General features: G+C 64.0%; 42 protein-coding genes, 5 tRNA genes and 1 pseudogene (1 of these 48 running past the window's edge). 24 read left to right on the top strand and 24 right to left on the bottom strand.

Annotated elements, in window-relative coordinates; genetic code table 11:
• Positions 1-1,462: the 3' portion of a PAS domain-containing methyl-accepting chemotaxis protein gene (locus ABEH27_RS19800; RefSeq protein ID WP_346615185.1), read on the top strand. 104 nt of this gene lie to the left of the window's left edge; the window shows 1,462 of its 1,566 coding nt (coding positions 105-1,566); the start codon falls outside the window, past its left edge; the stop codon is at positions 1,460-1,462.
• 161 nt (positions 1,463-1,623) lie between these two features.
• Positions 1,624-2,223, top strand: a complete 600-nt coding sequence (locus ABEH27_RS19795; protein WP_346615184.1) for a DTW domain-containing protein — start codon at positions 1,624-1,626, stop codon at positions 2,221-2,223.
• Between the two features lie 125 nt (positions 2,224-2,348).
• Here ABEH27_RS19795 and ABEH27_RS19790 read toward each other — a convergent pair whose 3' ends face one another.
• The 3 genes from ABEH27_RS19790 to ABEH27_RS19780 form a co-directional block, all read right to left on the bottom strand.
• Positions 2,349-3,704, bottom strand: a complete 1,356-nt coding sequence (locus ABEH27_RS19790) for an HlyD family type I secretion periplasmic adaptor subunit (protein ID WP_346615183.1) — start codon at positions 3,702-3,704, stop codon at positions 2,349-2,351.
• A gap of 133 nt (positions 3,705-3,837) precedes the next feature.
• The gene (locus ABEH27_RS19785) at positions 3,838-5,973 is read right to left on the bottom strand and encodes a type I secretion system permease/ATPase (protein WP_346615222.1); all 2,136 of its coding nucleotides are present in this window, start codon (positions 5,971-5,973) and stop codon (positions 3,838-3,840) included.
• Between the two features lie 75 nt (positions 5,974-6,048).
• Positions 6,049-7,422, bottom strand: a complete 1,374-nt coding sequence (locus tag ABEH27_RS19780; protein WP_346615182.1) for a TolC family outer membrane protein — start codon at positions 7,420-7,422, stop codon at positions 6,049-6,051.
• A 463-nt stretch (positions 7,423-7,885) separates the two neighbouring features.
• Between ABEH27_RS19780 and ABEH27_RS19775 the strand changes: the two genes are divergently transcribed.
• Positions 7,886-14,842, top strand: coding sequence for a retention module-containing protein (locus ABEH27_RS19775; protein WP_346615181.1), 6,957 nt, complete (start codon positions 7,886-7,888; stop codon positions 14,840-14,842).
• Positions 14,843-15,033: 191 nt separating this feature from the next.
• On the opposite strand, the gene ABEH27_RS19770 is transcribed toward ABEH27_RS19775, so the two are convergent.
• Complete coding sequence (locus ABEH27_RS19770; RefSeq protein WP_346615180.1) at positions 15,034-15,399, bottom strand: YbaN family protein; 366 nt, start codon at positions 15,397-15,399, stop codon at positions 15,034-15,036.
• A 7-nt stretch (positions 15,400-15,406) separates the two neighbouring features.
• On the bottom strand, positions 15,407-15,994 hold the full coding sequence (locus ABEH27_RS19765; protein WP_346615179.1) for a YecA family protein: 588 nt from the start codon (positions 15,992-15,994) through the stop codon (positions 15,407-15,409).
• Between the two features lie 247 nt (positions 15,995-16,241).
• Here ABEH27_RS19765 and recQ point away from each other — a divergent pair, with 247 nt between their 5' ends.
• Positions 16,242-18,386, top strand: coding sequence for a DNA helicase RecQ (gene recQ / locus ABEH27_RS19760; RefSeq protein ID WP_346615178.1), 2,145 nt, complete (start codon positions 16,242-16,244; stop codon positions 18,384-18,386).
• Between the two features lie 138 nt (positions 18,387-18,524).
• On the top strand, positions 18,525-18,962 hold the full coding sequence (locus ABEH27_RS19755) for a MarR family transcriptional regulator (protein WP_346615177.1): 438 nt from the start codon (positions 18,525-18,527) through the stop codon (positions 18,960-18,962).
• 105 nt (positions 18,963-19,067) lie between these two features.
• Here the strand turns inward: ABEH27_RS19755 and ABEH27_RS19750 are convergent, their stop codons facing one another.
• Positions 19,068-21,254, bottom strand: coding sequence for a patatin-like phospholipase family protein (locus tag ABEH27_RS19750; RefSeq protein ID WP_346615176.1), 2,187 nt, complete (start codon positions 21,252-21,254; stop codon positions 19,068-19,070).
• A gap of 67 nt (positions 21,255-21,321) precedes the next feature.
• Here ABEH27_RS19750 and ABEH27_RS19745 point away from each other — a divergent pair, with 67 nt between their 5' ends.
• A complete protein-coding gene (locus ABEH27_RS19745) occupies positions 21,322-21,603 on the top strand; it encodes a SelT/SelW/SelH family protein (protein ID WP_346615175.1) in 282 nt (93 codons plus the stop codon).
• On the opposite strand, the gene ABEH27_RS19740 is transcribed toward ABEH27_RS19745, so the two are convergent.
• The 3 genes from ABEH27_RS19740 to ABEH27_RS19730 form a co-directional block, all read right to left on the bottom strand.
• On the bottom strand, positions 21,604-22,494 hold the full coding sequence (locus tag ABEH27_RS19740) for a DMT family transporter (RefSeq protein ID WP_346615174.1): 891 nt from the start codon (positions 22,492-22,494) through the stop codon (positions 21,604-21,606).
• Positions 22,495-22,587: 93 nt separating this feature from the next.
• Positions 22,588-23,361, bottom strand: coding sequence for an AraC family transcriptional regulator (locus ABEH27_RS19735; protein ID WP_346615173.1), 774 nt, complete (start codon positions 23,359-23,361; stop codon positions 22,588-22,590).
• A gap of 116 nt (positions 23,362-23,477) precedes the next feature.
• On the bottom strand, positions 23,478-23,789 hold the full coding sequence (locus ABEH27_RS19730; RefSeq protein ID WP_346615172.1) for a DUF962 domain-containing protein: 312 nt from the start codon (positions 23,787-23,789) through the stop codon (positions 23,478-23,480).
• A gap of 155 nt (positions 23,790-23,944) precedes the next feature.
• Here ABEH27_RS19730 and ABEH27_RS19725 point away from each other — a divergent pair, with 155 nt between their 5' ends.
• Complete coding sequence (locus ABEH27_RS19725; RefSeq protein ID WP_346615171.1) at positions 23,945-25,006, top strand: AraC family transcriptional regulator; 1,062 nt, start codon at positions 23,945-23,947, stop codon at positions 25,004-25,006.
• On the opposite strand, the gene ABEH27_RS19720 is transcribed toward ABEH27_RS19725, so the two are convergent.
• Positions 24,963-26,417 carry a TrkH family potassium uptake protein gene (locus tag ABEH27_RS19720; RefSeq protein ID WP_346615170.1) on the bottom strand — a complete coding sequence of 485 codons (1,455 nt, stop codon included), beginning with the start codon at positions 26,415-26,417 and terminating at the stop codon, positions 24,963-24,965. The genes ABEH27_RS19725 and ABEH27_RS19720 overlap by 44 nt on opposite strands.
• Before the next feature lie 101 nt (positions 26,418-26,518).
• Here ABEH27_RS19720 and ABEH27_RS19715 point away from each other — a divergent pair, with 101 nt between their 5' ends.
• Entirely contained in the window at positions 26,519-27,076 is a 558-nt protein-coding gene (locus tag ABEH27_RS19715) for an NAD(P)H nitroreductase (RefSeq protein WP_346615169.1), read from the top strand.
• A 32-nt stretch (positions 27,077-27,108) separates the two neighbouring features.
• Here the strand turns inward: ABEH27_RS19715 and ABEH27_RS19710 are convergent, their stop codons facing one another.
• The 5 genes from ABEH27_RS19710 to ABEH27_RS19690 form a co-directional block, all read right to left on the bottom strand.
• Positions 27,109-28,449 (bottom strand): HAMP domain-containing sensor histidine kinase, encoded by a 1,341-nt coding sequence (locus ABEH27_RS19710; RefSeq protein ID WP_346615168.1) that lies wholly within the window; start codon positions 28,447-28,449, stop codon positions 27,109-27,111.
• A gap of 60 nt (positions 28,450-28,509) precedes the next feature.
• Positions 28,510-28,926 (bottom strand): Spy/CpxP family protein refolding chaperone, encoded by a 417-nt coding sequence (locus ABEH27_RS19705; protein ID WP_039604113.1) that lies wholly within the window; start codon positions 28,924-28,926, stop codon positions 28,510-28,512.
• A 206-nt stretch (positions 28,927-29,132) separates the two neighbouring features.
• On the bottom strand, positions 29,133-29,810 hold the full coding sequence (locus ABEH27_RS19700; RefSeq protein WP_346615167.1) for a response regulator transcription factor: 678 nt from the start codon (positions 29,808-29,810) through the stop codon (positions 29,133-29,135).
• A gap of 78 nt (positions 29,811-29,888) precedes the next feature.
• On the bottom strand, positions 29,889-30,188 hold the full coding sequence (locus ABEH27_RS19695; protein WP_346615166.1) for a YciI family protein: 300 nt from the start codon (positions 30,186-30,188) through the stop codon (positions 29,889-29,891).
• Between the two features lies 1 nt (position 30,189).
• Complete coding sequence (locus ABEH27_RS19690; protein ID WP_346615165.1) at positions 30,190-30,783, bottom strand: septation protein A; 594 nt, start codon at positions 30,781-30,783, stop codon at positions 30,190-30,192.
• 68 nt (positions 30,784-30,851) lie between these two features.
• Here ABEH27_RS19690 and ABEH27_RS19685 point away from each other — a divergent pair, with 68 nt between their 5' ends.
• From ABEH27_RS19685 to scpB, 4 genes are all read left to right on the top strand, one after another.
• Complete coding sequence (locus ABEH27_RS19685) at positions 30,852-31,712, top strand: PHP domain-containing protein (protein WP_346615164.1); 861 nt, start codon at positions 30,852-30,854, stop codon at positions 31,710-31,712.
• A gap of 13 nt (positions 31,713-31,725) precedes the next feature.
• Positions 31,726-32,355 (top strand): L-threonylcarbamoyladenylate synthase, encoded by a 630-nt coding sequence (locus ABEH27_RS19680; RefSeq protein WP_346615163.1) that lies wholly within the window; start codon positions 31,726-31,728, stop codon positions 32,353-32,355.
• A 125-nt stretch (positions 32,356-32,480) separates the two neighbouring features.
• Positions 32,481-33,206: a ScpA family protein gene (locus ABEH27_RS19675; protein ID WP_346615221.1), complete on the top strand. Its 726-nt coding sequence runs from the start codon at positions 32,481-32,483 to the stop codon at positions 33,204-33,206.
• Positions 33,193-33,972 carry an SMC-Scp complex subunit ScpB gene (gene scpB / locus ABEH27_RS19670; RefSeq protein ID WP_346615162.1) on the top strand — a complete coding sequence of 260 codons (780 nt, stop codon included), beginning with the start codon at positions 33,193-33,195 and terminating at the stop codon, positions 33,970-33,972. Before ABEH27_RS19675 ends, scpB begins: the two co-directional genes overlap by 14 nt.
• Positions 33,973-34,051: 79 nt before the next feature.
• Here the strand turns inward: scpB and ABEH27_RS19665 are convergent, their stop codons facing one another.
• Positions 34,052-35,398 (bottom strand): 3-deoxy-7-phosphoheptulonate synthase class II, encoded by a 1,347-nt coding sequence (locus ABEH27_RS19665; protein ID WP_346615161.1) that lies wholly within the window; start codon positions 35,396-35,398, stop codon positions 34,052-34,054.
• Between the two features lie 118 nt (positions 35,399-35,516).
• Between ABEH27_RS19665 and ABEH27_RS19660 the strand changes: the two genes are divergently transcribed.
• Positions 35,517-36,272: a spermidine synthase gene (locus ABEH27_RS19660; RefSeq protein ID WP_346615160.1), complete on the top strand. Its 756-nt coding sequence runs from the start codon at positions 35,517-35,519 to the stop codon at positions 36,270-36,272.
• 502 nt (positions 36,273-36,774) lie between these two features.
• Positions 36,775-38,500 (top strand): annotated as a pseudogene (locus ABEH27_RS19655) (DEAD/DEAH box helicase).
• Positions 38,501-38,644: 144 nt separating this feature from the next.
• Here ABEH27_RS19655 and ABEH27_RS19650 read toward each other — a convergent pair.
• Positions 38,645-39,412: a class III extradiol ring-cleavage dioxygenase gene (locus ABEH27_RS19650; protein ID WP_346615159.1), complete on the bottom strand. Its 768-nt coding sequence runs from the start codon at positions 39,410-39,412 to the stop codon at positions 38,645-38,647.
• Positions 39,413-39,513: 101 nt separating this feature from the next.
• Here ABEH27_RS19650 and ABEH27_RS19645 point away from each other — a divergent pair, with 101 nt between their 5' ends.
• Complete coding sequence (locus ABEH27_RS19645) at positions 39,514-40,164, top strand: thiopurine S-methyltransferase (protein WP_346615158.1); 651 nt, start codon at positions 39,514-39,516, stop codon at positions 40,162-40,164.
• Between the two features lie 44 nt (positions 40,165-40,208).
• Here ABEH27_RS19645 and htpX read toward each other — a convergent pair whose 3' ends face one another.
• The gene (gene htpX, locus ABEH27_RS19640) at positions 40,209-41,096 is read right to left on the bottom strand and encodes a protease HtpX (RefSeq protein ID WP_346615157.1); all 888 of its coding nucleotides are present in this window, start codon (positions 41,094-41,096) and stop codon (positions 40,209-40,211) included.
• 292 nt (positions 41,097-41,388) lie between these two features.
• The gene (locus ABEH27_RS19635) at positions 41,389-42,600 is read right to left on the bottom strand and encodes a pyridoxal phosphate-dependent aminotransferase (RefSeq protein WP_346615156.1); all 1,212 of its coding nucleotides are present in this window, start codon (positions 42,598-42,600) and stop codon (positions 41,389-41,391) included.
• Positions 42,601-42,769: 169 nt separating this feature from the next.
• Between ABEH27_RS19635 and msrB the strand changes: the two genes are divergently transcribed.
• Positions 42,770-43,171 (top strand): peptide-methionine (R)-S-oxide reductase MsrB, encoded by a 402-nt coding sequence (gene msrB / locus ABEH27_RS19630; RefSeq protein ID WP_346615155.1) that lies wholly within the window; start codon positions 42,770-42,772, stop codon positions 43,169-43,171.
• Positions 43,172-43,173: 2 nt separating this feature from the next.
• Complete coding sequence (locus tag ABEH27_RS19625; RefSeq protein ID WP_346615154.1) at positions 43,174-43,662, top strand: glutathione peroxidase; 489 nt, start codon at positions 43,174-43,176, stop codon at positions 43,660-43,662.
• Here the strand turns inward: ABEH27_RS19625 and ABEH27_RS19620 are convergent.
• Positions 43,652-46,009: a response regulator gene (locus ABEH27_RS19620; RefSeq protein ID WP_346615153.1), complete on the bottom strand. Its 2,358-nt coding sequence runs from the start codon at positions 46,007-46,009 to the stop codon at positions 43,652-43,654. The genes ABEH27_RS19625 and ABEH27_RS19620 overlap by 11 nt on opposite strands.
• A 179-nt stretch (positions 46,010-46,188) precedes the next feature.
• Between ABEH27_RS19620 and ABEH27_RS19615 the strand changes: the two genes are divergently transcribed.
• Positions 46,189-47,076 carry an ATP-binding protein gene (locus ABEH27_RS19615; RefSeq protein ID WP_346615152.1) on the top strand — a complete coding sequence of 296 codons (888 nt, stop codon included), beginning with the start codon at positions 46,189-46,191 and terminating at the stop codon, positions 47,074-47,076.
• Complete coding sequence (locus ABEH27_RS19610) at positions 47,077-47,559, top strand: GAF domain-containing protein (protein WP_346615151.1); 483 nt, start codon at positions 47,077-47,079, stop codon at positions 47,557-47,559.
• A gap of 69 nt (positions 47,560-47,628) precedes the next feature.
• Here ABEH27_RS19610 and ABEH27_RS19605 read toward each other — a convergent pair whose 3' ends face one another.
• On the bottom strand, positions 47,629-48,396 hold the full coding sequence (locus ABEH27_RS19605) for a hypothetical protein (RefSeq protein ID WP_346615150.1): 768 nt from the start codon (positions 48,394-48,396) through the stop codon (positions 47,629-47,631).
• A 369-nt stretch (positions 48,397-48,765) separates the two neighbouring features.
• Here ABEH27_RS19605 and ABEH27_RS19600 point away from each other — a divergent pair.
• The 5 genes from ABEH27_RS19600 (at position 48,766) to ABEH27_RS19580 (ending at position 49,330) form a co-directional block, all read left to right on the top strand.
• Positions 48,766-48,841: transfer RNA gene (locus ABEH27_RS19600), tRNA-Glu, on the top strand.
• A gap of 4 nt (positions 48,842-48,845) precedes the next feature.
• Positions 48,846-48,921, top strand: a tRNA-Gly gene (locus tag ABEH27_RS19595).
• A 92-nt stretch (positions 48,922-49,013) separates the two neighbouring features.
• Positions 49,014-49,089: transfer RNA gene (locus tag ABEH27_RS19590), tRNA-Glu, on the top strand.
• 3 nt (positions 49,090-49,092) lie between these two features.
• A tRNA-Gly gene (locus ABEH27_RS19585) sits at positions 49,093-49,168 on the top strand.
• Positions 49,169-49,254: 86 nt separating this feature from the next.
• Positions 49,255-49,330 (top strand) — tRNA-Gly (locus tag ABEH27_RS19580).
• A 132-nt stretch (positions 49,331-49,462) separates the two neighbouring features.
• Here the strand turns inward: ABEH27_RS19580 and ABEH27_RS19575 are convergent.
• The 3 genes from ABEH27_RS19575 to ABEH27_RS19565 all read right to left on the bottom strand — a co-directional run.
• Positions 49,463-50,542 carry a fimbrial protein gene (locus ABEH27_RS19575; protein WP_346615149.1) on the bottom strand — a complete coding sequence of 360 codons (1,080 nt, stop codon included), beginning with the start codon at positions 50,540-50,542 and terminating at the stop codon, positions 49,463-49,465.
• 19 nt (positions 50,543-50,561) lie between these two features.
• Positions 50,562-53,003, bottom strand: a complete 2,442-nt coding sequence (locus ABEH27_RS19570) for a fimbria/pilus outer membrane usher protein (RefSeq protein ID WP_346615148.1) — start codon at positions 53,001-53,003, stop codon at positions 50,562-50,564.
• Positions 53,004-53,569: 566 nt separating this feature from the next.
• Positions 53,570-57,671, bottom strand: a 4,102-nt coding sequence (locus tag ABEH27_RS19565; protein WP_346615147.1) for an RHS repeat-associated core domain-containing protein, incomplete at its 5' end; no start/stop codon positions are given.

Genomic DNA, 57,671 nt, shown 5'->3' with positions numbered 1-57,671 from the left:
CGCCTTCGTGGCGATCAGCGGTTTTACCTACGACGAGCTGGTGGGCCAGACCCACAACCTGGTCCGCCACCCCGACATGCCGCCAGCGGTGTTCGGCCACATGTGGGACACCATCAAGCAAGGCAAGCCCTGGATGGGCGTGGTGAAGAACCGCGCCAAGAACGGTGACTTCTATTGGGTGAGCGCGTACGTCACGGCGATTTACGAGAACGGCCGCATCAGCGGTTACGAGTCGGTGCGTTCGGTGCCCAGCCGCGAGCAGATCCGCCGCGCCGAAGCGCTGTACGCGCGCTTGCGTGCCGGCCGCTCGCCCGTGCCGGTGGCGGCACAGCTGGGGCATCGCCTGGGCCATGGCTGGCCGCTGATCGGTGCCGGCCTGCTGTCGGCGGCGGGCTACCTGTGGCTACCGCCTTACGCGGCGCTGGGCGTGTTGATGGCCAGCTTGCTGGTGGCCTGGTACTTGATCGAACAGCAACAGAACCGGGCCATCCGCCGCACCCTGGCAGAACACCCCAAGGCTTTCACCAGCCCGCTGGTGGCGCTGACCTACAGTGACAACCCCGGCCTTCATGGCCAGCTGGACCTGGCGATCATCAGCGAAGAGGCGCGCTTGCAGACCGCGCTGACGCGGCTGGTGGACGCCGGGGTCGGGGTCAAGTCGCGGGCCGCGCAGTCGGCCGACCTGTCGGATGCCCAGGCACAGATGCTCGACCGCCAGCGCAGCGAGACCGACCAGTCGGCCACGGCCATCGCGCAGATGGCCGCGACCATCCAGGAAGTGACGCACAATGTGCAAAGCACTGCGCATGCTGCTGGCGATGCCGACCAGTTGGCCCAGCAGGGCAGCGAGCTGGCGCAGCAGAGCCTGAGGGCGATGGGCAGCATGAGCGAAGCGGTCAGCGACATCGGCCAGGCGGTCAATGCCCTGGCCGAGCAGACCCAATCGATTGGCAGTGTGGTCGATACCATCACCTCGATTGCCGAGCAGACCAACCTGCTGGCGCTCAACGCCGCGATCGAGGCGGCGCGCGCGGGCGAGCAGGGCAGGGGCTTTGCCGTGGTCGCCGATGAGGTGCGCTCGCTGGCCCAGCGCACGCGTTCCTCGACCGAAGAGATCCACCACATCATCGCCTCCCTGCGTGCTGGCGCAGAGCGGGCAGTGAGCACGGCCAACCGCGGCGAGCAGATCTCGCGGGACAGTGTGCACAGTGTGGAGGCGGTGCAGGCGGCGCTGGCCGGGATTGCCCAGGCGGTCAGCCGCATTACCGGCATGAGCCAGCAGATGGCGACGGCGTCGGAACAGCAGAGCCACGTGGCCGAAGACATCAACCAGCAGATTGTGCGCATTGCCCAGTTGTGCGACCAGACGGCGGGGCAGGCCAAGCAGGGCGCGGAAATCAGCCAGGACCTGGAGCGCATGGCCGAGTACCTGCATAGCCTGGCGGAACGGTTTAACCGCTGAGGGTTCAGGGGGCTGCTTTGCAGCCCGATCGCCGGCAAGCCGGCTCCCACACAGACCTCGCTGCCCTCACGGGGCGTGCGGTACTCCGGGGAGCCGGCCTGCCGCGAGGCGGGCCTGGGGGGCCAACCTGTGGCAAAATTCCTCCGCCAACGGAGACCCCCATGCCCAGACCCCGCTGCGAGCGCTGCCAACGCCCGCTCGATCACTGCCTTTGCGCCCTGATTCCCTCGCTCGACAGCCGCACCCGCGTGGTGCTGCTGCAGCACCCCAGTGAAACCTCGCACGCGCTGAATACCGCCCGCCTGGCCGCCCTTGGTCTGGTCAATGCCGAGCTGCGCATTGGCGAGGTGTTCGAAAACCTGGGCGAATTGCTCAACACGCCAGGCTACAGGCCGGTGTTGCTGTTCCCGGGCGATGCAGCCCAGGTGCTGATGGCCTATGGCGATGTAGACGACACGTCATTGCTGTTGATCGTCCCCGACGGCACTTGGCGCAAAGCGCGCAAGTTGCTGTACCTCAACCCGCTGCTCGACGCGTTGCCCAGGGTGACGCTGGCGCAGGTCGCGCCCTCGCGCTACCGCTTGCGCAAGGCACCGGAGCCGGGGGCGCTGTCGACCGTCGAGGCGGTGGTGCAGGCATTGAATGTGCTGGAACCGCCGGCGTGTTTCGATGCGTTGCTGCGCCCGTTCGAGGCGTTGATCGAGGGGCAGATCAGGGCCATGGGGGTTGAGACATTCGAGCGTAATCACGGTGAAGGCTGAGAGTCGTTTGTGCCTGTACCGGCCTCATCGCCGGCAAGCCGGCTCCCACCGGCTGTGCACCTATTCAAGGCCGGTGATACCCCTGTGGGAGCCGGCTTGCCGGCGATGAGGCCGGGGCAGGCCTGTCACCGTTCCCGCAACGCCTCGGTCCGCGCTTTCAGCACCGGTTTGAGCAGGTAATCCAGCACACTCTTCTGCCCAGTGATGATATCCACCGTCGCCACCATCCCCGGGATGATCAGCAGCGGTTTGTTATCCCCACCCAAGTGGTTCTTCTCGGTGCGCACCTGGATCAGGTAAAACGCATTGCCCTTGTCATCGGTCACGGTATCGGCACTGATCAACTCAAGCTTGGCCTTCAGCCCGCCATAGATGGTGTAGTCGTAGGCACTGAACTTGACCATCGCCGGCTGCCCCGGGTGTAGAAACGCGACATCCTGCGGGCGCACCTTGGCCTCGATCAGCAGGTTGTCCTCGATCGGCACGATCTCCACCAGGTCGCTGCCCGGCTGCACCACGCCGCCGATGGTGTTGACCTTCAGCAGCTTGACGATACCGCGTACCGGCGACACCACCGTGGTGCGGTTGACCCGGTCGTCGATGGCGATGCTGGTGGCGGTGATCTTGGAAAGCTCGGTGCGTTTGTCATTCAGCTCCTTGGCGGCATCCGAGCGGAAGCTGGCGTCGGACTCCTGGATCTTGCTTCTGATCTCGGCCACGGCCGCATCGGCGCGGGGGATCGCCAGGCTGGTGGCGTTGAGCTGGCCGCGGGCTTCGACCGTGCGTTGCTTGAGGCGCAGGATTTCCACCGGCGAAATCGCGCCCTTGCTCACCAGCGGCGCCGACATGTCCAGCTCTTGCTGCAGCAAGCCGACGGCCGAGCGGTACTGGTCGACCTTGGAGCGGAATTCGGCCAGTTCTTGAGTCTTCTGGCGCAACTGCTCGTTTAGGGTCTGCTTTTCACTGGCCAGGCGGCGCTGACGCGAGTCGTACAGCGCCAACTCGTCGTTAGCCACCTGCGGCGCCTTGGCGCGGACTTCTTCGGACAGCACGAACGGCCGCCCCTCGGCCTCGGCCGACAGGCGCTCGACCTGGGCGGTCAGGGCATAACGGTCCGCTTCGCTTTCACCTTTGTTGGACTTGAACCGCGTATCGTCCAGGCGCAGCAGGGTGGCGCCTTTCTCCACCATCTGGCCTTCGCGCACGAAGATTTCGGTGACGATGCCGCCTTCAAGGTTCTGGATCACCTGCACTTTGCTCGACGGGATCGCCTTGCCTTCGCCGACGGTCACTTCGTCCAGCACCGCCAGGCTGGCCCAGGCCAGGGCTACCAGCAGTAACGCCGCCGCCAGCCACACCGTCAGGCGTGACAGGCGCGGCGAGTCCTGCAAGGTGGCGCTGGCCAGCTCCGGCATGTAGTCGCGCTCGGTGCGCTTGTCGGAACCGCTGTGGGTACTGCGCACGCTGTGGCCGATGGGCATGGCTTACCTCTCACGGGACGTGACGCTGTAGGAGCGGGCTTGCCCGCGAACACGGGCATGGCCCGTGCCAGGCACCGCGGTGTCATCTTCGCGGGCAAGCCCGCTCCTACAGTGATCGTAGTGTCTTGGGGTTCTACAACGCCGCGCCGATACGGCCCTTGCGCAGGGCGTCGATGACCGCATCCTTCGGCCCGTCGGCAACGACTTTGCCGTTGTCCAGTACCAGCAACCGGTCCACCAGGCTCAGCATCGAGGTGCGGTGGGTGACCAGCAGCAGGGTCTTGCCTGGCACCCAGTTGAGCAGGCGCTGGCGCAGTTGCTCTTCGCTGCTGTTGTCCATGTGGCTGGTGGGTTCGTCGAGGATCAGGATCGGCGGCTCGAGCAACAGCGCGCGGGCCAGCAGCACGGCCTGGCGCTGGCCGCCGGACAGCAGCTGGCCCCGCTCGCCCACCGGGCGGTCAAACCCGTGCGGGTGCTGCCGGGCCAGGTCGCTGACGCCGGTCAGTTCGGCCACTTCGAGCATGCGCGCATCGCTGATGTGGCGGGCGCCGAGGGTCAGGTTGTCGCGCAGGCTGCCGGCCAGCAGGGGCAGGTCGTGGGCCACGTAACCCAGCTGGCTGCGCAGGTCGGCGATGTCCAGCTGGCGCAGGTCGAGGTTGTCCAGCAGCACCTGGCCTTCGTCCGGGTGATGAAAGCCCATCAGCAGCCGGCCCAGGGTGCTCTTGCCCGAGCCGCTGCGGCCGATGATGCCGATGCGCTCGCCGGGCTTGATGGTCACGCTCACGTCCTGCAGCGCCGGGCTGGTCTGCGCCGGGTAACGGAAGCTGACATGGCTGAGGGTCAGGCCGCCCTTGAGCGTGGTGTGCTCCAGCGCTTGCTGTTCGGCCTGGCGCTCTTGCGGCAGGGCCATCAGCGCATCGGTGCTGCGCATGGTCAGCTGCGCCTGCTGGTAGCGGGTGATCAGCCCGGCGATCTGGCCAAGCGGTGCCAGCACGCGGCTGCCGAGCATGTAGCAGGCGACCAGGGCGCCGACGCTGAGGTTGCCGGCAATGATGCTGTACACCCCGGCGACGATGGTCGCCATGCCGCAGAACTGCTGGATGAACAGCGTGCCGTTGCTGGCCAGCGACGACAGGTTGCGGGCGTGGGCGTCGAGGCGGGCCATGGCGCCGTTGGTGTGTTCCCACTGGTATTGGCGCTCGCTCTCGGCGCCACAGGCCTTGAGGGTTTCCAGGCCACCGAGGGTTTCGATCAGCAACGCCTGGCGCACCGCACCGAGGCTGAGGCTTTTTTGCACGGTGTCGCGCAGGCGCGCCTGGATCACCAGCGCAAAACCCACCGCCAGCGGGAAGGCGATCAACGGGATCAGCACCAGCCAGCCGCCGAGCAGGCCGATCACCAGCAGCATCAGGGCGACGAAGGGCAGGTCGATGATGCTGGTCAGGGTGACTGCCGTGAGGAATTCGCGCAGGCCTTGAAAGTCGTGGATGCTCTGGGCAAAACCGCCAATGCTGGCGGGCTTGGCCTTCATGGCCATGCCGGTGATCCGCTCGAACAGGGTGGCGGAGAGGATCAGGTCGGTCTTCTTGCCGGCCTGGTCCAGCAGGTGGGCGCGGACCATGCGCAGCACCAGTTCGAAGGCCGTGCCGATGAACAGGCCGGCGACCAGCACCCACAAGGTCGACAACGCCTGGTTGGGCACCACGCGGTCGTAGGTCTGCATGACGAACAACGGCACCATCAGGCCCAGCACGTTGATCAGCAAGCTGGCCAGCAAGGCGTCGCCGTACAGCCAGCGGGAATGGCGCAGGGTGTCGCGGAACCAGGCATCGACCCGCGGCAGCAGCGGCGAGCGTACTTCCTCCAGGGTGTGCCGGGGGCGTGCGAACAGCGCGTGGCCGCTGTAGGCCTGCACCAGCGTTTCGCGTTCGACCCACTGCTCGCCGCCCTCGGCCTCGCAGGGCAAAATCAGCGCCTGGCCATCGTCGCCCCAGCGCTGCAGCACGGCGCTGCGGCCGTCGTTCAGCAACAGCAGCACCGGCAGGTTGAGGGGCGAGATGGCCTCCAGCTCCCGCTGCAGCACGCGGCCCTGCAAGCCGGCGCGCGCTGCGGCGCGGGGCAGCAGGTCGGCACCCAGGCGCTGCTGCTGCAGGGGCAGGCCGCTGCTCAGGCTGGCACGGCTGGCCGGCCGGCCGTGCAGGCGGCAGAGGATCAGCAGGCCATCGAGCAGCGGGTCATCGACATCGGGGCGCGGTTGCGCGCTTTGCATACTGGTCACAGTGGACTACTCCCGCCGCGGTGGAAGGGGTGATGCCTGGCGCTCCCTGCCCGTTGCCAACCTGGCTCAACGCATGTCGGGCAACCGCGCTTCGGTACGCACTTCGTTGTTGGCAATGGCTTCCGGCGGCAGGGAGATGCGCTGCTTGCTCAGCAATTCACCCATGGTCGCCAGCACGCGGTACATCGAGTACTCCTCGGTGTAACGCACTTCGGTGTAACGACGGTTGGCGTTGTACAGCTCGTTCTCGCTGTCGAGCACGTCGAGCAGGGTGCGCTGGCCGAGGCCGAACTGGTCGGCGTAGGCGGCGCGTACGCGTTGGGTGGTTTCGGCATATTCACGGGCAGTCGGGGTCTGCTTGCGCGCGTTGTTCATGGCGTTCCAGGCCAGGCTGAGGTTCTCGGTCAGCTCGCGCAGGGCATTGTTGCGGATGTCCAGGGCCTGGTTGATCTTGTGGGCGTCGGACTGCAGGCGGGCCTTGTCGCTGCCGCCGCGGAACAGGTTGTAGCTGAGCTCGACGCCGGCCTGCCAGTCGTTGTTGCTGTGGCCTTTCTCGCCGCCCAGGTTGTTGTTGGCGCCGGTGGCCAGTACCGCGTCCAGGCGCGGGTAGAAGGGCGACTTGGCCACTTCGTATTGCTGTTCGGCGGCGTTCACATCGGCTTGGGCCGACTTCAGGTAAGGGTTGTTCTGACGCATGCCTTCGCGCGCGGCATCGAGGGTTTCGGGCACTTCCACCTTGATCGATTGAGGCCCTTCGAGCTCATCGGGCAGGCGGCCGACCACGCTGTAGAAGTTGGCTTCGGCATCGGCCAGGTCGACTTCGGCGGTGTCCAGGTTGTTTTCTGCCAGGGCGCGGCGGGCGCGCGACTGGTCGAGGTCGGCGGTGCTGCCCACGCCCCGCTCGCTGCGCAGGCCGATCTGGTCGTTGACCCGCAGGTGGGCCTGCAGGTTGTTCTTGGCCAGGGTCACCAGCTCACGGCGCTTGAGCACTTCGAGGTACACCTCGATGGCGCGCAAGGCGACATCCTGGGCGACCGCCTGGGTGTAGTAGGCGCGGGAGGTGGCGACTGCCTGGGTACGGCCGACTTCGTTGGCGGTGTTGAAGCCGTCGAAGATCATTTGCCGAAGACGCAATTCCGACTGGGTGTAGTTGAGCGTCTCTTTGTTGTGGTTGCGTGTGCCGTCGGGGTTCAGGCCGCGGGTGTTGACGTTGTCCGAACGCTGCCGCCCGTAGCCGGCCACCAGGTCAACGGTCGGGTAGTACCCACCACGGGCGAATTTCACGTCTTCGTCAGCCGACAACCTGCTGTTGCGGTTGGAGCTGATTTCGGGGTGATAGTCCACGGCGCTCTGGACGGCCTCGTTAAGTGACATCGCCTGAACGTTGGCGCACGCCATGGCCAACAGAATTGCACTGGTGATGGGGTTGAAAACGCGCATGGGGTACTTCTCCCTGGTCTCAAAATGGTCCTGCTTCTCGCCAAAAAAATGACGATTTTTATAGTTCAAACCGTTTCATGTTTGTAACAACAGAGCTAAGAACATTTAACGCGCGAGCTAAGAAGATTTTTTCATAAGCCCTATGCGAAAAAAAACTTATGCGGTCTATCAAAAGCGAGACATTGTTTCCTTCAAGCGATTTCGGAAGCCGCCGCAGCATGCGAGTTTCCGGGTTCGCGGTGAGTTCCAGATTTTTTCCAGCTAAGGACGCGGAAAGGACAGGTGAAAGCGGAATTTGGCGACAATATTTTGGCATCTGATGATGGCAATTTAGGTTCTCACTATCGCCAACGTGGTATTCCGAGAGAACGAATCTCACCCCTGAGACAGTCGGACTCCAAGCCTTTGCCTCACCGCCATGTCGTTGGTTGAGTAACCAATCGGTAAGGGGAGGCGTGCGCTCATGGCGAAGTTAGTCGGTGTGGTCAGCAAGGTAGTGGGTGAGGTCTTCGCCGTTGGCAGTGACGGTAGCCGTCGCCCCTTGATCGAAGGTGACCGCCTGTTTGCGGGCGAGCAGTTGGAAACCGGTGCCGCGGGCGCCGTGGCCGTGCACCTGCAGAATGGCGCGGAACTGACATTGGGGCGCGACAGCAGCCTGGCCATGACCACGGACCTGCTGGCCAACCTGGCGCCCCCTGTGCAGGCACACGACGGGGCGCCGAGCGATGCGCAACTGAGCGATGTGGAGCGCATTCAGCGGGCGATTGCCGCCGGTGACGACCCCAGTACAACTGCCGAAGCACCAGCGGCCGGCCCTAACGGCAGCAGCGCACCGGGCGCCTTGGGCGGTGGCCACAGCTTTGTCTTGCTGACCGAAGTGGCCGACCGTGTCGACCCGCAAATCGGCTTCCCGACGGCAGGCTTCAATGGCATCCCTGAGCTGGCCAACCGCTATGTAGGCGACCTGGGCAACACGCGGGGGCGCGACACGCTGGGAGCAGGCGACGGTGGTAGCGGGGGTGACAATGGCACCAACGGTGGCCTGCCACCTGGCCAACCCAACCCTCCAGGGCAGCCTAACCCGCCTGACCAGCCCAACCCGCCCGAGCAACCCAACCCACCGATCACCCCCATCGACCGCCCGGTCGAACTGCGCGGGCTGGATGTGAACCCGGGCGAGCTCGTGCTGGACGAGGCCAGTTTGCCCTTGGGCTCGGTCAACAACCCGCCGGCATTGACCCAACACGGCAGCTTTACCGTGGTAGCGCCGGACGGCGTGTTCAATCTCAGCGTCGGCGGTATCAACGTGGTGACCGCAGGTGTCGTCACCGGTGTCGGCCAATCGATCACCACCGGCTTGGGCAACACGCTGACCATCACCGCCTACAACCCGACCACCGGCGAGGTCAGCTACAGCTACACCCTGACGGGTGCCGAGCAGCATGCGGACGGCGCGGGGACCAACGCGCTGAGCGAGCACTTGCCGGTGCTGGTCAGCGACAGTGACGGCGATGTGGCCCAAGGCTCGCTGGATGTGATCATCCGTGACGACGTGCCCAGGGCAGTGGATGACAGCAACCCCATCACCGCCACCGAGCAGCACACCGAGCTGACTGGCAATGTGCTCGGCAACGACGTGCAGGGCGCCGACCGTGTGCCGGGTGGGCCGGTAATCGCCGGCACCTTCACCGGCACCTACGGCACACTGGTGCTCGCTGCAGACGGTTCCTACACCTACACACTCAACACCAACGACCCGGACTTCAAGAACCTGGGCGGTGGCGGCCAAGCGGTGGAGACCTTCGCCTACACGATCAAGGACGCCGATGGCGACACCAGCAGCGCGACGCTGACCTTGAACATCAGCAACCTCGACGACCCGGTGACGCTCGATGGCCTCGGCACGCAAGGCGGCGAGCTGACGGTTTACGAGAAAAACCTGCACGACGGCAGCGCCCCGGATGCTGCTGCCCTGACCCAGCAAGGCAGCTTCAAGGTTACCGCGCCCGACGGCCTGCAAACCCTTACCGTTGGCGGCATCAGTGTGGTCAGTGGCGGTGTGGCGGTGGGCTTCCCGCAGTCGGTCGTCACGCCCGAAGGCAACACCCTGACCATCCTCGGTTACAACCCAGGCACCGGCGTGGTGAGCTACAGCTACACCCTGGTCGACAACGAGAACCACCCCAGCGGCCAAGGCAGCAACAGCATCAGCGAGCAGTTCACGGTGATCGCCAAAGATGCCGATGGCAGCACCGCCACCGGCAGCCTGGGCGTAACCATCGTCGACGATGTGCCGCAGGCGCATGACGACTACACCAGCGTGGCCAAGGGCGACGTGGTGCGCGGCAACGTGATGTACAACGACGTGCTGGGCGCCGACACCCGTGGCGACGGCCAGTATGTGGTCGGCGTGCGCGCCGGCAGCGACACCTCCAGCTCGGCCATCGGCCAGCTGAACACCCAGGTGCATGGCCAGTACGGTTACCTGATCATCGACGCCCAGGGTAACGCCGAGTATCACTCCGACCCGACCATCGCTTCGCCCAGGGATGCCCTGGAAACCTTCGTCTACACCATCCGCGATGCCGATGGCGACGAGAGCACTACCACCCTCACCATCAACGTGCACAACGGCTTGATGGCCTGTGCCGACAGTGACGTCACCGTGTACGAAAAAGCGCTGGACGTGCACCAGGATGGCAATGACCTGGCGCCCGGTACTGTCAATGGCAGCGCGCCGGGCTCGACGCAGGAAACGGCCTCCGGCACGTTGGTCGGCTCGGCCAGTGGCGGTGTCGGTACACTTACCTACACGCTGGTCGGCAATGCCGTAGGCCAATACGGGCAGATTCAGCTGAACGCAGATGGTTCCTACACCTACACCCTGACGTCACCGGCCAATTCGCCGACCCATGCCAACGATGGGCCGAACACGGTGACCGAAACCTTTACCTACCAGGTGCAGGACTCGCTGGGCAACGCCACCACCAGCACCATCGTCATCACCATCGTCGACGATGTGCCCACCGCCAACAGCGATTTCGTCAGCGTCTTCAAAGGCGACGTGGTCCGCGGCAATGTGATGTACAACGACGTGGTGGGCGCCGATACCCGCGGCGACGGCCAGTATGTGGTGGGTGTGCGTGCTGGCAGCGATACCTCCAGCTCGGCCATCGGCCAGCTCGATACGCAGGTCAACGGCCAGTACGGCTACCTGACCATCGATGCCTACGGTAACGCGGAGTACCACTCCAACCCCGCTATCGCCTCGCCCCGGGATGCCATCGACACCTTCGTCTACACCATCCGTGACGCCGACGGTGACGAAAGCACCACGACCATTACCGTCAATGTGCACAACGGCCTGATCGTCTGTGCGGACCGTGATGTGACGGTGTATGAAAATGCGCTGGATTTGCACAAGGACGGTAACGACCTGGCGGCAGGCACGGTCACCGGCAGCAACCCTGGCTCGAGCCACGAAACCGCCTCCGGCACGCTGACGGTCGGTGGCGTGGGTGCGTTGACCTTCACCTTGGTGGGCAATGCCGTAGGCCAATACGGCCAGATCCAGCTGAACGCGGATGGCTCCTACACCTACACGCTGACCTCGCCCGCCAATTCGCCCACCCATGCCAACGATGGGGCGAATACCGTGACCGAAACCTTCACCTACCAGGTGCAGGATTCGCTGGGCAATTCGGCCATCAATACCATCGTCATCACCATCGTCGACGACGTACCCACCGCCAACAGCGATTTCGTCAGCGTTGACAAAGGCGATGTGGTACGCGGCAACGTCATGTACAACGACGTGGTCGGTGCCGACACCCGTGGCGACGGCCAGTACGTGGTCGGCGTGCGCGCCGGCAGCGATACCTCGACCTCTGCCATCGGCCAGCTCAACACCCAGGTCAACGGCCAGTTCGGCTACCTGACCCTCGATGCCTACGGCAATGCCGAGTACCACTCCAACCCCAACGTTGCCTCGCCGCGTGATGCCGTCGACACCTTCGTCTACACCCTCCGCGATGCCGACGGCGACGAAAGCACCACTACCCTCACCATCAACGTGCACAGTGCGCTGATGACCTGTGAGGACCGCGATGTGACGGTGTACGAGAAGGCCCTGGACCTGCACAAGGACGGCAACGATCTCGCGGCAGGCACCGTTACGGGTAGCGACCCCGGTTCGACCCAGGAAACAGCTGCCGGCACGTTGGCCGGTTCGACCAGCGGCGGCGTTGGTGCGCTGACCTACACCTTGGTCGGCAACGCGGTAGGCCAGTACGGGCAGATCCACCTGAACGCAGATGGCTCCTACACCTACACGCTGACTTCACCGGCGAATTCGCCGACCCACGCCAACGATGGCGCGAATACCGTGACGGAAAGCTTCACCTACCAGGTGCAGGATTCCGCCGGCCATTCGACCACCAGCACCATCGTCATCACCATCGTCGACGACGCACCCACCGCCAACAGCGACTTCGTCAGTGTGTACAAAGGCGACGTGGTGAGCGGCAACGTGATGTACAACGACGTGGTCGGTGCCGACACCCGTGGCGATGGCCAGTACGTGGTCGGCGTGCGCGCCGGCAGTGATACTTCCACGTCTGCCATCGGCCAGCTCAACAGCCAGGTGCATGGCCAGTATGGTTACCTGACCATCGATGCCCAGGGCAATGCCCAGTACCACTCCAACCCGGATGCCGTGGCGCCGCGTGATGCGCTCGACACCTTCGTCTACACCATTCGCGATGCCGATGGCGACGAGAGCACCACCACCCTCACCATCAATGTGCACAACCCGGCGCTGCAGCCGTGCGGCGACGGTGGCGTGTGGGTGTACGAGAACGCGCTGGACCTGCACAAGGATGGCAACGACCTGGCGGCTGGCAGCGTTATTGGCAGTGACCCCAGCTCAACCCGCGAGACGGCCTCCGGCAGCCTGGTCGGGCAGGTCGCTGGTGGCGTGGGGGCGTTGACCTACACCCTGCTCGGCAATGCCGTCGGCCAGTTCGGCCAGTTGCACCTCAACGCTGACGGCTCCTACACCTACACGCTGACCTCGCCGGCGGATTCGCCGACCCATGCCAACGACGGCGCCAATACCGTCAGCGAATCCTTCACCTACAGGGTCGAGGACACGGTGGGCAACTGGACCACCAGCACGGTCAACATCACCATCGTCGACGACGTACCGCAGGCTCATTGCGACTTCGTCAGCGTGGCCAAGGGCGACATCGTGCGCGGCAACGTGATGTACAACGACGTGGTCGGGGCCGACACGCTGGGCGACGGCGCCTACGTGGTCGGGGTGCGCGCCGGTCATGACACCTCCAGTTCGGCGGTTGGCCAGCTCGGCAGCCACGTCTACGGCCAGTACGGCTACCTGACCCTCGATGCCCAGGGCAACGCGGAGTACCACGCCAACCCCAATGCCGTGGCACCGCGCGATGCGATCGACGCCTTCGTCTACACCCTCCGCGATGGCGACGGCGATGAAAGTACCGCCACCGTGACCATCAACGTGCACGACCAATCGCTGCACCCGTGCGGCGATGGCGGCGTCACTGTGTTCGAAAAAGCCTTGGACCTGAACAAGGACGGCCATGACCTGGCGGCCGCTAGCGTCAACGGCAGTGACCCAGGCTCGACGGCGGAAACCGCCTCCGGCAGCCTGGTCGGGCAGGTGGGCGGTGGCGTGGGGGCATTGACCTACACCTTGATCGGGAATGCCGTCGGCCAGTACGGGCAGATCCATCTGAACGCAGACGGTTCCTACACCTACACGCTGACCTCGCCAGCCAATTCGCAACCCCACGCCAACGATGGCGCCACCACCGTGAGCGAATCCTTCACCTACAGGGTCGAGGACACGGTCGGCAACTGGACCACCAGCACGGTCAACATCACCATCGTCGACGATGTGCCACAGGCCCATTGCGACACCGTGAGTGTCAGCAAAGGCGATGAGGTGCGGGGCAACGTGCTGTACAACGACGCCATCGGTGCCGATGTGCCCGCCGACTGCGGCTACGTGGTGGGCGTGCGCGCCGGCCATGACACGTCCACCTCGGCCATCGGCCAGCTCGGCAGCCATGTGGCAGGCCAGTTCGGCTACCTCACCCTGGATGCCCAGGGCAATGCGGTGTACCACTCCGACCCGAACGTTGCGGCGCCGCGGGATGCCATCGACACGTTCGTCTACACCATCCGCGATGGCGACGGCGACGAGAGCACCGCGACCATTACCATCAATGTGCACGACAACTCGATGTCCGAATGTGGTGACGGTTATGGCAGGGCGCAGGAGCAGCGGGTGATTGATCGCGGCGCGTTCACCCTCGATGCCAGCAGCATGACTGCGGCGTTGGTGGTGCTTGGCTACCTCGGGGCCACAGGCGCGGCTGCGGCGCAGGGCAATGCCGAAGAGGTGATCAACGTTAGCTTGCGCAAAGGTGAAACCCTGCAGCTTAACCACGACCAGCACGATGGCAACTTGGCGCTTGAGTGGAAAGACGCCGGTGGCAGCTACCATCCCATTGCCGCCGGGGGGAGCTTCACGGCCAGCCATGACGGGGTGTACAGCATCCATGCAAGCGACCCGACGGGGGCGGGCAAGGCGGGTGAAAGCTACAAGCTGAGCCTGGTCGTGGACTATGCCAATGCGCAGGCTGCGGCGCCGCACATCAATGGCGCCAGTGAACACGCCGCTGCGGGCCTTTCCAGCCCGCTCGACATTGCTTCGCTGGAGGCGCCTGCACCTGCTGGCGACGAGCACAACGGCCACACTGCCAACTACGCGCAGGCCAAGGCCGCGGTGACAATCGACCTCAGCCATGACGGGGCGCAGGACACCGGTGGCGCCGGTTTGGAGACCTTGAACGGCATCCACAACCTGGTCGGCTCGGACTACGGCGATACCCTCATTGGCAACAGCGCCGACAACGTGCTCGACGGCGGCGCGGGCAACGATGTGCTCAAGGGCGGGGATGGCAACGACACCCTGATCGGCGGGCCGGGCAACGACATCATGACCGGCGGCAACGGCAACGACACCTTTGTCTGGCAGAAGGGCGACACGGGCCACGACACCGTCACCGATTTCACCCCGGGGAGCGACAAGCTCGACCTGTCGCAACTGCTGCAGGGTGAACACGGCACGGCAACCTCACTGGACGACTACCTGCACTTCAAGGTCAGCGGCACCGGGGCCGATGTGGTCTCGACCATCGAGGTCAGCAGCGTGGCGGGGGCCGCGCCGGTACAGACCATCGACCTGGCAGGCGTGGACCTGGCCCAGCATTACGGGGTGTCGGCAGGGGCAGGGGGAGTGGTATCGGCGGGGCATGATACGGCGACCATCATCAACGGGATGCTGGATGATCATTCGTTGAAGGTGGATACGGTGTGAGGTATCGGGGCTTGCGTTGAACGGGCTGGCCTCATCGCGGGCAAGCCCGCTCCTACAGGTTTGCCGCTGGCCTGTAGGAGCGGGCTTGCCCGCGATGAGGCCAGTACTGGCGACCACAGTCATTTACTGGGTAGCTCTAAATGGTTTTCATCAATGTGATTAGGTAAGTAACAGTTGGCAGCATGGGCAACTCACCCAGGTTTGCGCAATGTCTTCTGCTTCAGGATATACAGGCTGACCAGCACCGCACTGGTCAGCATGAATGCCCGCGCCCAGAACAGCGGTACCAGGTAGCACGACAGGCCAATGCTCGCCCACATCAGGCCGATGGCGTAGACCTTGCCCTTCAGCGGGATGCCTTCACCACTCAGGTAGTCGCGGATCCACGGCCCCAGCCTGGGGTGGTTGACCAGCCAGTGATGAAAGCGGGGCGAGCTGCGTGCGAAGCACGCGGCCGCCAGCAGCAGAAAAGGGGTGGTGGGCAATACCGGCAGGAAGATCCCCAGCACCCCCAGCGCGACGCTGAGCCAGCCGATGGCCAGCAGCAGGTAGCGCACGGCCGACTCAGTGGTGGCGTGGCTTGAGCAGCGCCGGCTTCTCGTCTGGGGCGTGTAGCAGCAGGAACAATGCGCTCAGCGCCTCCGGGATCTGCACGATCATGTCGTCCTGCAGGTTGGCATTGCTGGCGATATCGGCGAACTCGGGTTGTTCGTCGAACAGGCCCGAACCGACCATGATCGGCAGCAGCATCTCGCTGACTTCCTCTTCGGCGTTCTCGAACCACGCCTCTTCGCGCAGGAACACGCCCTCCATGAAGCCGATGCACCAGCCGCGCAGGTCGGAATCGTCCGGCTCTTCGGTCAGGTCCAGCTCGCATGGCAGGTCGAATTCTTCGTCGCTGGCCAGCTGGCGGGCGATATGGCCCTTGAGTGCCACCAGTGTCGCTTCGATTTCGGTGCGTTGGGCATCGCTGGCGTAATGGGGCTCTTCGGCGAACAGCGCGTCGATCCATTCACGCTCAGGAACGTCTTCCGAGCTGATCGACAGCGCGGTCAGGTAGCCGTGGGCGGCGACGTAGTCCAGCGCTTCTTCGTGCAGCTCATCGGCGTCGAGGAAGGCTTGCAGGCGGGTGAGTTGCTCGGCGAAGGACATTACAGGGCTACCTTGGGGGAATAAACGATAATGAATTCTAGCACCTTGAGGCGATGGCGGGGCAAAGGGAACGTCTGTCACCGGGGCATCCTGCGAGGGATGGCACTGCGGTATACTTCGCGATTTTTCACCCAGGGGCGGGGTTTTCCGGCCATCTGGCAAAAGCCGCTTACGCATTTGGCGTGTGCGGAGCGGGTTTTTCGTCCAGCCTGTGCGCAGGGTGGTACGGCGATTTACGGAGTTGCACATGCTCGAACAGGCTCAGCGCGTTCTCAAGGATATCTTCGGCTACGACAGTTTCCGTGGGCGCCAGGCAGCGATCATCGAATGCGTGGCCAATGGTGGCGATGCCCTGGTGCTGATGCCAACCGGTGGCGGCAAGTCGCTGTGCTTCCAGGTGCCGGGGCTGTTGCGCCCGGGCCTGACGGTGGTAGTGTCGCCGTTGATCGCACTGATGGACGACCAGGTCGCCACCCTGGATGAACTCGGCGTCGCGGCCGCAGCCCTGAACTCCACCCTGAGCGCGGAGCAGCAGCGCGAGCTGGCCGGGCGCTTGCGCCGCGGCGAAGTGAAGATGCTCTACCTGGCACCGGAGCGCTTGGTACAGCCCCGCATGCTTGACTTCCTGCAGGGGCTGGACGTTTCGCTGTTCGCCATCGACGAGGCACACTGCGTTTCGCAATGGGGCCATGATTTCCGCCCGGAATACCTGCAGTTGGGCCAGTTGGCCGAGCTGTTCCCGCATGTGCCGCGCATCGCCCTGACCGCCACCGCCGACATGCGTACCCGCGAGGAAATCGTCCAGCGCCTGCACCTGCAAGGTGCCGAGCGCTTCCTGTCGAGCTTCGACCGGCCGAACATTTTCTACCGCATCGTGCCCAAGGAGTCGCCGCGCAAGCAACTGATGGCGTTCCTCGGCGAGCGCCGCGGCAATGCCGGCATCGTTTACTGCCTGTCGCGCAAGAAGGTCGATGAAACCGCGGCCTTCCTCTGCGAGCAAGGCTTTCCGGCGCTGCCGTACCACGCCGGCCTGGCCGCCGAGACGCGCTCCGCCAACCAGCACCGCTTCCTCAACGAGGAAGGCCTGATCATGGTCGCCACCATCGCCTTCGGCATGGGTATCGACAAGCCGAACGTACGTTTCGTTGCCCACCTCGACCTGCCCAAGTCGCTGGAAGCCTATTACCAGGAGACCGGCCGTGCCGGCCGTGATGGCCTGCCGTCCGACGCCTGGATGGCCTACGGCCTGCAGGACATGGTGATGCTCAAGCAGATGCTGCAGAACTCCGAAGGGGATGAGCGCCACAAGCGCGTCGAGCAGCACAAGCTCGACGCCATGCTGGCACTGTGCGAAGAAACGCGCTGCCGCCGCCAGGCGTTGCTGGCCTATTTCGATGAAGTGCTCGAACAGCCGTGTGGGCACTGCGACAACTGTGTCGACCAGATCCAGACCTGGGATGCCACCGAGCCTGCACGCCAGGCCCTGTCGGCGGTGTTCCGCACCGGGCAGCGCTACGGGGTCGGCCACCTGGTCGACGTGCTGCTGGGCAAGGACAACGAAAAAGTGCGCAATTTCGGTCACGAGAAGCTGTCGGTGTTTGGCGTCGGCAAGGCGCTGGCCGAGGTGGAATGGCGTTCGCTGTTCCGCCAGTTGGTGGCGCGTGGCCTGGTGGACATCGACCTGGAGGGCTATGGTGGCCTGCGCTTGTCCGACAGCTGTCGGCCACTGCTGCGCGGTGAAGTGACGTTGCAGTTGCGTCGCGACCTCAAGCCGCAAACTGTGGCGAAGTCGTCTTCCGGCGGCGGCAGCCCGGCCAGCCAGCTGGTACGTGCCGAGGAGCGCGAGCTGTGGGAGGCGTTGCGTACCTTGCGGCGCAAACTGGCCGAAGAGCACAGCGTGCCGCCTTACGTCATCTTCCCCGACTCGACCTTGCTGGAAATGCTGCGCAGCCAGCCGACCAGCCTGAGCGACATGGCCGAGGTCAGTGGTGTGGGTGCACGCAAGCTGGAGCGCTACGGCCAGGCCTTCCTCGAGGTGCTCAACGGCGCCGGCGGCACCGAGGAGGCGCCCAAGGTGGTGCTCGACCTGCGCCACGAGCTGGTCAGCCTGGCCCGCGCCGGCATGACCCCGATGCAGATTGCCGGCCAGCTCAATTGCAGTGAGAAGAACGTCTACAGCCTGCTGGCCGAGGCCATTGGCCGCCAGGAACTGAGCCTGGACCAGGCTTTGGACCTGCCCGAAGAGCTGATGATGGAAGTGCAGGATGCCTTCCTTGACGGCGAAGGGGAGCTGCCGCCGGTCTCGGCCATCGCGCCGCTGTTCGGTGCGCGGGTTCCCGAGGGCGTGCTCTACTGCATCCGCGCGGCGTTGGCGGCAGAGTTCGAGCTCTGATCGGGGACATTTCGGACATCCACTGATCGTTGTCATCCTTTTTGACGATTATCGGACATTTGCGAGCAGGGCAGCCTTGCCTGATGGCCCGGGGCATGGTTAGCTGACTAACAATTAGTTCTAGTCAATGAGTTGCTTATGCCCCTGACCGACAATCAACACCGCTTCGGCATGCAGCTGGCGCAGATGTCCCGCGGCTGGCGCGCCGAGTTGGATCGCCGCCTGGCCGGGCTCAATCTGTCCCAGGCGCGCTGGCTGGTGTTGCTGCATCTGGCGCGCTTTGAGGAAGCGCCCACCCAGCGCGAACTTGCCCAGAGTGTTGGCGTTGAAGGCCCCACGTTGGCGCGGCTGCTTGACAGCCTGGAGGCCCAGGGCCTGGTGCGGCGCCAGGCGGTGCTGGAGGATCGGCGGGCGAAGAAGATCCAGCTGTGCCCGCCAGCCAAGCCCTTGATCGAGCAGATCGAAACCATCGCCAACGCGCTGCGCCTGGAGTTGTTCACCGGGGTGGATGAAGCGGATCTTGAGGTGTGCATGCGGGTGCATGCAAAGATTCTGGCCAACCTCGAAAAATCCTGAAACTCACGCGCCCATTCGCGGGGCAAGCCCGCTCCCACTAGGACAGCGCTGAACCTGTGGGAACGGGCTTGCCCCGCGAATGGGGCGCAAAGCGGCCCCTGCGGTTTAGAACGTATGCCCCAGGTTCAGGTACACCGCCTGCTCATGCGCACTGTTGGCCCCATACGTCAGGTTCAGCGGCCCCAACGGCGTGTCCAGCCCCAGGAACACGCTCGCCGCATTGATGTACCCGCTGTCGAATTCATTGTCGTTGTTCCATGCCCGCCCGCGCTCGAGCGAACCACCGACATACAACGGCAGGTCCAACGGCAGGTAGCCCCGTGGGGTCAGGCGCCGGTAATAGACCATACGCAGCAGGCTCACGTTTTGCCCAGACACCGAGTCCTGACGGAAGCCCGAAAGCTCCCGCGCACCGCCCATCACGAAGCTCGACGTGACCACCTCGGTCTGATCCAGCGTGCGCCCGTAGCGCCCTCCGAACACCCAGGTGTTCGGCCCGCTGCTGATCGCCTTGTCCAGGTTGAGCAGCCACTGCCGGTAGTTGGCGTCCGAGTCGAGCGATTTGTCGTACTTGCGCAGGGTCAGGCCGATGTCTTCACCACTGTGCGGGAAGTACACGTTGTCGAGGGTGTCGAACGAGTACTTCAGCTCGTAAAACCCTTCGTTGAAACTCACCTTGGGCAAATCCTGATCGCCGATGCGCACCTCGGCTTCGCCCCACGCCTTGCCCGCGCCCAGGCGCACTTCGCCATAGGTGCCGATCTGGCGGCCGACGTTGACGCCGAAGCCGTAGCGCTCCAGGCGGTATTCGGCAACGGGGTCGTTGTCCAGCGTCGCCGCGATGTTCTGTGAACCGATGTCCAGGTAGGGCGCGATGAAGTAGCGCGAGCCCACGTCCAAAGGCTGGTAGAACTCGCTGTAAAGCTCTTGCTGGTCGCCGATCTGCGCGCGTGTCAGCCACTCGGCGCCCAGCTTGTTGATGCCATTGACGCGGTAGCTGGCGCCCAGGTTGAAAGCGCTGTCACCGCGCAGGTCGTCCGACAGGTTCAGGCCCAGGCGCAGGTAGTCGGTACCGCCGCGCTTGCCACGGGCGTTGATCACCAGGGTGTTGTCGTCGCCTTTGTGCACCACGCGGTACTGCACGCGGTCGAAGTAGTCCAGGCCATACAGCGTGCCCATGTCGGTCTGCAGGCGGTCGAGCTCCAGCGGTTCGCCGATCGGCTGGCGGATGTAGTAGCGGATCACGTCGTCGCTGACCTTGGAATCATTCTCCACCCTGATTGCAGTGATGACCGGCGTGCGCTGGTGCGGGGAGCGTGCCACGGCCAGTTCGTCATCGCCTTCGGGTTGGCGCAATGCGGCCAGGCGCGGGTCGAGCAGGCGCGCGGCGCGGTAGCCGGCGTCGATCATGTCGCGGGCGCGGCCGAAATCGGTGACGCCGTAGGCGGCCAGCTGAGGCTGGATCAGGATGTCGTCGCGGTGCAGACTGGCCAGCTGTTCTTCGGAGTTGCGCCGGGTCATCAGGGTGATCGACTGGTTCAGCACGTCGACCACCGTGGCCAGTTGCTTGCGGTCGCGCAGCGGGGTGCCGATGTCGACCACGATGGCCAGGTCAACGCCCATCTCCCGGGCCACGTCCACGGGGATGTTGTCGACCATGCCGCCATCCACCAGCAGCCGGCCGTCCAGTTCGACTGGGGCGAACACCGCAGGGATCGACATGCTGGCGCGGATCACCTGGGGCAGGTGGCCGCGGCTGAACACCACTTTTTCGCCACTGGCGATGTCGGTGGCCACGGCGCGGAACGGGATCGGCAGCTTGTCGAAGTCGCGGGTGTCGGCGGTGTGGGCCAGTTTGCTTTCCAGCAGCAGTGCCAGGTTCTGGCCCTGGATTACGCCCAATGGCAGGCCAAGGCTGCCGTCGTCGCGAAAGCTCAGTTTCTGTTTCACCAAAAAGTCGCGGTCATCCTGCTTGCGCCTGAACGGCACGTCCTTGCGCGGCGGCGCGTCGGAAAGCGCCTGCTGCCAGTCGAGGGTGGTGGCGAGGTGCTCCAGCTCCTCGACGCTGTAGCCGGACGCATACAACCCGCCCACCACCGCACCCATGCTGGTGCCGGCGATGGCATCGATGCGCACGCCCTGTTCCTCCAGGGCCTTGAGCACGCCGATGTGGGCCAGGCCACGGGCGGCGCCGCCAGAGAGCACCAGGCCGACCTTGGGCCGGGTTTGCTCGGCGGCGAGCACGGAGAGGGAGGTGAGCGTCAGCAAAAGGCAGAACAGCAGGCGGCGCATCGTGAGTCTCAAACCGAGGGCGAAAGACCGCTAGTATAAGCGGCCACTTACCTGGAGATCGCTCAGCATGGCAGACAACAAGCCGGAAATAGTCATCACATATTGCACCCAGTGCCAGTGGCTGCTGCGCGCCGCCTGGCTGGCTCAGGAACTGCTCAGTACGTTCTCCGACGATTTGGCCCAGGTGGCGCTACAGCCGGGCACCGGCGGCATCTTTCGCATTACCTGCAACGGCGTGCAAATCTGGGAGCGCAAGGCCGACGGTGGTTTCCCCGAGGCCAAGGTGCTCAAGCAGCGGGTGCGTGACCAGATCGACCCGCAGCGCGACCTGGGTCACAACGACCGCTGATCAGGCCCCCTCGGCGACTGCCGGTCGCTTGGGTGGCTGCTCGGCCGCCAGGCGGCTGGACAAGACGATGGCGAAGATGATCAACGCACCCCCCAGCAGCATGCGCAGGGTCGGCGTTTCGGCGAACACCGCCCAGGCCACGGCAATGCCATAGATCGGCTCCATGCCGAATACGACTGCGGCGGTGCGCGCCTTGATCACCGCCAGGCTGGCGACGAACAGGCTATGGGCAACGCCGGTGCAGAACACCCCGAGCAGCCCGATCCATAGCCAGTCCATCGGCGCTACTGCGCTCAAGCCCGGCGCGGCCACCGGCAGCAGGCACAGGCCGACCACCAGGTTTTGCCATAGGGCGGCCTGCACGGCGGGCAAACGGCCCGAACCTGCGCGGTTGGTCAGCGACAGCAGCGAGAACAGCAGGCCCGAAAGCAGTGCCCAGAGCAGGCCGCCGGTGGCTTCGCTGGCCAGGTCGAAGGAAGGCGCCACCAGTACCAGGCCGAGGCTCACCAGCACGACCAGGATGGCTTCGTTGCGGCGGATGCGTTCGCGGAACAGCAGCCCTTCGAGGATCACGGTAAAGGCCGGAAAGCTGGCGAAGCCCAAGGTGGCGATGGCCACACCGCCGACTTTCACCGCGACGAAGAAGCTGACCCAGTGCCCGGCCAGCAGCACGCCGCCGAGCGACAGGCGGCGCACGTCCGGGCCGCTGAGGCGCTGCCAGCCCGGGCCGGCCAGGCTGGCGAAGAGGGCCAAGGCGAGCACCGCGAAGGCGGCGCGGCCAAAGACGATGATGGCCGGGCTGGCGCTGGCGGCCAGTTTGCCGAAGACGCCGGTCAGGCCGAAGAATAGCGCGCCGATATGCAGGGCGCCCAGGGCAGTGCGGTGGTTCATGGTGGTCCTTGGATCTGTGTAGGAGCGGGTTTACCCGCGATGAGGCCAGCACAGCCAGTGTAAAGCCCCAGACAAACACAGTCTGTCGCCACCCTAGCGTGCCTTATCGCCAGACTCTCGCCGCAGCGCCCCCGGCGTACACCCGAAAGCCCGCAGCATCGCCGCCGAAAACGCACTCTGCGAGGCATAACCGACCTGTGCCGCAATTTCACCCATGGGCAACAACGTCTGGGTTAGCAACCGCCGCGCCATGAGCAAACGTCGCTGGCGGACGTAGTCCATCGGCGTCATCGCGCATTCAGCGGTAAACCGCGCATGCAACCGCGCAACCGACAGCCCGGCAATCCGCGCCAGGTCGGCAACCTGCAGCGGATACGCCGCATGCTCCTCGATATGGCTGTCGAACGCCGCATAGGGCAGGCGATGGCTGGGTGTGATGATGGCCGACGCCGTCGGGTTGAGGCTGGCCAGCAGCAGCACTGCACCCTGCCGGGCAATCAGCGGGTCGTCCATCGGGCTTGCCGCCAGCCAGTCCACCAACTGCTGCTGGCGATTGTCCAGGCCCACGGCGGCCGGGCGGTCCAGCAGGCGTTGGCTGGCGTCGGCATGCTCGCCCAGTTGTTCATGCAGCCAATGCGGGCCCGGCACATCGAGTACCAGGCAATGGCTGCCGGCATCACTGCCGCAGGTGTGATGCGCCCCGGTCGGCACCACCATGAGGCCTTGGCGGTCGATGCGCGCACCGTGCCCCTGCACCTCGAAATCCAGGCGCCCGCGCAAGCCGAACACCAGCTGTGGGTGTTCGTGGCTATGGGCTATCAGGTCGTCACGATAGTGGCGCAGGGAAAGTATCGGGCCGGGGGCCATGGGGCGTCCTCGCAGGGCAGGGCACCATTGTGCCGCATTCATCGCAGCCCATCACCGGTCACATCGTTGCCCGTCAACAGCGCCGCCGATGCGCTGCGCGAACCTGCCCCGTGCGGCTAGAGGCTGATCCTTCCCAGCAGGATGTCGCGGAACATGGCGAAATCGCCGATCAGGCTGTACAGCGGATGCTTGAAGGTCGCCGGCCGGTTCTTCTCGAAAAAGAAATGCCCGACCCAGGCGAAGCCGTAGCCGAACACCGGGACCGCCAACAGCAGCAACCATTTGCCACTGCCGATGGTGTACGCCAGCAGGGCGATGACCAGGCTGGTGCCGACAAAGTGCAGGCGCCGGCAGGTAGGGTTGCTGTGCTCCCCGAGGTAGTAGGGGTAGAACTCGGCAAAACTGCGAAACTGCGCTGTGCTGTTCATGAGCAGTGCTCCGGGATTAACACTTTTTGACAGGATACACGGCGTGGAGCCTGAAACGAGTCTAGAGTCATTGGCGGGGCCGGCCAGTGACAATGGGCGCCAATTGAGTATCCTTCGAGTTCACCGCATGAAGCGGTCAGCATAAGAAGCTTGCCATGAGTGAGAGAACCACGTCAGCCAGCTGGGCATCAGGGATTGTGAAGGCGCTCGAGCTGGAGGGGCTGGACTGCCCGGCCATGTTCAAACAACTCGGCCTGGATTTCGCCGCCCTCGACGACCCGGATGCGCGCTTCCCTCAAGACGCCATGACCCGCCTGTGGCAACTGGCCGTGGAGCTGTCGGGCAACGAAGCCATCGGCCTCAACATGGCGCGGGTGGTGCGGCCGGCGTCCTTCCATGTGGTGGGCTATGCACTCATGTCCAGCCGCACCCTGGCTGAAGGCTTCGAGCGCCTGGTGCGTTATCAGCGCATCATTGCCGAAAGTTCCGACCTGAGTTTCCGCCTGGGCCCTGAAGGCTATTCGCTGATCCTCACCGTGCACGGCGACCACCTGCCACCCACCCGGCACAGCGCCGAAGCCTCGCTGGCCTGTGCGCTGGCGCTGTGCAAGTGGCTCAGCGGGCGGGCCATCCAGCCAAGACGGGTGCTGGTGCAGGGGCCGCAACCAAAAAACGTCGAACCCTACAAAGTGGCATTTCATTCACCGCTGGTGTTCGATGCGCCGCACGATGCACTGGTGTTCGAGCGCGCCGACATGGAGGCGCCGCTGCCGACCGCCAACGAGGCCATGGCCATCCTGCACGACCGTTTTGCCGGGGAATACCTGGCGCGCTTCTCGGAAAGCCGGGTGACCCACCGCGTGCGCCAGGTGCTGTGCCGCATCCTGCCCCAGGGCGAGCCCAAAAGGGAAACCCTGGCCCAGGCGCTGCACCTGTCCCAGCGCACCCTGCAGCGCCGCCTGCAGGAAGAGGGCACCAGCTTTCAGGCGCTGCTCGACGACACGCGGCGCGAGCTGGCGGAACAGTACCTGGCCCAGCCCGGCATGACCCTGCTCGAAACCGCCTACTTGCTGGGCTTCGCCGACCCGAGCAACTTCTACCGTGCCTTCCGCCGCTGGTTTGACGTAACGCCCAGCGAATACCGCGCCCGTATGGGCACGGGCCCCGAAGAGGCTAGTGACGCCAGAACGCCGGCATGCACAACACCAGCACCGTGATGATCTCCAGGCGGCCGAGCAGCATGCCGCCGGCGAGAATCCATTTGGCGGCGTCCGGCAGCGTGGCGTAGTTGCCCGAAGGGCCGATCACTTCGCCAAGGCCCGGGCCGACACCCGAGACGGTGCCGGCGGCGCCGGTCAATGCAGTCATCCAGTCCACGCCCAGCAGCGACAGCAGCAAGGCCATCACGCAGATGGTGATGGCGAAGAAGAACGAGAAGGTCAGGATCGAGCGCACGATCTCTTCGTCCAGGCGGTGGCCGTTGTACTTCTGCTTGATCACCGCGCGTGGGTGAATCAGCTGATTGAGGCTGGCCTTGAGCAGGATATAGGCCACCTGGAAGCGGAAGATCTTGATGCCACCGGCGGTGGAACCGGAACAGCCACCGACGAAGCCCAGGTAGAAGAACAGCATCAGCGAGAAGTTACCCCACAGGCTGTAATCGCCCAGGGCAAAGCCCGTGGTGGTGACCACCGAGGTCACGTTGAGTGCCACGTGGCGCAAGGCATCCAGCCAGTGCAGGTTGGTGGTGGCCCAGTACCAGGTGCCCAGCACCAGCCAGGTGACCACCAGCATGCCGAGCAGCCCCTGCACCTGCTGGTCGCGGATCAGCGCCTTGCGGTTGCCGCGCATAGTGGCCACGTACAAGGTGAACGGCAGGCTGCCGAGGATCATCACCACCACGGCGACCCAGTGCACGGCCGGGATGTCCCATTTCGCCAGCGACTGGTCAGAGGTCGAGAAGCCCCCGGTGGAAATCGCCGACATGGCGTGGTTGATGGCATCGAACGGACTCATGCCGGCCCACCAGAAGGCCAGTGCGCCGAGTACCGAAAAACCGACGTACACGCCGACGATCGACTTGGCGACCATGTGCGAGCGGGGCATGACCTTTTCCGAACGGTCCGATGATTCTGTCTGGAACAGGCGCATGCCACCGATGCGCAGCAGCGGCAGAATCGCCACCGCCATGGCGATGAAGCCGATACCGCCGAGCCAGTGCAGCATCGAGCGCCACATCAGGATGCCGGGTGACATGTTGTCCAGCCCGCTGAGCACCGTGGCGCCGGTGGCGGTGATGCCGGACATGCTTTCGAAGAAGGCGTCGGTGTAGCTGATGTGCTGGGTGAGCAGGAAGGGCAGGGCGGCGAACACGCACACCACCAGCCAGCTGCTGACGGTCAGCAAATACATATCGCGCGGGCGCAGGTGCACATGCTCGGGGCGGCCCTGGACCACCATCAGCAGGCCGGCGACGAAGGTGATCAGGCTGGCCCAGAGGAACGACGGCATGTCGCCTGTGCGTTCGAAGATCACCAGGGTCGCCATGGGCACGACCATGCTCACCGCCAGGGTGATCAGGAAGATGCCGATGATGAAACCAATGATCCGTAAGGTCGGCAACGCCATGTGATCTGCTCTGACTCTGAACGAAGGGCGCCATTCTACCTATGGGTCTGGTGATGTAAACGCTAGAATGGCCGCACATTCACCTGCCAGGAGGGTAGCCGATGGAGGCTCTCGACGCATTGCTCAACCGTGTTTCCGTGCCACGCCTGACCGAACCTGCGCCCAACGACGCCCAGCGCGAGGCGTTGTTCCAGGCGGCGCTGCGCGCGCCGGACCACGGCCAGCTGCGGCCATGGCGCTTCCTGACCATCGAGGGCCAGGGTCGCGAAAAGCTTGGTGAGCTGTTTGCCGAAGCGGTGCAGCACAAGGGCGATGCCAGCCAGGCTGCACTGGACAAGGCCCGCGCCATGCCGCTGCGTGCACCGCTGCTGATTGTGGTGATTGCCAAGCTGCAGGACCACTTCAAGGTACCCAAGTCGGAGCAGCGCCTAGCGGCCGGGTGTGCGGCGCACGGCATTCTGATTGCGGCGCATGCCCAGGGGATTGGCGCGGTGTGGCGGACCGGGGACATGGCGTTCGATGCGCATGTGCACAAGGGGCTGGGGCTGGGCGATAACGAGGAGTTGATCGGTTACCTGTATGTGGGCACGCCGATGGCCGAGCCGCGTACGGCACCGATTCTGGAAACTGCCGAGTTCGTTAGCGCCTGGGGCGAGTAACGCAAGGGCTGCACCGCAGCCCCCCTTCGAATTCAGCTGCCAATCTCCACCACCAGCGGCAACTCCAGCCGGGCCACAAACCCACCCTGCGGGTGATTGCCCAGCTCCAGGCTGCCGCCATGCCGCTCGGCCGCCTTGCGCGCAATTGCCAGGCCCAGGCCATGCCCCGCCGCATCCTGCCCCGGCGCCCGGAAGAACGGCTCGCCGAGTTGCGCCAGGTACTCGGTTGACACGCCTGGCCCATGGTCACGCACGCTTACGATGATCCGTTCCTGCTCACGCTCGGCACGCACCTCGATCGGCTGCCCCGCGGGGTTGAAGCGCAGGGCATTGCGCAGCAGGTTATCCACCGCGCGTTCGATCAGCGTCGGCCAGCCTTGCAGGGTCAGGCCCGGTTGCGCCTCCAGGCGTACGTCCTGCTCCGGCGCGCTGAGCTGGGCGTCTTTGCGCACGCTGCCCAGCAGGGCATTGAGGTCGACAGATTCGGCATGGGGCTGCTCGGCATCGACACGGGCCAGGGTGAGGATTTCGCTGATCAGGTCTTCCAGGCGGTCGCATTCGCGGGTCAGGCGCGGCCACAGGGCCTGGCGCTGCTCGGCTTCGGCGCGTTCGGCCAGGGCCAGGGCGATACGCAGGCGCGCCAGCGGTGAGCGCAGTTCGTGGGACACGTCGCGCAGCAACTGCCGTTGGCTGCCGATCAAGCTCTGCAGGCGGGCGCCCATCTTGTTGAAGTCCTTGGCCAGCACGCCGAACTCGTCACGCCGGGCGGCCAGCCGGGCCAGGCTGTTCTGCTGGTAGCTGGCCTGGCCAAGGTCGTGCACCGCACCGCGCAGGCGGCTGAGCGGGCGGGTAATGGACAGGGTCACCAGCAGGCTGAACAGAGTGAGTACCACCAAGGCAATGCCTAACGCACTCAGCGGCCAGAGCAGGCTCTCGCGGTGCCAGGCGTCCAGTTCAGGGTGCGGTATACGGTAGATCAACAGGTAGGTTTCGCCGCTGTCGGGGCTGGTGTACTCCTCGGTCAGGCGGCGCCACGGCAGGCGGCGTTCGTCATTGTGCTGGCGCGCCTCGAAGGCGGCGGCGCGGCGCGGGAAGGTGCCGGGCACCACGGCATCGCCGCTTTCGTCGAGCACCTGCACGTCGATCTTGAAGCGCTGCTTGCGGCGTTCGAGGAACTGCTGCGCCGACTCCAGGCCTTCCTGCTCATAGTGCTTGGCCCAGTGGCTGGCCAGGGTGTTGAGGCCTGGGTGGCGGCTGAGAATCCAGGCGTCCTGGTTGAGCATGTGGCCCAGCAGGATCGACAGGCCTGCGACCAGGGTGATAGCCAGCCAGAAGCTGGCCAGGATGCGCCAGAACAGAGAACGCAAGAGCACCTCCTGTAAACGGGAAAAGCCCGGCCCGCTTGTGGGCGGGCCGGGCGTTGGGGGGACAGCTTACTGGGCCTTGCCGGCTTTTTCAGCTTTCCAGGCCTGGAATTCCTTCCATTCAGCCTTGCGCGCTTCACGCGCTTTCTGCAGTTCGTCGAACTTCTTCTGCTGCTCGGGCTTGAGCAGTGCGCGCACCTGGCTGTCGGTCTTGTCGTGGCTGGCCTTGAGCTCGTCCTTCATGGCCTTCTGGTCGGCGGCTGGCAGTTTGGCCAGGTAGCGTTCGGTGATGTCGCGGCGGTTTTTCATCTGGTCGCCCATCAGCTTGCCGATCTGTTGGCGCTGATCGCGGCTCAGGTCCAGTTGGGCGAAAGGCGCGTCACCGCGATGATGCGGGCCGTCGTGACGCGGGCCGCCTTCTGGCATGGCCATGGCCACGGTCGGCAGAGCAGCGGCGAACATCAGGGCGATTAGGGTCTTGCGCATGGTGTCTCTCCTGTCATGGGCCGGTGGTTACCGGATGAGCTCAGTCTAGGGAGATCAAGGTCAAGCGCAGTCAGTGGAGGGTAAAGGCTCGGTAAAGATGGCCAGGGCCGCACCGCGCGCCATCGCCGCGGTTCGTCGCCACGACAAGCCAGCCCCCACAAGTACTCCATGGGCTGAAAAAGCGGCGCAGTGCGGCCCCGTCAACCTTACAGGCTGTAGTAATAACCGCGGCTGCGCAGCGCAACGATGCGCGGGCGGCCATCGGCGTGCGGGCCGACCTTCTTGCGCAGGTTGCTGACGTGCATGTCCAGGCTGCGGTCGTAAAGGGTCAGCTTGCGGCCCAAGCCGATTTGCGCCAGTTCCTGTTTGTCCAGCGGCTCGCCCGGCTGGCGCAGCAGCGCCTCGAGGATGCGGCTTTCCGAGAGGGTCAGGCTCATCTCGCGGCCATCGATGCTGACCACGCCGCGCACCGGGCTGAAGGCCAGGTCGCCGATCTCGACTTGTGTTGTGGTGGCAGTCGGGTGGCTGCGGCGCAGTACGGCGCGCAGGCGGGCGGTGAGTTCGCGCGGGTCGCAGGGCTTGGCCAGGTAATCGTCGGCGCCCAGTTCCAGGCCCAGAATGCGGTCTAGCGGCTCGCCGCGGGCCGACAGCATCAGCACCGGCAATTCGGCATGGTCGCTGCGCAACTGCTTGAGCAGCTCGAGGCCGCTGCCATCGGGCAGCATCACGTCGAGCACCACGGCCGCTGGCGCTTGTTCGGCCAACGCCTTGCGCGCGCTCTGGCCATCGTGGCAGGCACGTACAACGAAACCTTCCTGGGTCAGCCAGCTGCCGAGCAGCTCGCAGAGTTCCTGGTCATCATCAATCAGTAACAGCTCGCTCATGACTCACTCAATTCAAATCGACGGCGTCTGACGCGCTCGCCAGTGGCAAAGATACCGCAGACGCCGAGAATTTATCGATCAGGGCAGAACTTGCTTGAATGGCTTGACGATCACCTTGTCGTACACGCCCGCCGCAATGTACGGGTCGGCGTCGGCCCAGGCCTGGGCAGCGGCCAGCGAATCGAACTCGGCGACGATCAGGCTGCCGCTGAAACCGGCAGCGCCTGGGTCGTTGCTGTCGATGGCCGGGTGCGGCCCGGCCAGCACCACACGGCCTTCGGCCTTGAGTTGCTGCAGGCGCTCGATGTGTGCCGGGCGTGCGGCCAGGCGGTTTTCCAGGGAATTCGCGACGTCGCTGGCAATGATGGCGTAAAGCATGTCAATCCTTGGTCTTGGTGGTGGAAGGGTCGTCGTGCAGGTGACGCGACAGGTACACGCCCTGCGCCACGAGGAAGAGCACGGTCATGCCCAGGCTGCCGAACACTTTGAAGTCGACCCAGAACGCCTGGAAGGTGAACGCAACGAACAGGTTGGCCGCGCCGCAGAACAGGAAGAACGCGATCCAGGCCACGTTCAGGCGGGTCCAGATGGCATCGGGCAGGGTCAGGGCGTGGCCCATGATGCGTTTGATAAGCACCCGGTCGCCAATGAAGTGGCTGCCGGCAAAGCCCAGGGCGAACAGCCAGTTCACCACGGGTGCTTTCCATTTGAGGAAGGTTTCGCTGTGGAAGGTCAGGGTCAGGCCGCCGAACACCAGGCAGGCGATCAGGGTCAGCCACTGGCCTTTCTCCAGCTTGCGCTGGCGCAGGAACAGCGCGCCATACACCACCAGCGAACTGATGATGAGCATTGCCGTGGCGCTGTAGATGCCGCCGAATTCGAAGCTGTGGCCAGCCACTTCCACCGGGCGCGGGTCGAGCTTGTAGGTGATGAAGAACAGCAGCAGCGGGATGAAATCGATGAATTGTTTCACAATGGCAGCCAGAAAACGGGATGTGACGGCATAATAACAAACATCGATTACAGCGGTAGCGCTCCTCCATGAATGTTGATCTGCACTGTCACAGTACGGCCTCCGACGGCGCCCTGTCGCCCACGGCCCTTGTCACCCGGGCCCATGAGCACGGGGTGCAGACCTTGGCACTGACCGACCATGACACCCTCGAAGGCTTGGCCGAGGCCCGCCAGGCCTGCGCCGAGCGCGGCATGCGCTGGGTCAGCGGGGTGGAACTGTCGTGCACCTGGGGTGGCGCGACCATCCATGTGTTGGGTTACGACTTCCCGCTGGATGCACCGCCGCTGCTCGAAGCGATCGAGTCGCTGCACCGTGGCCGCTGGTTGCGCGCCGAGGAAATCGACAAACGGCTGGCGGCCAAGGGCATGCCCGGCACCCTCGACGGCGCCCGCGCCGTGCAACAGGAACTTGGCGACAGCGGTAACGCCCCGGCGCGCCCGCATTTTGCCGAATACCTGGTGCGCGCCGGCCACGTCAAGGACCGTGGTGAAGCCTTCCGCAAGTGGCTGGGTGCCGGCAAGCTCGGTGACGTCAAGCTGCACTGGCCGACCCTGGAGGAAACCGTCGCCACGCTCCGGCGGTCCAAAGCCTGGGTGAGCCTGGCCCATCCGATGCATTACGATCTGACCCGCAGCAAGCGCAGACGGCTGATTGCCAACTATATTGAGGCAGGCGGGCAGGCGCTTGAAGTGGTCAACGGGATGATGCCGGCCGAGCAGGTGGGCACGATGTCCATCCTCACCCGTGAGTTCGGCCTGCTGGCAAGCGCTGGCAGCGATTTCCACGGCCCCGGCACCTGGGGCGAGATCGGTGCCTACCGGCCATTGCCTGAGGATCTGCCACCTCTGTGGCGCCGATTCAGCCATGAACAGCCTATGGCGATATGAACAGGAAGACTTCGTGAGCCAATTTTTCCAGATTCACGCGGAAAACCCGCAAGCGCGCCTGATCAAACAGGCCGTTGAAATCATTCGCAAGGGCGGCGTCGTGGTGTACCCCACCGACTCGGCCTACGCGCTGGGCTGCCAGATCGGTGACAAGGCGGCCATCGAACGGGTGCGCCGCCTGCGCGGCCTGGACAAGACCCACAACTTCACCCTGATGTGCTGCGACATGTCGCAACTGGGGCTGTACGCCAAGGTCGATACCGGCACGTTCCGCCTGCTCAAGGCCCACGTGCCGGGCCCGTACACCTTCATCCTCAACGGCACCCGTGAGGTGCCGCGGCTGCTTCTGCATGAAAAGCGCCGTACCATCGGCCTGCGCGTGCCCTCCAACCCGATCGTGCTGGCGCTGCTCGAAGAGCTGGGCGAGCCGTTGATGAGTGTGAGTTTGATCTTGCCGGGCGACGAAGAACCCATGACCGACCCGTACGAGATCCGTCAGCGCCTGGAGCACCATGTCGACCTGATCATCGATGGCGGCTTCGGCGACCTCAAGGCGTCCACCATCATCGACCTGACCGGCGATGAACCTGTACTGGTCCGCGAAGGCTGCGGCGACCCTTCACCGTTTCTGGTCGGCGCGTGAGCCAGGTGGATGCCCCTGAGGCACCGAGCATCGATGCTGAATTGCCGCAACAGTTGCAGTTGGCCCTGGTCTACGGCGAAGCCCTGACCGAAATGCCGGTGGACCTGTACATTCCGCCGGACGCGCTGGAAGTCATCCTCGAAGCGTTCGAGGGCCCGCTCGACCTGTTGCTGTACCTGATCCGCAAGCAGAACATCGACATCCTCGACATCCCGGTGGCGGAGATTACCCGCCAGTACATGGGCTATGTGGAGTTGATGAAAAGCGTGCGCCTGGAGCTGGCCGCCGAGTACCTGGTGATGGCCGCCATGCTCGCCGAGATCAAGTCGCGCATGCTGTTGCCGCGCTCTGCCGAAATCGAGGAAGAAGAAGGCGACCCACGTGCCGAACTGATCCGCCGCTTGCAGGAGTACGAACGCTTCAAGGCCGCTGCCGAGGGCATCGACGAACTGCCACGGGTTGGCCGCGATGTGGTCGTGCCACGCCTGGAAGCGCCCCAGGCCAAGGTGCGCAAGCTGCTGCCCCAAGTCAGCCTGGAAGAGCTGCTGGTGTCCATGGCCGAGGTCATGCGCCGCAACGACCTGTTCGAAAGCCACCAGATCACCCGCGAGACGTTGTCCACCCGCGAGCGCATGAGCGAAGTGCTGGAGCGCCTCAAGGGCGGTGGTTTTGTGCCCTTCGTCGAGCTGTTCGCGGCCGAGGAGGGCAAGTTGGGTGTGGTGGTGACGTTCATGGCGATTCTGGAGCTGGTCAAAGAGTCGCTGATCGAACTGGTGCAGAATGAGCCTTTCGCCGCGATCCATGTCCGGGTGCGTGCCGAGCCTGTCGAAGAATTTGATGAATCTGAATGAACCCCGCGACCTGGCGTCGCTGATCGAAGCCTTTCTGCTGGCCTCGGGCAAACCGCAATCCCTCGAACGCCTGTACGAGTTGTTCGAGGAGGCCGAGCGCCCCGAGCCGAAAGTTTTCAAGAAGGCCCTGGAAGTGCTCGGCAAGTCCTGCGCCGGCCGTGCCTTCGAACTCAAGGAAGTCGCCAGCGGCTACCGGCTGCAGATACGCGAAAACTATGCCCCGTGGGTAGGCCGCCTGTGGGAAGAACGCCCGCAGCGCTATTCCCGTGCGCTGCTCGAGACCATGGCGTTGATCGCCTACCGGCAACCGATTACCCGTGGCGAGATCGAGGATGTGCGGGGGGTGGCGGTCAACAGCAATATCATCAAGACCCTCATCGAGCGTGAGTGGATACGTGTGGTCGGCTACCGCGAGGTGCCCGGGCGGCCAGCGATGTTCGCCACCACCCGGGCGTTTCTCGACCACTTCAATCTCAAGAGCCTCGACGAGCTCCCGGCGTTGGCCGAGCTGCGCGAAATGGAACCCGAACCTGAGCCGTTGCTCGACCCGGACGATGCCCCGGTGCCGGCGCACTTGCAGGTATTGGCCGATGCCAGCCTGGGTGACGCAGAGGAGGGTGCCGAGCCGAAGGAGGAGACCAGCTTCCGCAGCCTGCTGGTGGAGCTGGATGCCATGGAAGAGGGGCTGAAGACCGACTTCGATGACCTGCGCGACGATCAGGTGGAGCCTGAAGCCTCTGTGGAGAGCGCGGGCAAGTTGCCGTAACCGACCTACATGCAGGCCTGCCAGTGCCCGCGCATGAGCTGCCCGCGTCGCGAAGGCAGCCCGTTGCGTCAGGGTTTGCTCAGCGTCGCACCTGCTTGAGTGTTTCGGCAATCAGGAAGGCCAGTTCCAGTGACTGGTCGGCGTTCATGCGTGGGTCGCAGTGGGTGTGGTAGCGGTCTGACAACGCATCTTCGGTAATCGGCCGCGCGCCGCCGATGCATTCGGTAACGTTCTGCCCGGTCATCTCGATATGGATGCCGCCGGCATGGCTGCCCTCGGCCTGGTGCACCTGGAAGAACTGCTTCACTTCATCGAGGATCTGCGCAAAATCGCGCGTCTTGTAGCCGCTGCTGGCCTTGATGGTGTTGCCGTGCATCGGGTCCGAGCTCCACAGTACCTTGCGCCCCTCGCGCTCGACGGTGCGGATCAGCCCCGGCAGGTGCTCGCCCACCTTGCCGGCGCCCATGCGCACGATCAGGTTGAGGCGGCCGGGGTCGTTACTCGGGTTGAGGGTGTCGATCAGGCGGATCAGTTCTTCAGGGTTCATGCTCGGGCCGACCTTGACCCCGATCGGGTTGTGCACGCCGCGCAGGAACTCCACGTGGGCACCGTCGAGCTGGCGGGTGCGGTCGCCGATCCACAGCATGTGCGCCGAGCAGTCGTAGTAATCGCCGGTCAGGCTGTCCTGGCGCACGAAGGCTTCTTCGTAGTTGAGCAGCAACGCCTCGTGGGCGGTGAAGAAGCTGGTTTCGCGCAATTGCGGGGCGCTGTCCAGGCCGCAGGCGCGCATGAACGCCAGGGTTTCGTCGATGCGGTTGGCCAGTTGGTGGTACTTGTCGGCCAGCGCCGAGTTGGCGATGAAGTCGAGGTTCCACTTGTGCACCTGGTGCAGGTCGGCGAAACCGCCCTGGGCAAAGGCGCGCAGCAGGTTGAGGCTGGCGGTGGCCTGGTGGTAGGCCTGCAGCAGGCGGTCTGGATCGGGGATGCGGCTTTTTTCATCGAAGCCGATGCCGTTGACGATGTCGCCGCGGTAGGCCGGCAGGGTGACGTTGCCAATGGTTTCGTCACCCGACGAGCGCGGCTTGGCGAACTGCCCGGCCATGCGCCCCACCTTGACCACCGGGCAGCCGGCGGCAAAGGTCATGACGATGGCCATCTGCAGCAGGACCTTGAAGGTGTCGCGGATCTTTGCGGCGGAAAACTCGGCGAAGCTCTCGGCGCAGTCGCCGCCCTGCAACAGGAAGGCGCGGCCTTCGGTGACCTCGGCAAACTGCCGGCGCAGCTCGCGCGCCTCCCCGGCGAACACCAGCGGCGGGTAGCTGGCCAGGGTCTGCTCGACCTTGAGCAGATGCGCGGCATCAGGGTAGGTCGGTTGCTGCTGGATCGGCAGGGCACGCCAGCTGTCAGGGCTCCACGGTCGGTTCATCACAGGCTCGGTATTGTCGGTTATAGGCTGTCTGCCATGGTAACAGTTGGCGCTGAGCTTGTTGCATCGAGGGTGTTGACGGACAATGCGCGTTTTTGCGCAGGCAGGTGGCAGGTACATGGCGACGGAGCGGGAAGAGCGGCTGCTGGCTCGGGTCGAGGATGCCTTTGGCGTCATCAGCGTGTACGAGGTGGATGACTACCGCTTTCTCGAGTTTGGCGATGCCATCGAGCAGAGCTGCGTGTTCACCGCCGACCCCAGCTGGCTGGAGTACGACTACACCCGCGCGATGCTGGTGGGCGCGTTGTGCCACGAGCAGCCCGAGAGCGCGCTGTTTCTTGGCTTGGGTGCAGGCACCCTGACCCAGGCCTGCATGAGGTTTCTGCCGCTGGACGACATCGAGGCCATCGAGCTGCGCCCGGACGTGCCGCGCCTTGCCATGGAGTACCTGGGCCTGGACGACGACCCGCGCCTTTATGTGCGCGTCGGCGATGCCCTGGAGCTGCTGCCCACGGCGGAAAAAGCCGACCTGCTGTTCGTCGACCTGTACACCGACCACGGGCCGGGCATCGGGCACCTGGCCTGGACCTTCCTGGAAAACTGCCAGAAGCAGCTCAACCCCGGGGGCTGGCTGGTGATCAACCAGTGGGCCGGGGATGACGGCAGGCCGCTGGGCGCGGCGCTGTTGCGCGGGCTGTACCACCGGCATTACTGGGAACTGCCGGTGAAGGAGGGCAATGTGATCCTGCTGGTGCCGGCGGACCTTGAGCAAACACTGGACCTGGACGGCGTGCGAGCGCGGGCCGAGGCACTGGCGCCGCAATTGGGTTATAGCCTTGAGGCGTTGATCCGGGTGATTCGGCCGGCTACCTGAAGACCGCAAACCGGCTTTCATAGAACAAACGCTAACTTACTGATTTGGCGGGGATCCTGTAGGAGCGGCTTCAGCCGCGAACACCGGCGAAGCCGGTGCCATCCACCGCGGCGCCTGCTTCGCGGCTGAAACTCCTCCCACAGGAATTACGTCGGCCTCCCCAAAACGTGAGGCAGTTTTCCACAATGTTCCCGCCTTGCCTGTGGAGGCCGGCATAATCACCCGGGCATTAACGTTTCAGCCCGTGTTGCTTGATGGCCCTGTACTGGCAGTTCAGAGCGAAAATTTTCCTCACCCCTTCTGTTAATTCGGGTATAGTACGCGCCGGTCTTTTAGCGGACCTCAAAATCAGGTGGTGCAAATCCTCCGAGTCCAGCTTCGGCTGCACGTCCGCTAGGCGGACCTTCCCAAGTTTTTCTTTTTCAATCGTTTTCGCAAATCCCCGCCGCCAAAGCTGCCTGGGTGACCTTCTGGTCTTTCAAGGCATGTGCAGCTTTGGAGCATGGGTCTTTGCGGATGCACCTAGAGGCAGACCCATGACCCAGGAAACCGGCGGATTCGCCGCTCTCGATCTCAATCCGAATATCGTTGCAGCTGTCGTAGCCACTGGCTATGAAGAGCCGTCCGCTATTCAGCATCAGTCGATCCCGATCATCCTCGCCGGTCACGACATGATCGGCCAGGCGCAGACTGGCACCGGCAAGACCGCTGCCTTCGCCCTGCCGATCCTCAACAAGATCGACGTGAGCAAGCGCGAACCGCAAGCCCTGATCCTGGCGCCAACCCGTGAGTTGGCGCTGCAAGTCGCTACCGCTTTCGAAACCTACGCCAAGCAAATGCCAGGCGTTAACGTGGTAGCTGTATACGGCGGTGCCCCGATGGGCCCGCAACTGCGTGCCATCCGTAACGGCGCGCAAATCGTCGTCGCTACCCCAGGCCGTCTGTGCGACCACCTGCGTCGCGACGAGAAAGTGCTGTCGACCGTACAGTACCTGGTACTGGACGAAGCCGACGAAATGCTCAAGCTGGGCTTCATGGACGACCTCGAAGTGATCTTCGATGCCATCCCGGCCAGCCGCCAGACCGTACTGTTCTCCGCAACCCTGCCGTCGTCGATCCGCTCGATCGCCGAACGTCACCTGCGCGAACCGAAGCACGTCAAGATCCAGAGCAAGACCCAGACCGTTACCGCGATCGACCAGGCCCACCTGATGGTCCATGCCGACCAGAAGATCCCGGCTGTTCTGCGTCTGCTGGAAGTGGAAGAGTTCGACGCGCTGATCGCCTTCGTGCGTACCAAGCAAGCCACCCTGGACCTGGCCGCCGCGCTGGAAGCCAAAGGCTACAAGGCTGCCGCGCTGAACGGTGACATCGCCCAGAACCAGCGTGAGCGCGTCATCGACTCGCTCAAGGATGGCCGCCTGGACATCGTCGTCGCTACCGACGTCGCTGCCCGTGGTCTGGACGTACCGCGCATCACTCACGTGTTCAACGTCGATATGCCGTACGACCCCGAGTCCTACGTTCACCGTATCGGCCGTACTGGCCGTGCCGGTCGCGAAGGCCGTGCGCTGCTGCTGGTCACCCCGCGTGAGCGCCGCATGCTGCAGGTCATCGAGCGTGTTACCGGTCAGAAGGTTGCCGAAGCGCGCCTGCCGAACGCTCAAGCGGTGCTGGATGCACGCATCAAGAAGCTGACTTCGAGCCTGGCGCCGCTGGTTGCCGACGCCGAAGCCACTCATGGTGAGCTGCTGGATCGTCTGACTGCTGACCTGGGCTGCAGCCCACGCGCCCTGGCCTCGGCCCTGCTGCGCAAAGCCACCAACGGCCAGGCGCTGGACCTGGCTGCCGTAGAGCGTGAGCAGCCGCTGGTTCCGGGCTTTGCGCCACGTGGCGAGCGCACCGAGCGTCCTGACCGTGGCGAGCGCAGTGACCGTGGCGGCGACCGTGGTGACCGTGAGCGTCGTGCGCCAATGCCGCTGGCCGAAGGCCGTGTGCGTTGCCGTACCGCCCTGGGTGCCCGCGACGGCATCGCCGCCAAGAACCTGCTGGGTGCGATCCTCAATGAGGGTGGCCTGGCCCGTGATGCGATCGGCCGCATCCAGGTTCGCGACAGCTTCAGCCTGATCGAGCTGCCCGAAGACGGCCTCGAGCGCCTGCTGTCCAAGCTCAAGGACACCCGCGTGGCCGGCAAGCAGCTGAAGCTGCGTCGCTACCGCGAGGATTGATCCTGGCGCAATAAAAAATCCCCGGCCCAGGCCGGGGATTTTTTTTGCCTGAACTGGCCCATTCGCGGGGCAAGCCCGCTCCCACAAGCACCGCGAAGACTGGGACATATTTGTGGGAGCGGGCTTGCCCCGCGAAGAGGCCCTTCAGTCGAACCTATAAATATCCATCCCCAGCGCGCCGAGGGTGAAGCCTTGGTGGACGATACTGAATTTGTCACCAGCCCCAAGCGCAAAGAACAGCGGCAAGAAGTGCTCGTCACTGGGGTGGTTGCGAGCGGCAAAGGGCGCCTGCCGCTGAAAGTCCAGCAGCGCAGCCTGATCATCATCACCCAGTTTTTCCACCACCCAATCGCGAAACGCCAACGCCCACGGTTCGATCACATCGGGCCCGGCATGCCAGTCAAGCTCGCCCAGGTTATGCGTGATGCTCCCGGAGCCTATCAGCAGGATGCCCTCGTCACGCAGCCCCGCCAGTGCTTGGCCGACCTCGAGTTGCAGCTCAGGGCCACCGTGGCTTGGCAGCGAAACCTGGATCACGGGAATGTTCGCATCCGGATACATCAGCGACAGCGGCACCCACGCCCCGTGGTCGAACGGCCGTTGAGCGTCCAGGCGCGCCGCCAGCCCGGCAGCGTTCAGCAGTGCCTCGACCCTGCCTGCCACTGCGGGCTCCCCCGGCGCCGGGTACTGCACTGCATAGAGCGCAGCGGGGAAACCATGGAAGTCGTGCCAGGTTTGTGGTTTTGCGCCCCCGGTCACCAGCAGTTCGCGGCTCTCCCAATGCGCCGACACCACCACGATTGCCTTCGGGCGGGGCAGGCCATTTGCCAGCCGGGCCAAAGCCGGCCCGCTGGCACCCGGTTGCAGGGCGAGCATGGGGGAGCCGTGGGAGATGAACAGGCTGGGCAGCATGGTGGTGTCCTGAAGGTTAAGATGCAGTCATCTTCGATCAGTCAAAGATCGATATCCAATATAAGATTTTTGCGCAATCCATCGAAAAACCAGGAGGAAACATGGAGCCGGCGTTTTGGCATCGAAAGTGGGCCGACAACCAGATCGGCTTTCACCAGGCTGAGGCCAGCCCTTATCTGCAACGCTATTGGCCAGCACTCGGGTTGGCAGTGGGCAGCCGTGTCTTGGTGCCGCTATGTGGCAAGAGCCTGGACCTGGCCTGGCTGGCAGGGCAGGGGCACAGGGTGCTGGGCGTCGAGCTGTCGCGGCGGGCGGTGGAGGATTTCTTCCTGGAGCATGGGCTGGCTGCGCAGGTGTCCCAGCATGGCGCCTTCGAGGTGTGGCGCAGTGGTGATGTTGAGCTGTGGTGCGGCGATGTCTTCGCCTTGCAGGCCGAGGACGTAGCGGACTGTGCGGGGCTGTATGACCGTGCAGCCTTGATTGCACTGCCAGCGCCGATGCGTGAGCGTTACAAGGCGATGCTTACGACGCTGATGCCGGTTGGAGGCAAGGGCATGCTGGTGACGCTTGATTACGACCAGGCGCTGTTGGCCGGGCCGCCGTTTTCGGTGGGGGATGCCGAAGTTAGCCAGGGCTTTGCTGGTTGGAGGATTGAAGCGCTGGAGGCTAATGAGCTGATCGACGAAAGCCCGAAGTTCCAGCAGGCCGGCATAACGAGCCTGCTGGAGCGGGTTTATCGCTTGCACGTCTGACAAAAAGAAAGGGCGACCGAAGTCGCCCTTTTTTTGCCTGAGGATCAACCGCGGCGGCGCAGGGCCTCGATACGCTCTTCCAGCGGCGGGTGGCTCATCAGCAGGCCAGCCAGGCCATGCTTGAGGCCGCCATTGATGCCGAAGGCCTTGAGGGTGTCGGGCATCTGCACCGGCAGGCCTTGCTCCACGCGCAGGCGCTGCAGGGCGCCGATCATCGCGGCAGTGCCGGCCAGCTGTGCACCGGCTTCGTCGGCGCGGTATTCGCGGCGGCGCGAGAACCACATGACGATCATGCTGGCAAGGATACCGAGGATCAGTTCGGCGACGATGGTCGCCACGTAGTAGGCAATGCCCTGGCCTTCTTCGTTCTTGAAGATGACCTTGTCGACGAAGTTGCCGATGATGCGGGCGAAGAACATCACGAAGGTGTTCACCACGCCCTGCACCAGCGCCAGGGTGACCATGTCTCCGTTGGCCACGTGGCCGATCTCGTGGGCCAGCACGGCGCGCACTTCATCGGGCGAGAAGCGCTCCAGCAGGCCCTGGGAGACAGCGACCAGGGCGTCGTTGCGGTTCCAGCCGGTGGCGAAAGCATTGGCCTCGTAGGCCGGGAAGATACCTACTTCGGGCATCTTGATGCCGGCTTCGCGCGACAGCTCTTCGACCGTCTGCAGCAGCCACTGTTCGTGGCGGGTGCGCGGCTGCGAGATGATCTGGGTGCCGGTGGACATCTTCGCCATCCACTTGGAGATGAACAGCGAGACGAGGGAGCCGGCAAAGCCGAACACGGCGCAGAACACCAGCAAGCTGCTGAGGTTGAGGTCAACCCCGTTGGCGGCCATGAACCCGTTGAAGCCGAACAGGCTCAGGGTAATGCTTGCAACCAGCACCACCGCAAGGTTGGTGGCTACAAACAACAGAATGCGCATCATGGTTGTTACGTTCTCCTGACGGATGAGTGTGTTGCGTATGCGGGGTATATAAGGGGACGGTCGCTCGGATTCAATCAGGCGACTATTTCAAACTGTGTACGGCGGAGTATGGCAGAGGATGGGGTGGGGGCTGTGAGGTAGAGCATTGCAGGATGTAAGAATCGGTTTGTGAGATGTGTAGGGGGCTGCCTTGCAGCCCAATCGTCGGCAAGCCAGCTCCCACAGTAATCCCACAGCCTTCAGGCCTTTGGTGATCCTGTGGGAGCCGGCTTGCCGGCGATGAGGCCTTCAATTACTGCGAATACGTCCGCAGGAAATTCCCGATGCGCCCAATTGCCTGCTCCAAATCATCCACCCGTGGCAAGGTCACCACGCGGAAGTGGTCCGGCCACGGCCAGTTGAACGCCGTACCCTGCACGATCAGCAGCTTTTCCGACAGCAGCAGGTCCAGCGCGAACTTCTCGTCGTTAAGGATCGGGCAGACCTTGGGGTCGATCCGCGGGAACGCGTACAGCGCACCCATCGGTTTGACGCAGCTCACGCCCGGGATGGCGTTGAGCAGCTCGTAGGTACGGTTGCGCTGCTCCAGCAGGCGGCCTGGCGGCAGCACCAGGTCGTTGATGCTCTGGTAGCCGCCCAGTGCGGTCTGTATGGCGTGCTGGGCCGGCACGTTGGCGCACAGGCGCATGTTGGCCAGCATGTCGATGCCTTCGATATAGCTCTGGGCGTGGTGCTTGGGCCCGGAGATGATCAGCCACCCCGACCGGAAGCCCGCGACCCGGTACGACTTGGACAGGCCGTTGAAGGTCAGGCACAGCAGGTCGGGGGCCAGCGAAGCGGTGCTGATGTGCACGGCCTCGTCGTAGAGGATCTTGTCGTAGATTTCGTCGGAGAACACCACCAGGTTGTGCTGGCGCGCCAGTTCCAGCATGCCCAGCAGCAGTTCCTTGGAGTACACCGCGCCGGTCGGGTTGTTCGGGTTGATGATCACCAGCGCCTTGGTGTTTGGGGTGATCTTGGCCTTGATGTCCTCAAGGTCGGGGAACCAGTCGGCCTGCTCGTCGCACAGATAGTGCACGGGCTTGCCGCCGGCCAGGCTCACGGCAGCGGTCCACAGCGGGTAGTCGGGGGCCGGGATCAGCACTTCATCGTTGTTGTTGAGCAGCGCCTGCATCGACATGACGATCAGCTCGGAGACACCGTTACCGAGGTAGATGTCCTCGATGGTGACGCCTTCGATTTCTTTCTGCTGGCAGTACTGCATCACCGCCTTGCGCGCGCTGAACAGGCCTTTGGAGTCGCTGTAGCCCTGGGCGGTAGGCAGGTTGCGGATCACATCCTGGAGAATTTCGTCCGGCGCTTCGAAGCCAAACGGCGCCGGGTTGCCGATGTTCAGCTTGAGGATGCGGTGGCCTTCCTCTTCCAGGCGTTTGGCGTGCTTGAGCACCGGGCCGCGAATGTCGTAGCAGACATTGGCGAGCTTGTTCGATTTGCTGAACTGCATGATGTGATCCCGATTGAGAATACGCGGTGCGCCGCCGTCGAAAGGTTTGAAAGGGCGGGGCGCGGGTGCCAGACTTGGAGCCCGTGCACACGAAGCCAACTAATATACGTGCCACCCGCGCTACGGAAAAGACGGCGCGAGGTGAAATTCAGCCTGCCGAGGTCCCCACATGCAAAAGATCGACAAAACCCTTGAAGAATGGCGTGCGATGCTCGACCCGGAGCAGTACCAGGTGTGCCGCCTGAAGGGCACCGAGCGGCCGTTCAGCGGCAAGTACAACAGCGAGCGCCGTGAGGGCATCTACCACTGCATCTGCTGCGACCTGCCGCTGTTCGATTCGAGCACCAAGTTCGACTCCGGCTGCGGCTGGCCGAGCTTCTATGCGCCCCTGGCAGAAAGCGCGATGATCGAGATTCGCGATACCTCCCACGGCATGATCCGCACCGAGGTCACCTGCGCCCAGTGCGACGCCCACCTGGGCCACGTGTTCCCAGACGGCCCGCCACCGACCGGCCTGCGCTACTGCATCAACTCGGTGTGCCTGGATTTCAAACCGCGTAACGGAGCCTGAACATGGCTGGATCGATGCTGGACATCCCCTGCGTGACGATCGGCGGCGAGCACAAGGTGCTCGGCGATTTTGCCGGCAAGGCGCTGCTGGTGGTAAACACCGCCAGCCAGTGCGGTTTCACCCCGCAGTACAAGGGCCTGGAGCAGCTGTGGCAGGATTACCGCGAGCGAGGCCTGGTGGTGCTGGGTTTCCCGTGCAATCAGTTCGGCAAGCAGGAGCCGGGTGACGCGCGCGAGATCGCGCAGTTCTGCGAGCGCAACTTCGGCGTGAGTTTTCCGCTGTTTCGCAAGGTCGAGGTCAATGGCCCCGGCGCTCATCCGCTGTTCGTCGAGTTGAAGCAGCGCGCACCGGGGCTGCTAGGGTCGCAGAAGATCAAGTGGAACTTCACCAAGTTCCTGGTCGACCCTGCCAGCGGCAAGGTCGTGCGCTACGCACCGACCACCAAGCCTCAAGCCCTGGAAGCCGATATCGAGCGCCTGCTCAGCCGCTGAGCGGCACCCAGTGGTCGATCAGTGCCAATAGCTCTTCGCGGCGGAACGGCTTGGCCAGGTAGTCGTTCATGCCCGCCGCCCGGCAGCGTTCGCGTTCCTCGGGCATGGCGTTGGCGGTCAGGGCGACGATCGGCAGCTCTGGCCAGCGGCCACTCTGGCGGATACGCCTGCTAGCCTCGTAGCCGTCCATCACCGGCATGTTGCAGTCCATCAGCACCATGTCGAAATCCGCCTGCTCCAGCCATTCCAGCGCCTCGGCGCCTTGGGTGGCCAGCTGCACCTGACAGCCGAGCTTGGCCAGCATGCCCTTGGCCACCAACTGGTTCACCGGGTTGTCTTCCACCAGCAGAATGCGCGCGCGGCCGCTAGCGGCGGTTAGCGATGGCGTGGCCAGCGGGTGCTCGGGGGCATGGCCCTGCAGGGTACGGCGCAGGGTCTGGTACAAGGCATTGCGCGCCAGTGGGCGGGCCAGCTGGTGCAGAGGCGCCAGCTGCGCTGACTGCTCGGCGGGCAGGAAGTTGCCATAGGCGGTCACCAGCAGGATCGGCGTTTTGAGCGCAGGGCGCAGCTGGAACAGATGCTCCAGGTCGTCGGTGATCAGCAGGTCGATTGCGCGGCCATCCAGTGCCGCCGTGCTGTCATGCCGTTGGTACGCCAGCCCCCAGGCCGGCAGCACGTTCTGCAGCAGTTCGCACAGGCCGCTGCCTGCGTTGCTCAGGGTCACGACCCGGCCTTGCAGCGGTGCCGGCGGGATGGCTTCGGTATGGGTGGTCAGCGGCAATTCGGCGCTGAACACGCTGCCAAAACCTGGTTCGGAGCGGATATGCAGGTGGCCCTGCATGGCCTTGCACAGGTTGCGGGTCAGGGCCAGGCCCAGGCCGGTACCGCCATACTGGCGGGTGATGCCGGCGCCCGCCTGGGTAAATGGCTGGAAAATCCGCGCCTGGGCGTCTTCGGGTATGCCGATACCGGTGTCGCGTACCTCCAGGCGCACCCCGCCAACGATACGCACCAGGTGCAGGTCGACGCGGCCGAAGCGGGTGAACTTGAGGGCATTGGACAGCAGGTTGCTGACCACCTGGCGCACGCGGGTGGGGTCGCCCAGCACCGAGCTTGGGAAGTCGCGGGCGATCAGGCAGGTCAGCTCGACGCTTTGCGCGGCGTTCTGTGACAGCAGGTTGGCGGTGTCCTCGACCATTGCGCCCATGTCGAAGGGTATCCGTTCGAGTTCCAGCTGCCCGGCGTCGAACTTGGACAGGTCGAGGATATCGTTGAGCAACTCCACCAGCACCTTGCCCGAGTCGTGGGCGATGGACAGTTGCTGGCGCTGCTCGCTGGCCAGGGGGCTGTCCAGGGCCAGGGCGATCATGCCGAGCATGCCGTTGAGCGGGGTGCGGATTTCGTGGCTCATGTTGGCCAGAAAGGCCGCGCGGGCCTGGGCCATGTCAAGGGCGCGCTGGCGGGCTTCGACCAGCTCCTGGTTGGACTGGCTGAGGCGGCTGTTGCTGGCCTTGAGTTCTTCGGTGCGAGCCGAGACGATATCTTCCAGCTCGTTGAGATACTGCGTCAGGCGATTTTCGGCGCTGCGCCGCTGCTGGATCTCGGTGGCCATGCTGACGAACTGCTGGTTGGCGACCTTGACCAGCACGCCGATCTCGTCCAGCTCATGGCCATGGGGGCACTCCAGGCGGGTTTGCCCAGGCTGGCGCGGATCACGCCCGCTGAGGGCGCCGATTACTGTCACCAAGGGCTTGGTCAGCATCATGTAGAACAGCGCCAGGAGAATGCCGGTGAGCACCAGGCTGCGGGCAAAGCCGTTGAGCAGGGTGACCCCGGCACGCTCGAGGAAGCGGCTGCCAAAGGCGTAGGTGTCGACGTCCAGGTACAGGGTGCCGAGGTATTCCTCGGGCATGTGGGTGAGGTAAAGACGCTCCTTGAACTGGCGCTGCTCGCCGAACAGAAAGTCGCTCAGGGGCCGGTAGCGGTCCTGCAGGGCCGCGCGCTGCACATCGGCCAGCACCGTCTCGTTGTTGTCGATCAAGCGCGCCCGGATGATCGCCGGCGACTGCAGCAGGCCGCGGGTCAGCTCCAGCGCCAGTTCCGAGTCGATGTTGTAGGCGATGCGCGAGGCCGGGTTGTGGCTGATTTGCAGCAACGCCTGCACTTCGCGGTTGATGGATGCGTCTTCGCTGGCATAATCGATGCCGATCTGGATGAGACTGAGCAATGTTCCCAGGATGAAGCCGACCAGGACTGTCAACCGGGCTTGCTTGTATGACAGGCGATTGGTGAACTTGATATCCATGGGTCCCGAGCCGGTTTCACATCCCTTGCGCTGCGCAAGCATAGCCGATCAACCCCGGCTGCTGGTGGGCCTGTCACACATTCAGCCTTGATTGCTCAACTGTCAGTGCGGGCCTCTCGCGGGTAAACCCGCTCCTACAGGTCATATGCGTACCTGTGGCAGCGGATTTACCCGCGAGAGGCCCGCACTGCAGCCCTGAACCTGAATTGCTAGGAGTCGTCATGGACGCCCGCTTGAATAGTTTTCTGGAACGCGCCGAGTCCGTGCTGGCGCGCCTTGAGCCTTTGTTGCCGGCCCTGCGCCCGGACATCGACTGGGCCACCACCCTGGCCGCGCGCTGGCAGCGCGATGGCCGCAGCGGTTACCTGATGCCGTTGCAAGTCAGCCTGGACATTCGCTTGACCGACCTGATCGGCGTCGACAAGCAGCGTGACCAGCTGGGCCGCAACACTCACCAGTTCATCAATGGCCTGCCGGCCAACCACGCCCTGCTGTGGGGTTCGCGCGGCACCGGCAAATCGTCACTGGTGCGTGCCTTGCTGGCCGAGCACGCGGGCGCCGGGCTGCGCCTGATCGAGATTGAGCGCGATCACCTGGCCGACCTGCCGCGCGTGGTCGAGCAGCTGCAGAAGCTGCCGCAGCGCTTTATCCTGTTCTGTGACGACCTCTCGTTCGAAGCCGGGGAGGGCGACTACCGGGTGCTCAAGAGCGTGCTCGATGGTTCGCTGGAACAGGCGCCGGATAACGTGCTGCTGTACGCCACCTCCAACCGTCGCCACCTGGTGCCGGAGAAGGAGAGCGACAATGAGAACTGGAAGCGGGTCGATGGCGAACTGCACCCCAGCGAAGCGGTAGAAGACAAGATTGCCTTGTCCGACCGTTTTGGCTTGTGGCTGTCGTTCTACCCGTTCACCCAGGAACACTTCCTCAGCGTGGTCGAGCACTGGATCGGCCAGCTGGCGCAGCCTGCCGGGCTGGCCTGGCAGCGCACCGAAGCCCTCGACATCCTCGCCGTGCGCTGGGCTACCGGCCGCGGCAACCGTAATGGCCGTTGTGCCTATCAGTTCGCCCGCTACTGGGTCGGGCTGCAATTGCTGGAGCAGAAATAAATGATCGACCTCAATGCCAGTGGCGCTGGCCTCGACGGCTATGACCTGCTGGCTGCGCAAGTGCAGGCGCTGTTTGCCGACGAGCGCGACTTCATCGCCAATGCCGCGCAGTTTTCGGCGTTCCTGTACAACCAGGTGGACGACCTGAACTGGGCCGGGTTCTACCTCAACCGTAACGAAGAGCTGGTACTGGGCCCGTTCCAGGGCCAGGTGGCCTGTGTGCGCATACCGTTCAGCCGCGGTGTGTGCGGCGCGGCAGCGGCCACTCGGCAGACCCAGCGGGTCGAAGACGTGCATGCGTTCCCGGGGCACATCGCCTGTGACAGTGCGTCCAACAGCGAACTGGTGATACCGCTGGTGAAGGAGGGCAGGCTGATTGCTGTGCTCGACCTGGACAGCCCAAAGGTCGGGCGGTTCAGCGAGGCGGACCAGGTGGGGCTGGAGCGGTTGGCGGCGGTTTTTCTGGAATTGACTGACTGCTGATCGAGGTTGCCTGGGCCGGCCTCATCGCGGGCAAGTCAGACCGCGATGAGGCCGGGACAGGTTGAAGCATCAGTCGTAGATCACCTTCTTCTTCCAGGTCTCTTCCTCATCGGTCTTGAGGCCATCGGTCAATTCGTTGTGCTCGTTCTCGGCTGGCTCCATCTGGTCCAGCACCTGGGCATTGGCACGCGCCAGCAGTTTTTCCAGGTACGTCAGCTGCTCTTCGTACACTTTCGGCTCAGGCTGCTTGCGCAGGTACTGCACGCCGCGCTCGAAGGCCAGGCGGGCCTGGCCCGGCTGTTCCTGTTGCAGGGCCTGTTGGCCGAGGTTGTTGAAGAATTCGATGTGCAGCAGCACCAACAGGTGGCGGATTTCCTTGACCCAGTGCTTGCCCTCGCTGGTCTGCAGGACGTTCTCCTGGGTGGCCTTGACGATCTGGGTGTGCAGCGCCTCCAGCAGGAAGCGCACGTCCTTGGCCTTTACCTCGGTCTGGATCGGGTTGGGCGGGTTGTTCACCGGGATGCTGTCGCCGAGCGCGATCAGCCCTTCAAGCTCGGCGATGCGCGCCTTGAGCTCGGCATTGTGCTTGTCCAGCGCCAGTTGGCGCTGGTTGAGGTTCAGCTCCAGGCGGGTGAGCAACAGCTTCAAGGCCGGGGTCATGAACTGGCCGGGGAAGGTTTCGGTGATTTCGCCACAGCGGCGCAGGCGGTCCGCCAGCTCGATCTTCAGCCGTGCGCGTTCCAGCTTGCTGTTTTCGACCACATTATTGAGGTAGCCGATCACGATCAGCAACGCGATGCCCGCCACGATGAGCAGGGTGATCAGAAGTGGTGTCACCGTTAATGCCTCATTGAAGAAGAATTACAGCCTTGAGTGTAGTGAGTTCGCCTGGGGACGAACAGCGCCTGTGCTGGCCTCTTCGTGGCTAAAGCCGCTCCCGCAGGCAGTGCATCGGGCTCGACCTCGGCGCGGGCCCTGCAGGGGCGGCTTCAACCGCGAAGAGGCCAGCACAGCGCTCCCTCTCTCTATATCGACAACGCGGCCCGCATCTGCACCCCCATCCACCCGGAAGTCATTGATTTAAATAAATTTCTACAAAGGGGTTGACGGGTGTTCGAAGCATCCATAGAATGCGCGCCACTTGCAGCGTAAAGCACACAGCGAAACGCGGCAGGGAGTGAAAGCAGGCAGTAATGCCAGCAGCGTGTCCCCTTCGTCTAGTGGCCTAGGACACCGCCCTTTCACGGCGGTAACAGGGGTTCGAGTCCCCTAGGGGACGCCATATTGCGGGAATAGCTCAGTTGGTAGAGCACGACCTTGCCAAGGTCGGGGTCGCGAGTTCGAGTCTCGTTTCCCGCTCCAGTTTCTCCGGCAACGCTTAACGGCGAGGCAGGAAAAGAAAGCCCAGGTTGAATCGTGAGGTTCAATATCTGGCGCACTGAAAAGTGTTGTGTGTCCCCTTCGTCTAGTGGCCTAGGACACCGCCCTTTCACGGCGGTAACAGGGGTTCGAGTCCCCTAGGGGACGCCATTTGCGGGAATAGCTCAGTTGGTAGAGCACGACCTTGCCAAGGTCGGGGTCGCGAGTTCGAGTCTCGTTTCCCGCTCCAGTTTAAATACTGTGGCGTCTATGCGGTGCAGTGGTGGTGAAGGTCTTCATGGCGCTTCACGCCGATTAGCGGTAAAGCTTCACAATGCGGGAATAGCTCAGTTGGTAGAGCACGACCTTGCCAAGGTCGGGGTCGCGAGTTCGAGTCTCGTTTCCCGCTCCAAATCGAATAACGAAGAAAGGGACGTAAGTCCCTTTCTTCGTTCTGCATGCCCGTTTTTTAATCTCACCTCGCTGGCCGTCATTCGCGCAACGGGCCAGGCCTGCCCGTTGCGCCCATCATCCTCGTTCGGTCTTACTTGTAATATATCGTGAAGTTGAGTGCGCTCTTGGCGACCCCGGTCGTAACACTGGGCGCCACCTGGTAGTAGCGGGCGTTGAAGCCTATGCGCATGTCCCCGGGGGTGATCGGGCTCACGTCCAGCTCCTGGCCAAGCTCGGCAGGTGTCACGCCGTCGGCTCGTAGCAGCTGCACGCCCAGGCCGGTCGCGCTACGAGGGTCGGGTGAGAGACTGAACAGCCCTTTGTCGGCATCGATCACAGTTGCGCCCTTGGCAACGTCCAGTTGAATGTGCACCCGTGCCTTGCCACCGGCCGGGTCGTCATCGCAGTTGTTCAGGTTGATGTGGAAGGGGATTGCAGCTGTGGCCGAGCCTTCGCCGGTAAAGCTGCTCAGGTCATGGTTTTCAAGATCTACCGGGTCGGCGCTGACTGCATCGGTTCGCAAGGAGCATTGCGCCTGCATTATCCTGCCGTGCAAATTGGCCTTGAGCACGCTGCCTACGCCGGTGAAATTGCCGGTGAACAGCTCCTGGCCGGCAAAGTCGTGCGGGCCCGGCGGTATTTCGCCAGTCTTGATTACGGTGATGTAGGTTTCCAGGTAGGTCGTGCGGATGGCCAGGGGGGCCGGATTGTCCTGGTAGCCAGTGTAGGGGACTGAAACAGCGGTCCGTGGTATCCAGTAGTTGTTCCATCCACCCTCGTACGGGGCACCCAGACGCACGTGCACGCCGACGCCGGGTATGTTGGTTTCGAGCACACGGTCGGTTTCGACGCCACCGATAGGTGGCAGCGGGCCGGGGAAGATTCTTGCGGTATTTGGCAGGTTGACTTCGGCATAGTCGCCAACGACAGCCACCGGGCAGAGGAGGACCTGGCCTGTGGCGTTCGTCGTTCTCATGCGGCTGGCGGTACGGATTACGCTACCCACGGGCGCATGGCGCGGTACCCAGAGGTTATCCAGTTGAATGTTGTACAGCAGTTGCCCGCTGGGGGCGCCGCCGTCCCATCTGCAAAGGGCAAGTGCGTCGCTACTGGCGAGCAGGCCTGTCAATGCCAGCGGCAGGATCGCGCGTCGGGTGAATGAGGCGTTCATGGGGATAGGTTCCGGTGCGTCAGAGGGTGGGGCAATTGAGCGTCTGTTGGTGGTAGCCCAGGGCCTGGTCCATGTGGGCGGGCTCGATCTGCAGCTGGCAGTGCTCATCGCTGGCTTCGCCCCAGCGCAGGTGTAGCGTCTGGGCTTTGTCTTCGACCGCCAGCAAGGCCTGGCCGGCCTGGCCGACTACCCCCAGCGACGTGCCTGCGTCGTCGTTGACCTGGGTGCCGAAAGGCAGTGGCTGGCCGTTGGCCCGGAGCAGGGTGAGGATTAGCCGGCTGACCTTGCGTGCCTGGAATTCGGCCAGCACGATCGCGCCGCGACGCGGTGTCAGGTGCTGGGCGCCGTTGTCGATCTGCACCTGCGGGCCGAGGTCGTCGGTGTCGAGTTCCAGCGAGTTGTTGCGGTAAGGCCGAAGGTAAGGCACCAGCAGGTGGCCGCTGCTGTCGCTGCGGCTGCCGGGGGCGTTCTTCACGCCGACCCCGGCGATTTCGGGCACGTGTACCAAGGCATTGGTTTCGCCCAGATAGCGGCCGCTGGTCAAGCCGCGCTCATGCAGCAACAGGCTGCCGCTGGCGTTGAGTGACAGCGCACGGTAATCGTCGCTTTGCGTGTAGCCGGCGCCAACACTGGCCCTGGCCCCCTGGTAGCCGACCGAGAAGGCGGAGGTCTGGTTGTGCCGTTCGTCCCGGCTGGTCGAGGCGACGTAGCTCAGGCGATGGTCCAGGGCGCTGCTGGAGAGGCTGGCGCGCTGGCTGTGGGCGCCGTTGCGTGACTGCAGGTCGAGGTTGGCGCTGGAGGCGCGGCCGAAGCCCAGCGGCAACGACACGCTCAGGCCGAACATGCGGTCGTTGTGGTTGCGCTCGTTCAGGGACTGCGAGGCGTACAGGTTGTAAGTGACATTGTGCAGGTGGGTGCTGAACTGCAACTGGTACTGACGCGACTGCTGGTTGCTTTGCCAATAGTCGTCCTGGGTCATGGTAAAACTCAGTGAGCTGCGGCTGCCCAGGCGCTGGTGGGCGGAGGCCTCCAGGCGGCTGCGACGGCTGCCTCGGTACGCGCTGTAGGCATTGCGTTCGCGCACGGCCTCGTCGTAGTCGCGATAACCTTCGGTGGAGTAGCGATAGCCGGCGAAGCGCAAGTTGGTGCCGGTGTCGAAGGCCTTGCCGTAGCGTGCGGCGAAGCTGTGCCCGTGAACCTTGCCCAGGGTGCTGCCCAGGTCGCTCTCGGCGCGGGTCACATCGAACGACAGTGCGCCGATGTTGCCCAGGTCACGGGCGGCGCCCAGGGTGCCTGCGCGGTAGTAGTCGCCGCCTTGCACGCCACCATACAGGGTGGTGTTCCAGGCGCCGCCACGGGCCAGTGTCGCCTGCCACAGCAGCGGCGAGTCGAGGTCTTCGGCGCCGTTGTAGCGGCCCAGGGTGGCGCTATAGCGCCACACGCCTTCGCGCAGCAGGTTACTCAGGCTGGAATAAGGCTGGATGAAGCGCCTGACCTGGCCGTCGGCTTCGGTCAGGACGATTTCCAGTTCGCCGCTGCCGCTGCCAACGGCGAGGTCGTCGATTTCATAGGGGCCTGGCGCAACATAGGTGCTGTAGATGGGGTAGCCGTTGTGCAGCACTTCGAGCTTGGCGCGGGTTTGCGCCACGCCGCGGATGATGGGCGCGTAGTTTTGCATCACGTCGGGCAGCATGCCCAGGTCGGAGGCCAGTTGCAGGCCCTTGAATGGCTGGCCACGGAACACCTCGCCGTTGCTGAAGGTTTCGCCCAGGGTGAGGGTGCCGAGGCTGCCGGGCAGGTCGCGCTGGGCGTAGGTGTTGGTATGGCTCCAGCGGCGGCTGCCGTGTTCGTCCTCGCGCAGCGACTGGCTGCTGCGCAGGCGCCAGGGGCCTAGGTTGAGGCCACTGTTGAGGTACAGGTCCTGGCTGCTCTGGCTGCCGCCATGGGCCTGGCTGCGCATTTGCGCCGAGGCCTGGTAGTTGATGAAGGCGGCATTGATGCCGTAGTCCCACTGCTCGGCGCTGGGCATGCGCGTCGTATCCCGGCTCAGGAAGGCCTGGGGAATGGACAGCTCCAGGCGCAGGCGCCGGCTGTCGAGCTTGGCCGTGGCGCCGGGGGCGATGGTTTCGAGGTCCAGGCAGCGGTCATCCTCGGGCAAAGGCTGCGCCAGGCTCTGTTCGCGCAGGCCGGCCTGGCGCAGCAGGGCGGCGTTCAGGCAGGGTTGCAGGGTGTGCTGGCCATCGTTTTTTTGTAGCAATACATCGCGCTCGGCGAGGAACACCAGGTTGACCCAGACTTCCAGGCGATAGCGGCCAGCGGCGAGTGGGGTTTCGGCGGCCAGGGACTGCAGGGCCAGGGCGCCCGCTTCGGCGGGCTGGTTGGGGGCCTGGCGCATGAAGCTGGCGTCGAATGTTGCATCGGCGCTCTCGGCAATTACCAGGCGATGGATAAGTAGCAGCATGGTGCCTGATCCAAGCGCCATGAGTTTGGGAAAGCGTAGGCGCGACGATTTAGGCCTGCGCTTGTAGGGCAGGAGCATGATGTGATCCTTTGTATCGGCGATTCATTTACCGTCTGTTCGGCTGGTTCTCGAGCAGGGTGCGAGATTGCCGTTGACTGGATGAGCCCAGGGCGAGGACGGGCGTGTTGCGGCCACGTTAGGGAATACGTGCTGACGGATATGTAGGAGATATCCGGAGGGGGGGGTGAATTTGCCGGCAAATCAGGTTTGAAGGGAAAGGGGGCCGCAGAGCGGCCCCGGATTCATCAATGATGCAGAGATTTATCTCCTCCCCCGGTGTCAGGATAGACATCATGGGTTATTTGGTGCGCTACAACCTCAAGCGCCTCCACAGCTACAACGGCTATGAGACCCCGGTAGCCATGGAGGAAAAGCTCAGGGCAGCGGCATGAACCTTAACCGGTGTCCAAAATTACTTGACCAGCTCAATGGGTACCGTGCTGCTGAATCCTGATCGAACAACAGCACGTGAAGCAAGCCGCATAGTTGGATGGTTGACGCGACAACTACCTTGAAGAACGCCGGCTCAATGTGCCATGTCCTGCGTTATCCCCCGGGAATCTGTTGAACCAACGAAAGTTGACACGTCGCAATCCCAAATGGTCGACAAAACTGGTCGTATCGATGCCATTTGACGCTACAGACGGTGCAGGACTTGGCGGTGGACTTGGTGGCCGATCAACAACAACGCTCTCCACGGAATTTGATCTCGAGCCAGCGGAACTACCATAGTCAACTGAAGGCTCTGATGGGGTGAGGCTCCCCCGTGAACTAGCTGGGGGGGATTGGCTGGCGATGCTATTTTGGCGCGACACGACCGGCGATGGTGCCGGCGTGGCCGCACGCGATGGTACCGGCGTGGCCGCAGGCGATGATATCGAAGGGGTGTCTGTAGGGCCCGGCGCTGCACTCCGTCCAGCCCTCCACTGTTTAACCCCCTTGCTGGCTCCCGCAAAGAGCATTGTCGAACCGGCACCGAGCAAGAATCCGCCGACGGCGTTCAAGATCATTGCTTTCGTCGGATCCTCCTCCCGGGCCGCAAGCATCGTTGCCGTCGCGCCGCCCGCAACAGCCAGAACGCCGAGCACCATCGCACCCACCGGGGGGAGAAATACAGTGAGTAGAGCTCCGACAGCAAAGCCTGCAATCCCGGCAATGATCGGCAAAATTGTTCCCCAGATGCTTGGTTTCTTAGGCTCCTCCATCGGGTCGATATAGGGGGGGTTCGGATCCCTGCTCGGTATCGGCGAGGACCTGTGGCCGGTCGGGTCGCGCCAGTTCACCGGATTGCCCAGGGCATACAGGTAGGGGTTCACCCCCACGTCTTCCTGAGGCAGCGAATCGGGGCTGTGGAAACGCATCAGCCCGGGGTTGTAGGCACGGTAACCACGCCCCAGCAGGTACCAGTCGAGCTGCTGTTCGCGTACTTCCCCGTTGAAGGCCAGCAGGCTCTGCAGCGTGTCATCGTCACCGCGTTCACCATACAGGCTCAAGTGCGCCTCGCTGACCCCGGCGGCATTATACTCGGCAGTGACCGAAGCGGCGTTGTCGGTCAGCAGCAGGCGCGTGTCTTGCGGTTTGGCCGGGTTCTGCAGCCCAAGCGGGTGAGCATCGCCGTGCAGGTAATGGGCCTGTTCGCCGCCCTGGCTCACTGTGCTCAGGCGGTAGCCTTCGTAGCGGCGCAGTTGTTCGGCTTGTTGATCGTGGGTTACGCCCACCAGATGATCGTGCCCATCGTAGCGGTAACGCGCGATAACAGTATTGCCATCCTTGCTGCTCACCTGCTGCAGGCGCCCGTGCTCATCGTAGGCGAGCCGGCGTCCCCACTCATCGTTGTCTTGGTTGCCATCAGCGTCATAGGTGAACGTCTGCGTCGGCGGGTAGTCCGGCTGCAAGGTGTGGGTCAGCACACGCAACTGGAACATGTCGTGGAGGTCGCCTGCGCTCGCGGCGCCGTAACTGAAGCGGGCGTCATCCGTTTCGCGGTCACTGAAGGAAGTTTGGCAGCGGATCAGGTTGTTCCAGTCGTCGAAGCGGAACACCTGGCTCGTGATGGAACGCCCGGCCCGGTTACGCGGCAGGTAGGCCTCGGCGTCGTTCTCGTCGTCGAGCGTATAGGTGACTTTGTCCAGCCGGTTCAATTTGTCATAGCGGAACGTTTCGAGTAGGCGCTGCTCGCCGTCTCGCAGCGTGGCGCGGCTGTGCAGCAGGTCGTCGTCACGCCACACCGTTTTCACCGTGCGCGTGCTGCCGTCATCCAGCGCCACGCTGCGTTCGCATTCACGTCCCAGGTCGTCATAAAGGACGGTGCTGATGACCTGCCGCTTACTGATGCTGTCAACGGTGGTGGTGGTATGCAGGCGCCCATCCGGGTCATAGGTGAATGTGGCGTTGAGGTTGCCTTGCGTCGTTTCTGTCAATCGCCCTGCTTCGTCATACGCGTGCCGGGTCAGGGGGCCGTCGCTGATCTTGCGCTCTATCGGGCGGCCCTGAAGCGATGCAGTGTGGTCGATGTGGTAGTTCCCGGCCGATTGTTTGTCCGTCCAGGTTTCCTTGAGCAGGTACCCCTGGTCGGTATAGACATAGTCCCGCTTGCCAGCGGCGTTGTCTGCCAACGTGATTGCCGCATCGGGGCGGTCGTAACCGAAGGTGGTTTCGTCGGTGGCGGCCTTTGCGTCCTTGAGGGTGATCGAAGTTGGCTGCTGGGTCAGCTCGGGTGTGTAGGCATACTTGAGGGTGCGTCCCGAGGCCTTGTCACGTTCGTCGACCAGCGTCATCTGGCCTTGATAGCGGAAGGTCTCGGTCCGGTTGCCGACGGTCAGGCTGGTGAGCCGTTCCAGGCCATCGAACGCGCGCTTGCAGACAATGCTGCTTCCCCCACCGTTCGCGGGTGAAAGTTCCAGTTCGGTGGTCAGCTCATTGGTGCTGTGGCTGGCAAAGCGGCGTAGCAATAGGCTGCCATCGGGGCGTTCGGTGCTGGCCATGCGGTCCCACACGTCGTAGCTGAACCGCGTGGTCTGCTCCAGTGGTGGTGCCTGCAGGTCCAGTGGGTCACGCAGTTGCTGCACCTCGCGCACGCAACGGCCAGCCCCGTCGTAGTGGTAGCGCTTGCTGCCCACCAGCTGGCCGTCGAGGTCCAGGCGACGGTCGCTGAGCGGTTTGTCGAAACGGTTGAATTCAGTGCTGACAAACTGCCGGCGCTTGCGTGGCCTGGCTTCGTCCGAGCGCTCCTGCCAGTGCTGTACGACGAACCCTTCCTCGCCGAAGGGCGAGCGCTCAGTGCATGCCACGATACCGTCCGGCAGCAAGCTGGTGACGCGGTTGCCCCAGCCGTCATAGGTAAAGGTGCTGGTCAGCGTGCGTGTATCGCTTTGCAGGTAGTCGTAGGAGGTTTGCGACTCGACCCGGCCTGCGCTGTCGTACACGGTGGTCTGCACGTCGTGCCAGTTGCGCTGGCCAGTTTGCTCATCCTTGGTTTCCCGTTCTTGGCGGATGGGGCGGTTATAGCCATCGAACCAGGTGCGGGTGACCACGCCGTTGACATCTTTCGCGGTTTCGTTCGCTTTCGCGCCGAGTTCGTAGGTGTATTCCCGGGCGGCTGCGTTGGCCGTGCCGGGGGCGATGATCTCGGCCGTCAAGCGGTTGAGCACATCGTAGCGGTAGTGGGTTTCGACCTTGTTGAAGTCCTGGTCGCGGCACAGCAGGCCGGTATGCACAGAAACCGCACTTGCGACCACGCGCTCTGCCAGGTCATGCCCCTTGAAGGTCTCGCGCATCTGCAGCAGGGTCTTTTGCTGGGTCTCGTCGTCGACCAGCGAATGGAAGAACGTCGATGTCGCAGTCTTGTCCTTGGCCGCGTCGCTCGGATGCTTGAGTGTCAGCACCTGTTGGTCCAGGCGGCCATGCAGGAATGCATTGTGGTCGCTTTCCTCGAGGAAGCGGCGCGTTGTGTTCTGCAGGAGTTGCGCCTGGTCGTCGCCCACCTGCAACAGGTCTTCCTCATGGGCCGCCAGGAAGCCCGTGGCCCCGCTTGACCCGCTCAGTGCCGGCACGTGCTGGTAACGGTAATGAGTCTGCAGGGTGGCCGCCTGGCCTTCGCCATTGGCGGCCGGGTGCACGGTGCTGGTCTTGCGGCTGCGGGTGAACAGCTGCGGGTCGGGCGGGCAATCGCTGCCCTCGCCGGTATGCGGGTAGTAGGTGTGCCGGGTGTGGATCGTGGTTGCCAGGGTGGCGGCCTCGTCGATCGCATCGCCCTGGTACACCGGCGCTGCGGCCTGGGACTCCAGGGCCAGGTTGCCATACTCGTCGTACTGGGTGATGACCACTTCTTCCCGTAGCCGGCTGGCATCTTCCTTGATCTTCCAGCGCTTGAGCTGGTGCTTGGGCAGCTGGAAGGCGGCCGGCTGCAGCTCGAAGCTGGCGCTGGTTTCGTGGTAGACGGTCTCGACCTCTTCGACGCAGGTTTCGCGCCGTGGCTGCGCGGCGTGTTCGTCGTAGACCTCATGGGCCTGCTCGGTCGTTTGCAGGGTCAGCAGGTGGAAGCGGTTGAAGCGGCGGGTGATGCTGCGCAGCGGCGTATCGCCAGCGAGGTAAGTGGCGGTCGAGCCA

This window comes from Pseudomonas sp. P39-UII1, from assembly GCF_039672635.1.
Classification (GTDB): Bacteria; Pseudomonadota; Gammaproteobacteria; order Pseudomonadales; family Pseudomonadaceae; genus Aquipseudomonas.
The sequence above is the reverse complement of the archived record's forward strand: the minus strand, read 5'-3'. Positions and strand labels throughout refer to the sequence as shown.

Coding starts and splice junctions, on each gene's coding strand:
- ABEH27_RS19620 (WP_346615153.1), bottom strand. CDS start 46,009: ATGCTTGCGCAGCGCAAGGGATGTGAAACCGGCTCGGGACCCATGGAT.
- recQ (WP_346615178.1), top strand. CDS start 16,242: ATGCTCGAACAGGCTCAGCGCGTTCTCAAGGATATCTTCGGCTACGAC.
- htpX (WP_346615157.1), bottom strand. CDS start 41,096: ATGATGCGCATTCTGTTGTTTGTAGCCACCAACCTTGCGGTGGTGCTG.
- ABEH27_RS19740 (WP_346615174.1), bottom strand. CDS start 22,494: ATGAACCACCGCACTGCCCTGGGCGCCCTGCATATCGGCGCGCTATTC.
- ABEH27_RS19695 (WP_346615166.1), bottom strand. CDS start 30,188: ATGCTTTACGCCATCATTGCCAGCGACGTCGCGAATTCCCTGGAAAAC.
- ABEH27_RS19775 (WP_346615181.1), top strand. CDS start 7,886: ATGGCGAAGTTAGTCGGTGTGGTCAGCAAGGTAGTGGGTGAGGTCTTC.
- ABEH27_RS19610 (WP_346615151.1), top strand. CDS start 47,077: ATGATCGACCTCAATGCCAGTGGCGCTGGCCTCGACGGCTATGACCTG.
- ABEH27_RS19755 (WP_346615177.1), top strand. CDS start 18,525: ATGCCCCTGACCGACAATCAACACCGCTTCGGCATGCAGCTGGCGCAG.
- ABEH27_RS19660 (WP_346615160.1), top strand. CDS start 35,517: ATGGCGACGGAGCGGGAAGAGCGGCTGCTGGCTCGGGTCGAGGATGCC.
- ABEH27_RS19720 (WP_346615170.1), bottom strand. CDS start 26,417: ATGGCGTTGCCGACCTTACGGATCATTGGTTTCATCATCGGCATCTTC.
- ABEH27_RS19780 (WP_346615182.1), bottom strand. CDS start 7,422: ATGCGCGTTTTCAACCCCATCACCAGTGCAATTCTGTTGGCCATGGCG.
- ABEH27_RS19575 (WP_346615149.1), bottom strand. CDS start 50,542: ATGAACGCCTCATTCACCCGACGCGCGATCCTGCCGCTGGCATTGACA.
- ABEH27_RS19750 (WP_346615176.1), bottom strand. CDS start 21,254: ATGCGCCGCCTGCTGTTCTGCCTTTTGCTGACGCTCACCTCCCTCTCC.
- ABEH27_RS19790 (WP_346615183.1), bottom strand. CDS start 3,704: ATGCCCATCGGCCACAGCGTGCGCAGTACCCACAGCGGTTCCGACAAG.
- ABEH27_RS19650 (WP_346615159.1), bottom strand. CDS start 39,412: ATGCTGCCCAGCCTGTTCATCTCCCACGGCTCCCCCATGCTCGCCCTG.
- ABEH27_RS19785 (WP_346615222.1), bottom strand. CDS start 5,973: ATGCAAAGCGCGCAACCGCGCCCCGATGTCGATGACCCGCTGCTCGAT.
- ABEH27_RS19765 (WP_346615179.1), bottom strand. CDS start 15,994: ATGTCCTTCGCCGAGCAACTCACCCGCCTGCAAGCCTTCCTCGACGCC.
- ABEH27_RS19735 (WP_346615173.1), bottom strand. CDS start 23,361: ATGGCCCCCGGCCCGATACTTTCCCTGCGCCACTATCGTGACGACCTG.
- ABEH27_RS19725 (WP_346615171.1), top strand. CDS start 23,945: ATGAGTGAGAGAACCACGTCAGCCAGCTGGGCATCAGGGATTGTGAAG.
- ABEH27_RS19705 (WP_039604113.1), bottom strand. CDS start 28,926: ATGCGCAAGACCCTAATCGCCCTGATGTTCGCCGCTGCTCTGCCGACC.
- ABEH27_RS19570 (WP_346615148.1), bottom strand. CDS start 53,003: ATGCTGCTACTTATCCATCGCCTGGTAATTGCCGAGAGCGCCGATGCA.
- ABEH27_RS19645 (WP_346615158.1), top strand. CDS start 39,514: ATGGAGCCGGCGTTTTGGCATCGAAAGTGGGCCGACAACCAGATCGGC.
- scpB (WP_346615162.1), top strand. CDS start 33,193: ATGAATCTGAATGAACCCCGCGACCTGGCGTCGCTGATCGAAGCCTTT.
- ABEH27_RS19700 (WP_346615167.1), bottom strand. CDS start 29,810: ATGAGCGAGCTGTTACTGATTGATGATGACCAGGAACTCTGCGAGCTG.
- ABEH27_RS19730 (WP_346615172.1), bottom strand. CDS start 23,789: ATGAACAGCACAGCGCAGTTTCGCAGTTTTGCCGAGTTCTACCCCTAC.
- ABEH27_RS19615 (WP_346615152.1), top strand. CDS start 46,189: ATGGACGCCCGCTTGAATAGTTTTCTGGAACGCGCCGAGTCCGTGCTG.
- ABEH27_RS19795 (WP_346615184.1), top strand. CDS start 1,624: ATGCCCAGACCCCGCTGCGAGCGCTGCCAACGCCCGCTCGATCACTGC.
- ABEH27_RS19745 (WP_346615175.1), top strand. CDS start 21,322: ATGGCAGACAACAAGCCGGAAATAGTCATCACATATTGCACCCAGTGC.
- ABEH27_RS19625 (WP_346615154.1), top strand. CDS start 43,174: ATGGCTGGATCGATGCTGGACATCCCCTGCGTGACGATCGGCGGCGAG.
- ABEH27_RS19665 (WP_346615161.1), bottom strand. CDS start 35,398: ATGAACCGACCGTGGAGCCCTGACAGCTGGCGTGCCCTGCCGATCCAG.
- ABEH27_RS19635 (WP_346615156.1), bottom strand. CDS start 42,600: ATGCAGTTCAGCAAATCGAACAAGCTCGCCAATGTCTGCTACGACATT.
- ABEH27_RS19715 (WP_346615169.1), top strand. CDS start 26,519: ATGGAGGCTCTCGACGCATTGCTCAACCGTGTTTCCGTGCCACGCCTG.
- msrB (WP_346615155.1), top strand. CDS start 42,770: ATGCAAAAGATCGACAAAACCCTTGAAGAATGGCGTGCGATGCTCGAC.
- ABEH27_RS19685 (WP_346615164.1), top strand. CDS start 30,852: ATGAATGTTGATCTGCACTGTCACAGTACGGCCTCCGACGGCGCCCTG.